The sequence below is a fragment of the Inquilinus sp. YAF38 genome (assembly GCF_052113205.1).
Classification (GTDB): Bacteria; Pseudomonadota; Alphaproteobacteria; order DSM-16000; family Inquilinaceae; genus Inquilinus.
In genome coordinates this window covers 1-50,185 of sequence record NZ_JBFRCU010000053.1, presented here as the reverse complement: position 1 = coordinate 50,185, position 50,185 = coordinate 1, and the positions used below count along the sequence as shown (strand labels likewise).

At 70.4% G+C, this 50,185-nt stretch carries 46 protein-coding genes; 24 read left to right on the top strand and 22 right to left on the bottom strand.

Annotated features, from left to right (window positions below; all coding sequences use genetic code 11):
* Nucleotides 1–234: 234 nt before the first annotated feature.
* Nucleotides 235–933, bottom strand: coding sequence for a response regulator transcription factor (locus AB4Z01_RS22180; RefSeq protein ID WP_441697654.1), 699 nt, complete (start codon nucleotides 931–933; stop codon nucleotides 235–237).
* A gap of 142 nt (nucleotides 934–1,075) precedes the next feature.
* Between AB4Z01_RS22180 and AB4Z01_RS22175 the strand changes: the two genes are divergently transcribed.
* Entirely contained in the window at nucleotides 1,076–1,801 is a 726-nt protein-coding gene (locus tag AB4Z01_RS22175; RefSeq protein WP_441697653.1) for a HugZ family pyridoxamine 5'-phosphate oxidase, read from the top strand.
* Nucleotides 1,802–2,001: 200 nt separating this feature from the next.
* Here the strand turns inward: AB4Z01_RS22175 and pip are convergent, their stop codons facing one another.
* Entirely contained in the window at nucleotides 2,002–2,952 is a 951-nt protein-coding gene (gene pip / locus AB4Z01_RS22170; RefSeq protein ID WP_441697651.1) for a prolyl aminopeptidase, read from the bottom strand.
* 123 nt (nucleotides 2,953–3,075) lie between these two features.
* Between pip and AB4Z01_RS22165 the strand changes: the two genes are divergently transcribed.
* Both AB4Z01_RS22165 and AB4Z01_RS22160 read left to right on the top strand, forming a co-directional pair.
* The gene (locus AB4Z01_RS22165) at nucleotides 3,076–3,825 is read left to right on the top strand and encodes a thermonuclease family protein (RefSeq protein ID WP_441697650.1); all 750 of its coding nucleotides are present in this window, start codon (nucleotides 3,076–3,078) and stop codon (nucleotides 3,823–3,825) included.
* Entirely contained in the window at nucleotides 3,825–5,156 is a 1,332-nt protein-coding gene (locus AB4Z01_RS22160; protein ID WP_441697648.1) for a M48 family metalloprotease, read from the top strand. Before AB4Z01_RS22165 ends, AB4Z01_RS22160 begins: the two co-directional genes overlap by 1 nt.
* A gap of 46 nt (nucleotides 5,157–5,202) precedes the next feature.
* On the opposite strand, the gene AB4Z01_RS22155 is transcribed toward AB4Z01_RS22160, so the two are convergent.
* From AB4Z01_RS22155 to AB4Z01_RS22125, 7 genes are all read right to left on the bottom strand, one after another.
* Nucleotides 5,203–6,090 carry an RNA polymerase factor sigma-32 gene (locus AB4Z01_RS22155; RefSeq protein WP_441697646.1) on the bottom strand — a complete coding sequence of 296 codons (888 nt, stop codon included), beginning with the start codon at nucleotides 6,088–6,090 and terminating at the stop codon, nucleotides 5,203–5,205.
* A gap of 162 nt (nucleotides 6,091–6,252) precedes the next feature.
* Nucleotides 6,253–7,071, bottom strand: coding sequence for a hypothetical protein (locus AB4Z01_RS22150; protein WP_441697644.1), 819 nt, complete (start codon nucleotides 7,069–7,071; stop codon nucleotides 6,253–6,255).
* Between the two features lie 141 nt (nucleotides 7,072–7,212).
* On the bottom strand, nucleotides 7,213–7,713 hold the full coding sequence (locus tag AB4Z01_RS22145) for a CarD family transcriptional regulator (RefSeq protein WP_138887935.1): 501 nt from the start codon (nucleotides 7,711–7,713) through the stop codon (nucleotides 7,213–7,215).
* Nucleotides 7,714–7,989: 276 nt separating this feature from the next.
* On the bottom strand, nucleotides 7,990–8,331 hold the full coding sequence (fdxA, locus tag AB4Z01_RS22140; protein ID WP_441697642.1) for a ferredoxin FdxA: 342 nt from the start codon (nucleotides 8,329–8,331) through the stop codon (nucleotides 7,990–7,992).
* Between the two features lie 7 nt (nucleotides 8,332–8,338).
* Nucleotides 8,339–8,815 (bottom strand): TerB family tellurite resistance protein, encoded by a 477-nt coding sequence (locus AB4Z01_RS22135; protein ID WP_441697641.1) that lies wholly within the window; start codon nucleotides 8,813–8,815, stop codon nucleotides 8,339–8,341.
* A 9-nt stretch (nucleotides 8,816–8,824) separates the two neighbouring features.
* Nucleotides 8,825–9,193, bottom strand: coding sequence for an RNA-binding S4 domain-containing protein (locus AB4Z01_RS22130; protein WP_441697639.1), 369 nt, complete (start codon nucleotides 9,191–9,193; stop codon nucleotides 8,825–8,827).
* The gene (locus tag AB4Z01_RS22125; protein ID WP_441697637.1) at nucleotides 9,186–11,675 is read right to left on the bottom strand and encodes a helicase-related protein; all 2,490 of its coding nucleotides are present in this window, start codon (nucleotides 11,673–11,675) and stop codon (nucleotides 9,186–9,188) included. The genes AB4Z01_RS22130 and AB4Z01_RS22125 overlap by 8 nt, the downstream gene beginning before the upstream one ends.
* A 117-nt stretch (nucleotides 11,676–11,792) precedes the next feature.
* Between AB4Z01_RS22125 and AB4Z01_RS22120 the strand changes: the two genes are divergently transcribed.
* From AB4Z01_RS22120 to AB4Z01_RS22095, 6 genes are all read left to right on the top strand, one after another.
* Nucleotides 11,793–13,295: a hypothetical protein gene (locus AB4Z01_RS22120; protein ID WP_441697635.1), complete on the top strand. Its 1,503-nt coding sequence runs from the start codon at nucleotides 11,793–11,795 to the stop codon at nucleotides 13,293–13,295.
* 35 nt (nucleotides 13,296–13,330) lie between these two features.
* Nucleotides 13,331–14,872: a hypothetical protein gene (locus AB4Z01_RS22115; RefSeq protein ID WP_441697633.1), complete on the top strand. Its 1,542-nt coding sequence runs from the start codon at nucleotides 13,331–13,333 to the stop codon at nucleotides 14,870–14,872.
* Between the two features lie 25 nt (nucleotides 14,873–14,897).
* The gene (locus tag AB4Z01_RS22110) at nucleotides 14,898–16,946 is read left to right on the top strand and encodes a hypothetical protein (RefSeq protein ID WP_441697631.1); all 2,049 of its coding nucleotides are present in this window, start codon (nucleotides 14,898–14,900) and stop codon (nucleotides 16,944–16,946) included.
* Between the two features lie 304 nt (nucleotides 16,947–17,250).
* Entirely contained in the window at nucleotides 17,251–17,397 is a 147-nt protein-coding gene (locus AB4Z01_RS22105) for a hypothetical protein (protein WP_441697630.1), read from the top strand.
* Between the two features lie 109 nt (nucleotides 17,398–17,506).
* Nucleotides 17,507–19,387, top strand: a complete 1,881-nt coding sequence (gene htpG / locus AB4Z01_RS22100; RefSeq protein WP_441697628.1) for a molecular chaperone HtpG — start codon at nucleotides 17,507–17,509, stop codon at nucleotides 19,385–19,387.
* 109 nt (nucleotides 19,388–19,496) lie between these two features.
* Nucleotides 19,497–20,120 (top strand): hypothetical protein, encoded by a 624-nt coding sequence (locus tag AB4Z01_RS22095; RefSeq protein ID WP_441697626.1) that lies wholly within the window; start codon nucleotides 19,497–19,499, stop codon nucleotides 20,118–20,120.
* Nucleotides 20,121–20,345: 225 nt separating this feature from the next.
* Here the strand turns inward: AB4Z01_RS22095 and AB4Z01_RS22090 are convergent, their stop codons facing one another.
* Entirely contained in the window at nucleotides 20,346–22,919 is a 2,574-nt protein-coding gene (locus AB4Z01_RS22090; protein WP_441697624.1) for a penicillin-binding protein 1A, read from the bottom strand.
* Between the two features lie 170 nt (nucleotides 22,920–23,089).
* On the opposite strand from AB4Z01_RS22090, the gene AB4Z01_RS22085 reads away from it, so the two are divergent.
* On the top strand, nucleotides 23,090–23,560 hold the full coding sequence (locus tag AB4Z01_RS22085; protein WP_441697622.1) for a phosphatase PAP2 family protein: 471 nt from the start codon (nucleotides 23,090–23,092) through the stop codon (nucleotides 23,558–23,560).
* Here the strand turns inward: AB4Z01_RS22085 and AB4Z01_RS22080 are convergent.
* The 3 genes from AB4Z01_RS22080 to AB4Z01_RS22070 form a co-directional block, all read right to left on the bottom strand.
* Nucleotides 23,505–24,002, bottom strand: a complete 498-nt coding sequence (locus tag AB4Z01_RS22080) for a VOC family protein (RefSeq protein WP_441697620.1) — start codon at nucleotides 24,000–24,002, stop codon at nucleotides 23,505–23,507. The two genes, AB4Z01_RS22085 and AB4Z01_RS22080, sit on opposite strands and share 56 nt — an antisense overlap.
* The gene (irrA, locus tag AB4Z01_RS22075; RefSeq protein WP_441697618.1) at nucleotides 23,995–24,408 is read right to left on the bottom strand and encodes an iron response transcriptional regulator IrrA; all 414 of its coding nucleotides are present in this window, start codon (nucleotides 24,406–24,408) and stop codon (nucleotides 23,995–23,997) included. The genes AB4Z01_RS22080 and irrA overlap by 8 nt, the downstream gene beginning before the upstream one ends.
* A gap of 232 nt (nucleotides 24,409–24,640) precedes the next feature.
* Nucleotides 24,641–26,287: an electron transfer flavoprotein-ubiquinone oxidoreductase gene (locus AB4Z01_RS22070; RefSeq protein ID WP_441697616.1), complete on the bottom strand. Its 1,647-nt coding sequence runs from the start codon at nucleotides 26,285–26,287 to the stop codon at nucleotides 24,641–24,643.
* Between the two features lie 165 nt (nucleotides 26,288–26,452).
* Between AB4Z01_RS22070 and AB4Z01_RS22065 the strand changes: the two genes are divergently transcribed.
* The 4 genes from AB4Z01_RS22065 (at nucleotide 26,453) to leuA (ending at nucleotide 30,818) form a co-directional block, all read left to right on the top strand.
* The gene (locus tag AB4Z01_RS22065; RefSeq protein WP_441697614.1) at nucleotides 26,453–27,322 is read left to right on the top strand and encodes a uracil-DNA glycosylase; all 870 of its coding nucleotides are present in this window, start codon (nucleotides 26,453–26,455) and stop codon (nucleotides 27,320–27,322) included.
* A gap of 75 nt (nucleotides 27,323–27,397) precedes the next feature.
* Nucleotides 27,398–27,931, top strand: coding sequence for a molybdenum cofactor biosynthesis protein B (moaB, locus tag AB4Z01_RS22060; RefSeq protein ID WP_441697612.1), 534 nt, complete (start codon nucleotides 27,398–27,400; stop codon nucleotides 27,929–27,931).
* Between the two features lie 2 nt (nucleotides 27,932–27,933).
* Entirely contained in the window at nucleotides 27,934–28,836 is a 903-nt protein-coding gene (locus AB4Z01_RS22055) for an alpha/beta hydrolase family esterase (RefSeq protein WP_441697611.1), read from the top strand.
* Nucleotides 28,837–29,129: 293 nt separating this feature from the next.
* Nucleotides 29,130–30,818, top strand: a complete 1,689-nt coding sequence (leuA, locus tag AB4Z01_RS22050) for a 2-isopropylmalate synthase (protein ID WP_441697609.1) — start codon at nucleotides 29,130–29,132, stop codon at nucleotides 30,816–30,818.
* 48 nt (nucleotides 30,819–30,866) lie between these two features.
* Here the strand turns inward: leuA and AB4Z01_RS22045 are convergent, their stop codons facing one another.
* The gene (locus tag AB4Z01_RS22045) at nucleotides 30,867–32,390 is read right to left on the bottom strand and encodes a serine hydrolase (RefSeq protein ID WP_441697607.1); all 1,524 of its coding nucleotides are present in this window, start codon (nucleotides 32,388–32,390) and stop codon (nucleotides 30,867–30,869) included.
* A 164-nt stretch (nucleotides 32,391–32,554) separates the two neighbouring features.
* Between AB4Z01_RS22045 and AB4Z01_RS22040 the strand changes: the two genes are divergently transcribed.
* Nucleotides 32,555–32,761, top strand: a complete 207-nt coding sequence (locus AB4Z01_RS22040; RefSeq protein ID WP_441697605.1) for a hypothetical protein — start codon at nucleotides 32,555–32,557, stop codon at nucleotides 32,759–32,761.
* Nucleotides 32,762–32,772: 11 nt separating this feature from the next.
* On the opposite strand, the gene AB4Z01_RS22035 is transcribed toward AB4Z01_RS22040, so the two are convergent.
* On the bottom strand, nucleotides 32,773–34,023 hold the full coding sequence (locus AB4Z01_RS22035) for a DUF1501 domain-containing protein (RefSeq protein ID WP_441697603.1): 1,251 nt from the start codon (nucleotides 34,021–34,023) through the stop codon (nucleotides 32,773–32,775).
* Nucleotides 34,024–34,027: 4 nt separating this feature from the next.
* Nucleotides 34,028–35,347, bottom strand: a complete 1,320-nt coding sequence (locus AB4Z01_RS22030) for a DUF1800 domain-containing protein (RefSeq protein WP_441697601.1) — start codon at nucleotides 35,345–35,347, stop codon at nucleotides 34,028–34,030.
* Between the two features lie 168 nt (nucleotides 35,348–35,515).
* On the opposite strand from AB4Z01_RS22030, the gene AB4Z01_RS22025 reads away from it, so the two are divergent.
* On the top strand, nucleotides 35,516–37,936 hold the full coding sequence (locus AB4Z01_RS22025; RefSeq protein WP_441697599.1) for a transketolase: 2,421 nt from the start codon (nucleotides 35,516–35,518) through the stop codon (nucleotides 37,934–37,936).
* 34 nt (nucleotides 37,937–37,970) lie between these two features.
* Here the strand turns inward: AB4Z01_RS22025 and AB4Z01_RS22020 are convergent, their stop codons facing one another.
* Both AB4Z01_RS22020 and AB4Z01_RS22015 read right to left on the bottom strand, forming a co-directional pair.
* Nucleotides 37,971–38,858: a class I SAM-dependent methyltransferase gene (locus tag AB4Z01_RS22020; protein ID WP_441697597.1), complete on the bottom strand. Its 888-nt coding sequence runs from the start codon at nucleotides 38,856–38,858 to the stop codon at nucleotides 37,971–37,973.
* Nucleotides 38,859–38,897: 39 nt separating this feature from the next.
* Entirely contained in the window at nucleotides 38,898–39,671 is a 774-nt protein-coding gene (locus AB4Z01_RS22015; protein ID WP_441697595.1) for a 2-keto-4-pentenoate hydratase, read from the bottom strand.
* Nucleotides 39,672–39,739: 68 nt separating this feature from the next.
* On the opposite strand from AB4Z01_RS22015, the gene AB4Z01_RS22010 reads away from it, so the two are divergent.
* The 8 genes from AB4Z01_RS22010 to AB4Z01_RS21975 all read left to right on the top strand — a co-directional run bounded on the left by AB4Z01_RS22010 (nucleotide 39,740) and on the right by AB4Z01_RS21975 (nucleotide 45,962).
* Complete coding sequence (locus AB4Z01_RS22010) at nucleotides 39,740–40,492, top strand: SDR family oxidoreductase (RefSeq protein WP_441697593.1); 753 nt, start codon at nucleotides 39,740–39,742, stop codon at nucleotides 40,490–40,492.
* A 50-nt stretch (nucleotides 40,493–40,542) separates the two neighbouring features.
* Nucleotides 40,543–41,316 (top strand): FadR/GntR family transcriptional regulator, encoded by a 774-nt coding sequence (locus AB4Z01_RS22005; RefSeq protein ID WP_441697591.1) that lies wholly within the window; start codon nucleotides 40,543–40,545, stop codon nucleotides 41,314–41,316.
* A gap of 139 nt (nucleotides 41,317–41,455) precedes the next feature.
* On the top strand, nucleotides 41,456–42,454 hold the full coding sequence (locus AB4Z01_RS22000; RefSeq protein ID WP_441697589.1) for a Bug family tripartite tricarboxylate transporter substrate binding protein: 999 nt from the start codon (nucleotides 41,456–41,458) through the stop codon (nucleotides 42,452–42,454).
* A gap of 22 nt (nucleotides 42,455–42,476) precedes the next feature.
* A complete protein-coding gene (locus tag AB4Z01_RS21995) occupies nucleotides 42,477–43,496 on the top strand; it encodes an aldo/keto reductase (protein ID WP_441697587.1) in 1,020 nt (339 codons plus the stop codon).
* Between the two features lie 36 nt (nucleotides 43,497–43,532).
* Entirely contained in the window at nucleotides 43,533–44,459 is a 927-nt protein-coding gene (locus AB4Z01_RS21990) for a sugar kinase (protein WP_441697586.1), read from the top strand.
* 79 nt (nucleotides 44,460–44,538) lie between these two features.
* Complete coding sequence (eda, locus tag AB4Z01_RS21985; protein WP_441697585.1) at nucleotides 44,539–45,171, top strand: bifunctional 4-hydroxy-2-oxoglutarate aldolase/2-dehydro-3-deoxy-phosphogluconate aldolase; 633 nt, start codon at nucleotides 44,539–44,541, stop codon at nucleotides 45,169–45,171.
* Nucleotides 45,168–45,674, top strand: a complete 507-nt coding sequence (locus AB4Z01_RS21980; protein WP_441697583.1) for a GNAT family N-acetyltransferase — start codon at nucleotides 45,168–45,170, stop codon at nucleotides 45,672–45,674. The genes eda and AB4Z01_RS21980 overlap by 4 nt, the downstream gene beginning before the upstream one ends.
* A 27-nt stretch (nucleotides 45,675–45,701) precedes the next feature.
* Complete coding sequence (locus AB4Z01_RS21975; RefSeq protein ID WP_441697581.1) at nucleotides 45,702–45,962, top strand: hypothetical protein; 261 nt, start codon at nucleotides 45,702–45,704, stop codon at nucleotides 45,960–45,962.
* 42 nt (nucleotides 45,963–46,004) lie between these two features.
* On the opposite strand, the gene pgmG is transcribed toward AB4Z01_RS21975, so the two are convergent.
* The 4 genes from pgmG to AB4Z01_RS21955 form a co-directional block, all read right to left on the bottom strand.
* A complete protein-coding gene (pgmG, locus tag AB4Z01_RS21970) occupies nucleotides 46,005–47,396 on the bottom strand; it encodes a phosphoglucomutase/phosphomannomutase PgmG (protein ID WP_441697580.1) in 1,392 nt (463 codons plus the stop codon).
* A 35-nt stretch (nucleotides 47,397–47,431) separates the two neighbouring features.
* Entirely contained in the window at nucleotides 47,432–48,754 is a 1,323-nt protein-coding gene (locus tag AB4Z01_RS21965) for a UDP-glucose dehydrogenase family protein (protein WP_441697579.1), read from the bottom strand.
* Nucleotides 48,755–48,797: 43 nt separating this feature from the next.
* Complete coding sequence (gene galU, locus AB4Z01_RS21960) at nucleotides 48,798–49,667, bottom strand: UTP--glucose-1-phosphate uridylyltransferase GalU (RefSeq protein WP_441697577.1); 870 nt, start codon at nucleotides 49,665–49,667, stop codon at nucleotides 48,798–48,800.
* A 99-nt stretch (nucleotides 49,668–49,766) separates the two neighbouring features.
* Nucleotides 49,767–50,185 (bottom strand): hypothetical protein (locus AB4Z01_RS21955; protein WP_441697575.1); only part of this gene is annotated, 419 nt, incomplete at its 5' end.

Sequence of the window (50,185 nt, the reverse complement as noted above, 5' to 3'; positions counted from 1 at the left end):
GCCGCCGACCGGGGTCGCGGTGATCGGCTCGGCAGCCGGCTCCGGCGCGGCGGCCTCGGGGACGGCGCCGATCGCGTCGGGGCTGGCCTCGGCCGGCTCGCCGAGGCGCGGCGCGGGGCCGCGGGAGGCTCTCAGCGTGGCCGTCATGGGGTGGCCGTCATGGGGTGGCCGTCATGGCATCACGCGGCGGTCGGCTCCCGACCGCGGCCGCGGAGGGGATGGCCGCCGGTCCGCTCAAGCCTCCTTGTAGCGATAGCCGACGCCGTACAGCGTCTCGATGTGGCCGAACTCGGTGTCGATCGCCTTGAACTTCTTGCGGATGCGCTTGATGTGGCTGTCGATGGTGCGGTCGTCGACATAGATGTGCTCGCCATAGGCCGCGTCCATCAGCTGGTCGCGGCTCTTGACGTGGCCGGGGCGGATCGCCAGCGCCTTGACCAGCAGGAACTCGGTGACCGTCAGGTCGATGGTCTCGCCGCGCCACAGGCAGGCATGGCGGTTGCCGTCCAGCGTCAGGTCGCCGCGGGCCACCACGGCGGCGGGATCGGCCGGGGTGGTGTCGGTCGCCAGCTGCTCGCGCCGCAGCAGGGCCCGGATGCGCTCGATCAAGAGGCGCTGCGAGAACGGCTTCTTGATGTAGTCGTCGGCGCCCATGCGCAGGCCCAGCAGCTCGTCGACCTCGTCGTCCTTCGAGGTCAGGAAGATCACCGGCATGTTGGTGGTCTTGCGCAGCCGGCCCAGCAGCTCCATCCCGTCCATGCGCGGCATCTTGATGTCGAGCACGGCCAGGTCGACCGGCTTCTGCGTCAGCCCGCGCAGCGCCTCGTCGCCGTCGGAGAAGGTGCGGACCTCATAGCCCTCCGACTCCAGCGACATCGCGACCGATGTCAGGATGTTGCGATCGTCGTCGACCAGCGCGATGGTCTGGGCCATGGCCCCCCTCCACTCTCACCAACCCGCCCCCGGCGGGCACAGTCACATTGCCGGGGACGCTGAACGCCCAATATGGCGTATTCGCGGCCGAAATGTCACTCGGACGAGGTAATCTCCAAGAAAACCAAGAGGTAGCGGCGCGATGACGATATCAGAGCTCGCCCCCGCCGCGCAGGCCCGGACCCTGCTGCGCAGCCTGGACCGCGCCACCCTGGCGACGCTGGACGCCGACGGCGGCCCCTACGCCTCGCTGGTGCTGGTGGCGACCGACCCGGCCGGGCAGCCGCTGCTGCTGATCTCGCGGCTGGCGGAGCACACCGGCAACCTCGAGCGCGACTCCCGGGCGGCGCTGCTGTTCGACGGCACGGCCGGGTTCGACCAGCCGCTGACCGGGCCGCGCCTGACCGTCTCCGGCCGGGCCGAGCCGGCGGACGACCCGGCGCTGCGGGCCCGCTACCTGGCGCGGCATCCGGATGCGGCCGGCTATGCCGGCTTCCCGGATTTCAGCTTGTGGCGGGTGCGGGTCGCGCGCGGCCACATGGTCGCCGGCTTCGGCGCCATCCATCGCTTCGACGCGGAGGACCTGCTGATCGCCCCGCCGCCGGCGCTGACCGCGGCCGAGCCTGGCATCATCGGCCATATGAACGACGACCACGCCGACGCCATCGACCTCTACGCCCAGGCACTGCTCGGCCGCAGCGGCAGCGGCTGGCGGATGACCGGGATCGACGCCGACGGCGCCGATCTGCGGCGCGGCCCCGCCGTCGCCCGGCTGGCCTTCGCGGCGCCGGTCACCGACGCCGAGACGGCGCGGAAGGAGCTGGTGCGACTGGTCCGCCACGCCCGCGGCGGCGGGCTGGCGGATTGAGGGATGGCGATCGATCGAGAATGGCGTGCTCGCCGGGCGCGCGGTGAGTTCTGCCCTCTGACCATTCGCGCGCGGACGCGCGCAGACCCCTCCCCCAAACCCCCTCCCGCAAGGGGAGGGGGAGCATAGAAGGGATGGGCCGCCTCAAAAATCTTGCAACCGGGAGAGACGACGCGCCGCCTCGACCCGACCGGTAGCCTCTATCCGACCGCCTTCAGCCGTTCCATGGTCTCGACCAAAGCGGTGCGGATGCCCGGTTCCATCGCCGAATGGCCGGCGTCCGGCACGACCACATAGGTCGCTTCCGGCCAGGCGCGGTGCAGCTCGTCCGCTGTCGTGATCGGGCAGACCGTGTCGTAGCGGCCCTGGACGATCGCCGCCGGGATGTGGCGGATCCGGTCGACATCGCGCAGCAGCCGGTCCGGCGGGGTGAACAGGTTGTTCAGGAAGTAATGCGCCTCGATCCGGGCTAGGCCCAGCGCATGCGCGTCCTCGCCGGCCGAAGCTACGATCTCTGGGTTCGGCAGCAGGGTGGAGCAGGAGCCCTCATAGATGCTCCAGGCCCGGGCCGCGGGCAGGTGCACGGCCGGGTCGGGGTCGGTCAGGCGGCGGTGATAGGCGCGGGTCAGGTCGCCGCGCTCGGCCGGCGGCAGGAACTCGACGAAGCTGCGATGCGCCTCCGGGAAGAAGGTGCCCATGCCATGGAAGAACCAGTCGATCTCCTGCGGCCGCATCAGGAAGATGCCGCGCAGGGTCAGCGACCGGCAGCGTTGCGGGTGCGCCTGGGCGTAGGCGAGGGCGAGGGTCGAGCCCCAGGAGCCGCCGAAGACGTGCCAGCGCTCGATGCCCAGCATCCGGCGCAGCTGCTCCATGTCGCCGACCAGGTGCTCGGTGGTGTTCTGCCGGGTCTCGCCCAGGGGGCGGGACCGGCCGGCGCCGCGCTGATCGAAGATGATGATGCGGTAGAAGCCGGGGTCGAAGAAGCGGCGATGGGTGGGCGAGGCGCCGGCGCCAGGGCCGCCATGCAGGAACACCACCGGCACGCCGTCCGGCTTGCCGCATTGCTCCCAATAGATGCTGTGCAGGCCGTCGACCGGCAGCAGGCCGGTGGCGAAGGGCTCGATGGTCGGGAAGATCAGGTCGCGCGGCATGGGTCTCGCAGTCGGGCTGAGTCTCGCCCTCCACTCTAAGGGGTCGGCGGCGCTTTGCAAAAAGCCGATCGAGGCGAGGCTCTGCGGTGCGAGAGCGCAGCCGAATCCGCCTATGCTGCACCGATGCGCCGCGTCCTGCTGCTCCTGATCCTGCTCTGCACCGCCGGCCACGCCCGGGCCCAGCCGGCGGACGGGCTCGACTACGGTCCGCCGGTCGCGGTCGAAGCCGTGCCCGACGGCCGCACCGTGGCCCTGGCCGACGGCACGGTGGTGCGGCTGAGCGCGCTCGACATCCCGGCCGGCCGCTGGCGCGACATCGCCCGGGCGGCCCTGGCCGAGCTGCTGCAGGGCCGTTCGGTCCGCCCGGCCCGGCTGGCGCCGCCCGACCGCCACGGCCGGGTGCCGGCCCAGCTGCAGCGCGAGGACGGCACCTGGGCTCAGGCGGCGTTGCTCGGCCGCGGGCTGGCGCGGGTCGATGCCGGCGGCGCCGATCCGGCGACGACACTGGCCGCGCTGCTGGCGGTGGAGGCCGAGGCCCGTGCCGCCGGCCGCGGCCTGTGGGGCGATGCCGGCTTGGCCGTGCGATCGGCCGAGACGCTCGGCCGCGGCGACCTCGACCGGTTCCAGATCGTCGAAGGCCAAGTGCAGCGGGCGGCGCTGGTGCGCGGCCGCGCCTATCTCAATTTCGGCACCGATTCGCGGCAGGATTTCACCGTGACGGCGGAGCCGGCGCTGGTGAGCGCGCTGGCGGCGTCCGGACAGGATCTGACAGCCCTRCAGGGCCGGCGCATCCGGGTGCGCGGCTGGCTCGACTGGTCGGGTGGACCGCGCATCGCCTTGGTCCGGATCGAACAGATCGAAAGGCTGGATTGATGATTCGTCGCGACCTGCTGCTGGGCCTGATGGCGGCGCCTTTGCTGCCGCATCTCGCCCGCGCCGACACACCCGAGGCGCGGGAGATCCGGGCGGCCTTCGGCGGTCCCTACCGTGCCCCGGCGCTGCGCGACCATGTCGCCCGCATCGCCCGCAATGTGGCGGATGCCGAGACCGGCGGGCGCCTGCAGGTGGCGGTCGAGCTGCTCGATTCCGACCAGGTCAATGCCGCGGCGCTGCCGGATGGCCGCCTGCTGGTCACCCGCGGCCTGCTGGCCCTGGCGCGCAGCGAGGCCGAGCTGGCCTCGGTGCTGGCGCATGAGATCGGGCATGTCGTCGCCGGCCACGCCAAGTCGCGCGCCGCACGGCCGCCGGTCGACCCGGCGATCGCCGGGCTTGCCGAGGTCCAGGCCGAGGCCGAGTTCGACCGGGCGCAGGAGCAGGAGGCCGACCGGATCGGCATCGCGGCCCTGGCCCGGGCCGGCTTCGACCCCGCGGCGGCGCCCGCCTTCCTGGCCCGGCTCGGTGCCGCCCAGCGCCTGGCCGCATCCCTGTCCGGCCGGCCGGAGCTGGCCACAGCGGCGATCAGCGGCGGCGACCATCCGGAGACGGCGGAGCGGATCGCGGCGGCCCGGGCCCAGGCGGCGGCGCTGTCGCCCGGCGACCCGGGAGAGGTCGCCTGGCTCGACGCCGTCGACGGGCTGCCCTGGGGCGAGGGGGCCGGCCAGATCCCGATCCGCGGCCAGGCGGTGCTCGACCCCGCCGCCGGCTTCCGCTGGGACGCGCCGCCGGGTGTGGCCCTGCTGCGGCAGCGCCAGCGGGTGATGGGCATCGGCCCGGATGATTCGCTGATCCTGTTCGACCACCTGTCGCAGCCTCGGGCGCTGGAAGCGCGGCTGTTCCTCGAGCGGGTGTGGGGCCGCCGGGTGGGTGGGGTTCAAAGCGTCGGCGCCGGCGATCTCGGCGGCTTCCCGGCCGCCTGGGGCGTCGCCGGGGTTGCGATCGGCGCCGACCGGTGGGAGGCGCTGCTGGTGGTGATCGAGACCACGGCGGAGCGGCGCGACCGCTTCAACATCCTGACCCGGGCCGGCAGCCCGGCCACCGCGACGGTGCGCGGCGCGATCGAGAGCTTCCGCCGGATCGGCGCGGCCGAAGCCGCCGCAGTCCGGCCCCGCCGCCTCGCCGTCGTCCCGGTCCGGCCGGACGACACCGTGGCCAGTCTCGTCGGCCGGATGCGGGTTGAGGCGGCGGAGGCGCAGTTCCGGCTGCTGAACGATGTCGTCGGCGACACCGTTTCGCCCGGAAGCCGGGTCAAGCTGATCGTCGAGTGACAATGACGTAGGTTGGGTTCGCGGTGCGAACCCAACCTACGAAGCGCTATTCTTCCAGGAACAGCTCCTCCGCCTGGGCGACGTGGCGGGAGATCGAGGCGCGCAGCTTGGTCAGGGCGCGGTGCTCCAGCTGGCGCACCCGCTCCTTGCTGACGCCGAGCTGGCGGCCCAGCTCCTCCAGCGTGGCGCCGCTGTCGCGCAGCCGGCGCTGGCGGATGATGGTCTGTTCGCGCGGGCTCAGGGCGCCAATCGCCTCGGCCAGCCAGCGCGAGCGGGTGACGTTGTCGCGCATGCCGATCACCACCTCCTCGGGCGAGGGGCGGGTGTCGGCCAGGAGGCCCTGCCAGTCGTCCTCGCCCTCCTCGGAGATCGGGGCATTGAGCGACTGGTCGGAGGCCGAGAGGCGCATCTCCATCTGCTCGACATCGGTGACGTCGACCCGCAGCTCGCCGGCGATCCAGGCGCGGCCGGCCTGGGTCAGCCCGGACTGGCCGCCGGCATTCTCGATCTTGGCGCGCAGCCGCCGCAGGTTGAAGAACAGCGATTTCTGCGCCGCGGTGGTGCCGGTGCGGACGATCGACCAGTTGCGCAGCACATAATCCTGCATCGCCGAGCGGATCCACCAGGCGGCATAAGTCGAGAACCGGACTTCGCGGTCATGCTCGAACCGGGCGGCGGCTTGCATCAGCCCGACATTGCCCTCCTGCACCAGATCGCCGATCGGCAGGCCGTAGTTGCGGAAACGCGAGGCAGTGGCGATGACCAGGCGGGTATAGGCCCGGACCAAAGCGTGCAGCGACGGTTCGTCATGATCCTGGCGCCAGCGCTTGGCGAGCTCGAACTCGGTCTCGCGCGACAGCAGCGGCTCGCTCATCGACGCCTTGATGAACTTCAGGTTGGCGCGCTGGGTCTCGGGATCGTCGAGATGCGGCATGGACGCCCCCTCTTCGGCCGAACGATGCCGCGGATCCGTCCCGCGACTTCGATTAGACGAACACCCTCCCGCATGGCGTCGTTCCCTCGCCGGGCGGGAGCTTGTCCCTTCGTCCAATGGTTCGCCGGACTGGGGCGGTTTGTTACGCGGGAGGGAAGGCTTTCAGGCTTCCACGATCTCGGCCAGGGTCCCGTCGGGCTCGAACAGGCCGCAGGCCAGGCGGCCGCCGCGGCCGCAGCCGGAATCGAGCGTCACCGCCATGCCCTCGAGCTGCAGCCCGCCGCCTGAAGGGTCATAGCCGCGGATCAGGCGGCGGAAGCCGGCATAGGGCTCGCTCAGCCCGGCGAAGCCCGCGGCCGACCACCAGAAGGCGTCACCCTGCGCGGCGAGCGGCCGGCTCGGGTCGATGCCGGCGCTGACGAACAGGATGCCGTCGTCCTCGGCAAGGCGAGGCTCGGTGAAGGCAGCCCGGCGCAGCGCGGCATAGAGCGCATTGTGGCCGGGGGCGGCGCGGATGGCTTCGCGCAGCCCGTTGGTCCAGCGGGTCAGCCGGACGGCGCCTTCGCGTGCCGCGGCCATGCCCTCCTCGGGCCGGCCGCCATAGGCGCGCAGCGTCGCCTCGACGCCCTGCGCCAGCATCCAGCGCAGCACGTCCTGCGGGTTCGGCGCGAATTGCAGCTGCAGCATCTTCTGCCACATCTCCTCCTGCGCCCCGCGCAGGAAGACGACGTCCTCGGCCAGCACGAAGGGGCGGGCGATCAGGGCCCGCCGCATCGACAGCACCTCGTCGACCAGCGCATGCAGCCGCTCGGACCGGCCGATCAGGTTGCCCAGATAGACCAGCCGGTCGCCGGGCTGGAACCGGGCGGCGACATGGTCGTGCAGCACGGTCAGGCGGTTGACCTCGCCATGCACGGCGCCGACGGCCCAGATCCGCCTCGGGCGGCCCAGCCGGGCGAATTTCTCGGTGTCGCGGGTCACGCGGAACGGATGGGATCTGTCATCTGCATTGCATTTTAGCGGCTCGCCCCGGTGAAACCAGCCCCTTCGGCCAACGCCGGAGCCCGAACATGGAAAAGGCGGCCCGGAGGCCGCCTTTTTCAGTATGCGAAGAGAGCGGGCTCAGGCCGCCTTCTTCAGCACCTGCTCCAGCTTCTGGGTCGCCTTGACCTCGTCGATCTTCTCGACCGCGGCCAATTCGCGCGCCAGCCGCTCCAGCGCCGCCTGGTAGATCTGGCGCTCGCTGTAGGACTGCTCCGGCTGATCGGTGGCGCGGTGCAGGTCGCGCACCACCTCGGCGATCGACACCGGGTCGCCGGAGTTGATCTTGGCCTCGTATTCCTGGGCCCGGCGGCTCCACATCGTGCGGCGCACGCGGCTGCGGCCGGTCAGGGTCTCCAGCGCGGTCTTGATCCGGTCCTTCGACGACAGCTTGCGCAGCCCGGACTTCTTGGCTTTGCCGACAGGAACCTTGAGCGTCATCCGCTCCTTCTCGAAGCTGATGGCATACAGCTGCACGGTCATGCCGCTGATGCTGTGCGTCTCCAGCGCCTCGATGCGGCCGACGCCATGCGCCGGGTACACAACGTAGTCGCCGACGTCGTACTCAAGTTCCTGAGCCATGTCTGCCAATGGAGTCACCCTCTGTGGTCGGACCCAGTGGCGTTGGCCGTAAACGGCCGCCGCCTCGCGCTTCGCCGCGCTGCTGACCGAATGTGACCTCCGCACCGAAACAGAGACGCAGAAATCGATTCCGGCCCGCATTCGGAGGGTCGGAAGTGGTCGTCAGCACCGGGAATGTGAAGCGTACTATAATACGTTGCGCTTCCGATATGAAGGCCGAGCCCGCCCTGACATGACGCTTTTTTTGCAATGCAGGCCGGCGGACTCGGCGAATCGTCAATTGCCTTCGCCCGGAGTCGCGCTGAAATGCTCGGCGAATTTGTTCTCGACCTCCTTCCAGGAGTCGGCGTCGGCGGGGGCGTCCTTCTTGCGGGTGATGTTCGGCCAGATCGTGGAGTATTCGCGATTCATCTCGCCCCACTTCTCCGCGGCATCGGCCTCGGTGTCCGGCTTGATCGCCTCGGCCGGGCATTCCGGCTCACACACGCCGCAGTCGATACACTCGTCCGGGTGGATGACCAGCATGTTTTCGCCCTCGTAGAAGCAATCCACGGGGCAGACTTCGACGCAATCCGTGTACTTGCACTTGATGCAAGCTTCACCCACAACATAGGCCATACTTAGTTTACTCCGGGTCTCCATTGGCGGCCGCCGGGGCGCCGTTGCGGGCAAGCACACGGCGGCGGGCAGCGCCGCTATCCGCGTCCGAGACGAATAGAAGCGCCGCGACTCGCCGCATCAGATTGGCTTCGAGGTCGTCGACTTTACCATCGGCAAGGATCACATCCCACAGCATTTCCACAATGCGGATGCGCGCCGGCTCATCGCAATGCTGGCGGATGGTGTGGGTCAGGGCGTGCCAGGACACGGCGCCATCGCTCGCCCGCTCGGCGTCGGTGCCCAGTTGCGCCGCCTCGAACGGRCCCAGCCGGAAGCGCCAGGCCAGCAGCGCCTGGATGCGCTCGCGCTCCGGCTCGTCCAGCGAATCATCGACCCGGGCGGCTTCCAGCAGCAGCGCGGCGACGGCACGGCGCAGCGTGGCGTCGTCGGGGATCGGCCGGGCAGCGCCGCCGCGGGCCCAGTCGAGAATGTGGTCCAGCATCGCCAAGATCTAGTCGCTGCCGCCCTTCGGCGGAAGGGCCCGGCGGTCGCGGCCGGTCGGGCGGGGGCCGCCGGATGCGGGCAGGGCGGCCTCCGGCGTCGGCGGCTGCAGGTCGCGGTACAGCGTCTGCGCCTCGCTGGCCGGGCCGCGGCGCTCGGCCAGGGACACGATCTCGATCACCCGGATGTGCCGGCCCTGGATGAAGGTCAGCACCTGGCCGGGGCGGATTGCCGCATGCGCCTTCTGGGTCGGGACGCCGTCGATGCGGATGCCGCCGCCGGCGCAGACCTTGGCCGCCAGGCTGCGGGTCTTGAAGAAGCGCGCCTGCCACAGCCACTTGTCCAGCCGCGGGCGGTCGTTTTCCTCGCGCTCAGCCATTGCGGCGCAGCTGGGCGAGCTTGGCGAAGGGGCTGTCGGCGCTGGCGGCCGTGCGCGGCAGCTGCGGCCGCCGGGCCTTCACCGGAACATAGGTCACGCGTCCCTCGTCGTCCTGGGTCGGCCGATACCCGGCCGCCTGCAGGATAGCCGGGATTTCGGCGACGGTGCAGCCGACGATCGGCGCCAGCGCCGTGTCGGCGGTCAGCCCGCCCTGGCGGCGGCGCGATTCGGCGGCATCGCGCAGCGCGTCGATGCGGTCGAGACGGATCCGCCGCGGGCCGCAGGGCACGAAGCCGGCCAGGTCCAGCGCCGCAGCGTCCTGGCCCTCTTCCACAGGCACCGAGATTCGGGCCGGGGCGGGCAGGGCGGCCGGCAGCGGCCGTCCGGCGGCGACGGCGCCCAGCAGCGCGCGCAGGGCCGTCGGCCGCGGCTTCAGCATCGGTGCCAGATAGACATGGCTCGGCCCGAATCGCACGCCGAAGCCGGACAGCTGCCTGCGGTCGGCGGCGGTCAAGGCGTGGATCAGCCCGTCCAGCGCCCGCCGCGGCTGCAGCCCCAACCCCTCGACCAGCTGGAAGGCGATGCCGCGGGCGGCGCCATCCAGTGCCGCCTCGCGCAGCCGCAGCAGCGGGCGCAGCTCCTCCGCGACGTGGTCGGCCAGGAAACGGGTCAGCCGCGCCGCCACCCGGTCGCGGCCGGCCCCGTCCAGCAGGTCGGTGTCGCGCACCTTCGCGGCAGGGGCCAGCGGCGACGGGCCAGCGGCGATCCGGCCGATGCCGATGCCGCGCCAGGAGATGACGCCGTCGGCGGCCAGGGCCAGATCCTCGTCCGGTGCTGCCTCCAGCTTGCCGACACGGCCGGCGACCTCGTCCTTCAGCGCCCGCCGCGCGGCGCTGCGGATCGCCTTCAGGTCGTCATCCTCGATGGTGGCGTCGGGATAGAAGGTGAAGCCCTCGATGGTGCCGACATGCTCGCCCTCGACCAGCACCTCACCCTTGGCGTTGACCGCGGCCAGCAGCTCGCCGCCGGCCTTCATCGACCGCACCAGCAGGGCGGTTCGGCGGTCGACGAAGCGCTGGGTCAGGCGCTCGTGCAGCGCGTCCGACAGCCGGTCCTCGACCGCGCGGGTGCGCTCCTGCCAATGGCCCGGATCGGCCATCCAGGCGCCGCGATGGGCGATGTAGGTCCAGGTCCGGATGTGGGAGATGCGGGCGATCAGCGCGTCGATGTCGCCCTCGGTCCGGTCCAGCCGGGACACCTGCTCCGCCACCCAGTCGGTGTCCAGCCGCCCGGCCATGCCGGTGGTGAGCTGGCGGAAGATCTGGCCCTGCATGCGGATATGGGCGTCGGACAGCATCTTGCGGAAGTCGGGGATCTGGCAGACCTCCCACAGCAGACGCACCGCCGCCGGGTTGCTGGCCCGGCCGGTCAACTCGGCGTCGCGCATCAAGAGGCCGAGCGACAGCTGGTCGTCCGCCTCGGCCATGCGCCGCAGCTCCGGCCGGGTCGGCCGCCGCTCCAGGCTGCGCAGCAGCCCGGGCGCGCTGCGGAAGTCGAGCTCGGCGTTGCGCCACATCACCGTCTGCAGCGGGTCGAAGCGGTGGTTCTGGACCCGGTCGACCAGCTCCTCGTCCAGGGTGCCGGCCTCGTCGGTGGTGCCGAAGGTGCCGTTGGTCATGTGCCGCCCGGCGCGGCCGGCGATCTGCGCGATCTCGGTGGCGCGCAGCCGGCGCGGGAAGCGGCCGTCGAACTTGGTCAGCCGGGCGAAGGCGACATGGTCGATGTCCAGGTTCAGCCCCATGCCGATGGCGTCGGTCGCCACCAGGTAATCGACCTCGCCCGACTGGTACAGCCCGACCTGGGCGTTGCGGGTGCGCGGGGACAGGGCGCCCAGCACCACCGCGGTGCCGCCACGCGTGCGGCGCATCAGCTCGGCGATCTCGTAGACGTCGGTGGCCGAGAACACGACGATGGCGCTGCGCGGCGGCAGGCGCGTCAGCTTGCGCATGCCGGTGTGGGTCAGCTCGGAGAAGCGGGGCCGGGTCACGAACTCCGCCTCCGGCACCAGCTTGCGGATCAGCGGGCGGATCGTCTCCGCCCCCATCACCATGGTCTCGGCATGGCCGCGGGCGTGCAGCAGCCGGTCGGTGAAGACATGGCCGCGCTCCGGATCGGCGCAGAGCTGGATCTCGTCGATGCCGAGGAAGGCGACCGGCCGGTCCAGCGGCATGCTCTCGACCGTGCACAGGAACCAGCGCGCGCCGGGCGGGATGATCTTTTCCTCGCCCGTCACCAAAGCGACATGCGCCCGTCCCTTGATCGCCACGATCCGATCGTAGTTCTCCCGGGCGAGCAGCCGGAGCGGGAAGCCGATCATGCCGCTCGCATGGCCGAGCATGCGTTCGATGGCGAGATGGGTCTTTCCGGTGTTGGTCGGGCCGAGCACGGCCGTGAGGCGCGGGCGATCACCAGCGAGATACATAAGCGACAATTGAACGCTGCCGGGTGCTAATGCAAGACTGCCGCCCCGCCTGCGGTGCGGGCGGCCATTCGTCGCAACGATATTGCCAGGGGCTCCGGTCGGACAGACGGAGAACATATGATGCGCACGCTTTCGCTGTTTGCCGCCGGCATCGCCGCTTGGGTCCTCCTGCCGGCCGCCGCCCAGGCGCAGGCAACGGCGGAAGGCGCCGACAAGATCCGCCTCGGCCTCAAGGACTGGATCGCCACCCACCTGGTCACGGCCGACAAGACGGTGGTGTTCAACTTCCAGGGGCCGATCACGGTCGAGCCCCAGGGCAAGTTCTACAAGGCGGTGATCCCGAAATCGGAGATCCTGTTCACCGCCGAGGGCGACACCGCCCGCCTGGCCCTCGACCCGGTCGAGCTGCAGCTGACGCCGCAGGAGAATGGCTGGCTGGACACGGTCGCCACCATTCCCACCACCTACCGCGTGATCCCGGACAAGGATGACGAGGGGGTCGAGGTGACGATCGGCACCCAGGCGCTGCGCGGCGTCTTCGCCCCGCAATATCACGCGTTCATGTCGCTGGACGGCAAGTTGGGCCAGATCACCGCCCGTTCGCTCAACCCGGCCGAGGCCAAGGGCTCGCTCAAGATCGACGGGCTGGTGCTGGCCGGCGACAGCAAGGCGGTCGGACCGGACACCTATGACAGCACCGGCGGCGTCACCCTCTCCGGCGTCGCCTTCGTCGACGAGAAAGGGGCGCAGCTCCTCCGCCTCGACGGCGCCACGCTCCAGGCCAAGGCGGCGGCCGCCAACATGGCGGCGCTGCGCACCTTCAGCGACAAGCTGACGGAGCTGCAGAAGCGCTACCCGCCGCAGGCCGGCGGCGAGATGCCGAAGGAATTCCTGGCCGATCTCGGGAAGGTGTTCCAGGGCACCCCGAAGCTGTTCGACGATCTCGACTTCAGCTATGGGCTGACCGGGCTGGACGTCACGCCCGGCGAGGCCGATGTCGAGAAGGTGACGCTGGCCTCGACCAGCTTCGGCGTCGGCCTCAGCGGCCTGGCCAAGAACGCCTCGACCTTCCGCGTCACCTTCGACCTGGCCCAGCTCGGCATCCAGCCGCTGCCGGAATTCGGCCAGTTCATCCCGCACAGCGCAACCGTCGACCTGGCGCTGACCAACCTGCCGAATCAGGCGCTGCTGCAGGCGCTGACCGCCATGCTCGATAGCTCGGCCACGCTCGGCCCGGACCAGGCGGCCGAGATCGCGGCCGCGCAGCTGCAGCAGGTGGTCATGAACGGTGACGGCGCGCTCGAGATCCGGTCGTTCAAGGCCGTGTCGCCGCTGACCAGCATCGACCTGACCGGCACGCTGCGGCCGAACCCGAAGGCGCCGCTGATGATGACCGGCGAAGCCACGCTGGTGGTCACCGGGATGGAAGACGCGCTGGAGGCGGCCAAGGCCGTGCCGGACGGGCAGGAGATGGTGCAGGGCCTGACCGTGCTGCAGACCATGGGCGCCCAGGACACGGTCGACGGCAAGCCGGCCCGCACCTACAAGCTGGTGGTCGGCGAGAACGGCGACATCCTGCTGAACGGAACCGATCTGAAGCCGCTGCTCGGCATGCGCTGAGGCGCGGTCGCGAGTTCGAATTGGGGGAGCGAAGCATGACACGGTCGATCTGCATCCTGCTGGGCGCTGCCCCGTTTTGGCTCGCCGGCAGCGCCCTGGCCCAGACGGCGCCGGATGCCACGGCGCTGCGCGACGGGCTGAACGAGATGCTGAAGCCGATCCTGGCCATCCAGGTACAGCAGCAGCCGCTGTTCACCGGCCCGGTCAAGGTCGAATCGGGCTGGGACGGCGCCACCGTGGTGTTCCCCGGCATCGACCTGACGCTGAAGGGCTCGGAGAAGGACGCGAAATCGGTGGCGCTGCGCTGCGACGCCCAGACCTACCGGGCGACATCGACCGGCGCCGCCACCTGGCGGCTGGAGAGCAGCCAGCCGATGAACTGCGTCGCCGAGCCGGAGGGCGAGGCCAAGGTCACCCTGACCAGCCGGGCCCTGCAGGCGCATTTCGTGGTCGACCTCGGCCAGAAGCTGTTCACCGAGGGCGAATGGCGGGCCGATGCCACCGTCCTCGCCCAGGAGGGCGAACCCGTCAAGGTCACGATCGACACCCTGTCCGGCACCAGCCAGCTCCGGCCGGCCACCGCTCCGGGCCGGCACGATGCCGTCCTCAAGATGGAGGCCCGTGGCCTCAGCGTCGTGGACGACAAGGGCGTCGAGCGCGTCACCCTCGGCCACACCGCCTATGACATGACCATGGACGGCATGGATGTGCACCAGGTCATCGCCTCCTACGGCGAGGTGATGGACGTCTATGCCGGGATGCTGGAAACCCTGACCACCTCGGGCCAGTCGCCGGCCGATCCGCAGCAGGCGGCCGGGATGCAGGCCGAGGTGATGAAGAAGATCATGGGCCCATTCAAGCAGATGATGGCGTCCTATGGCGGCGGCGGCCAGTTCGCCGGGACGATGACCGACCTGCGGATCAAGGCGCCGGAGGTGCAGGTGACGGTCGACAGCGTGCGCTTCGTCGAGGGCTATGGCGGCGTGTCCACCCCGGGCGGCGGCACCGGGGTGCTGGAGATCGAGATGGGCGGGCTGGCGCTGGCCCCGAAGCCGCCCTTCGCCGAGTGGATTCCGACCGACGCGACCATCCGGATGAATGCCAGCGGCATTCCCTGGGCCGAGGTCGGCACCGCCTATCTGACGATGATGGAGGCCTCGGCCGACCAGGCGGCGGATCCGGCCAAGGCCCAGCAGGCGATGGCGCAGTCGATGATGGAGCTGGGCGGCATCCTGCGCCGCGCCGGCAGCCGGCTCGACATCACCAGCTTCCATTTCGGCGCCCCCGAGGCGGCGATCGACCTCGGCGGCGCGGTGCAGGGCAAGGATGCGGCGGCGCATGGCGTGACCGCCGACCTCGATCTGCGCATCGTCAATCTCGACGGGCTGATCAAGTTCCTGCAGGGCCTGCCGGACGGCGCCCAGGCGGCGGCCGGCCTGTCGATGGCGCAGGTGATGGGCCGCCAGGCCACCACCAAGGACGGCCGCCCGGCGCGCGACTACGACATCGTCGTCGATGACGCCGGCAAGATCCTGGTCAACGGCACCGACCTGGCCGCGATGATGCCGAAGCAGTAATCGCCGTTCCGGAGGGGGAACCATCATGCGTCGTCTCGGGCCGATCCTGCTCGGCACCATCCCCCTCTGGCTCGCCGGTGCGGCTCTTGCACAGGCGACGCCCGAAGGCGCTGCCGCGCTGCAGAAGGGCTTGACCGGAATCCTGACTCCGACCCTGGCGACCGCCGGGCTGGGCGAGCCGATCTTCGAGGGCGGCTGGACGGTCGAGTCGGCCGGGGCGCAGTACCACGTCACCGGCCCCGCTCTGTCGCTGGCGCTGCGCGACGATGCCGACGGCCACAAGCGGGTGGTGCGGATCCGCTGCGACGGCGACCGCTACACCGCCACGGCGGGGGAGGGGGCGATCTATCGCCTCCACGGCGAGACGCCGATCCGCTGCGAGATCCGGCCGGGCGGGGACGAGCCGCCGGTGCTGCTCACCAGCCGCAGCCGCCGCGCCGAGCTGACCGTCGACCTCGCCGCGTCGCTGCTGACCGCCTCGACCGACGACTCCGAGGGCATGACCGTGACCGAGGACGGCGAGACCCGGCTCGCTATGCATCGGCTCAGCCTGACCAGCGCCACCACGCCGCATCCCGGCTCGGCGCGCCAGGACATCGGCCTGCAGCTCGAGGCGGAGGGCCTGTCCGTGGGCGATCCCGCGGCCGGCGAAGGGCTGACCCTCGGCCGGCTGCGCTATGGCGGGCGGCTCGAGGATGTCGACGCCGCGGCGCTGCGCGACCGGGTGTGGCGTCTGATCGCCTTCACCCTCGACGCCGCTCAACGCGACCCCCAGGCGCCGCAACTGCCGAATGCCGGGCGCAAGCTGGATGCGCTGCTGCGGCAGGTGCAGGGCCTGATCGGCAGCGCCTCGCAGGCCGAGCTGGTGCTGACCGATCTGCACGCCGCCGGCGACGACACCACGACCGGCTTCGAGTCGCTGACCGTCGCCGGCGGCTATCGCGGGCTCGACCGCACCGTCCCCGGCCGCGGCCTGGGCGGCGACGTGACCCTCGACCTGCGGGGATTCACCGTCGCGGATGGGCCGGGCAAGACCGATCCCGGCAGCCTCGCGATCGACCGGGTGCGGCTCTCGGGCGCGCTCGATCCCGTCGCCGGCAAGCCGACCGCCGGCACGGCCCTGGCCCTCGACGTCGAGGGGCTGTCCTTCGCCCTGACCGAGACCACCGGCGACGGTCCGTCGGAGATGGGCTTCGACTTGGCGAAGGGGCATTATGGCATGTCGGCCGACGGTCTCGACATCGCCGGCCTGATCGCCGTGATCGGCGGGTTCCAGTCGATGGTGGCGAAGCATGGCGAGGACGAGCCGCCGCCGGCGGAGCTGTCGCCCTGGTTCGCCCGGGTCCGGACGACGATCGCCGCGCTGTCGCAGTACAAGGCCGAGATCGGCCTGAGTGGCCTGCGCGTGCGCTCGCCCGATGCCAATGTCGCGGTTGGCAGCGTCGGCTACAGCGAGACCTATGTCGGGCTGGACGGCGACCGGGCCGGCTACGGCCTGCATCTGAGCATGGACGAGCTGACGCTCGACCCGGGGCTGCCCTTTGCCGACTGGGTGCCGCGCCAGGCCCGGATCGACATCGCGCTGAAGGACGTCCCCAGCCGCTCGGTCCAGGCGCTGTTCTGGGATGGGGTCGAGGCCGCCATGCAGGCCGAGATCCGGCATGACGGCGACTCGTCGCTGCCGGACGGCGACCAGGCCTTCGCCCAGGCGATGCAGCGGATCGCCGACCGCCTGCTCGCCTCCGACGCGCGTCTGTCGGTCGACAGCTTCCGCATCACCGCCCCGAAGGGCGCGATCGACCTCGGCGGCGTCGGCACGGTGGACCCGCAGGCTGTGTTCGGGGTGACCGCCCAGGCGACGCTGCGGATCGCTGGGCTCGACGAGTTCGTCAAATTCCTGCGGACCCAGCCCGACGGCGCGGGCACCGCCGCCGGCATCACCGTCTTCCAGCTGGTGGGGCGGCAGGCGAAGACGGCGGACGGGAAGGCGGCGCGCGACTACGATCTCGTGGTCGACCCCGCCGGCCGCATGCTGATCAACGGCACCGACCTCGCCGTGCTGATGCCGAAGTAGTGATACCCGTGGCCTTTGAGATCGACTCTTCGCCCCCTCCCCGTCATGGCGAGGCGCGGAGCGCCGTGGCCATCCAGAGATCGAGCCGCTGGGTCGCCACGCCCCTTCGGGGCTCGCCATGACGGGTCAATGATTCGGGCCCTGCTATGGCATGCCCGCGCTCCGTCCCGGCGATATGCTCGTGGAGATGAGACGATGACGAAGACCTCCTACCCCCTCACGCTCCCCGCTTCGGTCAAGGCCGCGGCCCCAGCGCCTGGCCCGGGAGGACGGGGTTTCGCTCAACCAATGGATCGCGGCGGCAGTGGCGGAGAAGATCGGCGCGGTCGACACCGCAGCCGTGTTCCTGCGACGCCGCGCCGGCGACGCCCGGCCGGAGGATCTGCTGCCCTTCCTCGATCGGGCTAGCGACGAGCCGCCACCGCCAGGCGACGAGCGGCTGCCGCGCTGATGCCGAAGTAGTCGCGGTTGCAGGCGATAGCAGCCGCGTCAGGGGTTGCGGCCCGCATCCGCTTTGCCCATATCGGGCGGCGACACCCAGACCCACCGGATCACCCGAGATGGACCAGCAGAAGACCGACGAAACCCTGACCTTCCAGGCCGAAGTCAGCCGCCTTCTCGATATCGTGGCGCATTCGCTGTACAGCCAGAAGGAGGTGTTCCTCCGCGAGCTGATCTCGAATGCCTCCGATGCCTGCGACCGGCTGCGCTACGCCGCGATCACGGCGCCCGAGCTTTCGGCCGGCGACGCCGACTACCGCATCACCCTGGCGGTCGATCCGGCCGCCCGCACCTTGACCATCGCCGACAACGGCATCGGCATGGGGCGTGAGGAGCTGGTCGGCAATCTCGGCACCATCGCCCGGTCCGGCACCCGCGCCTTCGTCGAGACGCTGTCGGGCGACGCCAAGAAGGATGTCGGGCTGATCGGCCAGTTCGGCGTCGGCTTCTACTCCGCCTTCATGGTCTCGCGCGAGGTCGAGGTGTTCTCGCGCAAGGCCGGCGAGGAGCAGGGCTGGCGCTGGGTCTCCGACGGCAAAGGCGCCTTCACCGTCGGCGCGGCCGAGGATGTCGGCCGCGGCACCCGCATCGTCATGCATCTGTCGGACGGCGAGGACGAGTTCCTGTCGCCGCTCAGGCTGCGCCAGATCGTCAAGACCCATTCCGACCACATCGCCATCCCGATCGTGCTGCTGGGCGATGAGGGCAAGTCCGAGACGCTGAACCGCGCCTCGGCGCTGTGGACCCGGCCCAAGGCCGAGATCACGGCGGAGGAGTACAAGGAGTTCTATCACCACGTCGCCCACGCCTTCGACGAGCCGTGGCTGACCGCGCATTGGAAGGCGGAAGGGGCGATCGAGTACAGCTCGCTGCTGTTCGTGCCGACCAGCCAGCCCTTCGACCTGTGGGAGCCGGAGCGCAAGCACCGGGTCAAGCTGTATGTCCGCCGGGTGTTCGTGACCGAGGCGGCGGAAGGGCTGATCCCGCCCTATCTGCGCTTCCTGCGCGGCGTGATCGATAGCGAGGACCTGCCGCTCAACGTCAGCCGCGAGATGTTGCAGTCGAACCCGACCGTGACCAAGATCCGCCAGGGCGTGACCAAGAAGGTGCTGGCCGAGCTCGGCCGCAAGGCCAAGGACGATGCCGAGGCCTACGGCACGTTCTGGACCGCCTTCGGCGCGGTGCTGAAGGAAGGGATCTATGAGGACCGCGAGCAGCGCGACGCCCTGCTGCCGCTGCTGCGCTTCCGCTCGACCCGAAGCGAGAAGACGGGGGGCGACGGGCTGGTCAGCCTGGAGGAGTATGTCGGCCGGATGCGGCCGGGCCAGGACGAGATCTGGTACATCACCGGCGACGACGCGGCGGCGCTGGCCCGCTCGCCCCAACTCGAGGGCTTCCGCGCCCGCGACATCGAGGTGCTGCTGCTGACCGACCCGGTCGACGAGTTCGCGGTGCCCTCGCTCGGCGAGTTCCAGGGCAAGCCGTTCAAATCCGCCACCCGCGGCGGCGCCGACCTGTCGAAGATCGAGGCCCCGGCCGAGGCGCCGAAGCCCGAGGCCGGCGAGGGCATGGACGCGCTGGTCGCAGCGCTGAAGCTGGCGCTGGCCGACCAGGTCAAGGATGTCCGCGCCTCGCAGCGCCTGACCGACAGCGCCGTCTGCCTGGTCGCCGATGAGGGCGACACCGACCTGCATCTGGAGCGGCTGCTGAAGCAGCACCGGCGGGTCGATGCCAGCTCGAAGCGCATCCTCGAGGTCAATCCCGGCCATCCGCTGATCCGCCGCCTGGCCGAGCGCGCCGCGGCCCAGGATCCGGCGCTGGAGGATTGCGCCTTCCTGCTGCTGGACCAGGCCCGGATCATCGAGGGCGAACCGCTGCCCGACCCCGCCGCCTTCTCCCGCCGCCTGGCCGATGCTTTGGTGCGCGGCCTGGCGGCTTAGGGCGCCTGTCGCCGGCCCCTCCCGCGCGCGGGAGGGGCAACCCATTGTTCTGTCGGCGGAAACACGGTCGCAATAGAGTTAACTGCGCCTCTCGTTCATGCTATGTTCTATGAACAAGGCGCAGACCGATTCGGCCACCGAGGCCTCGGCCGCTCCGCAGGAGGAGCGGGCGGCGGATCTGTGCGTGGTGGCGGAGCTGGTCGAGATCCAGATGTCGATCGCCCGGGCGACGCAGCGGGAGGCGCTGCAGGCGCCGCAGCCCGGGGTCGATTACTGCCAGCGGATCGCCACCGTCTCGCGCGCCGTGCGGCTGACCCTGCTGCTCAAGGACAAGCTGTCGCGGCAGGCCGCCGAGCGGCGCAAGGCCGCGGCGCAGCGCGAGGCGGCGCAGGAGGACTGGCACGCGCTGCGGGTCCGGCTGGCGATGATGGCGGCCGCCTCTGAGGTGTCCAAGGACGAGGAGGAGGCCGACCGCCGCGCCGACGAGGTCTGCGAGCGGCTGGAGCGGCCGGAGGTGGCGGAGCTGGTGGAAGCCAGCCGGGCCGAGGTCGCGGTGGCGGCGTTGTGCCGGCGCTGGGGCTATCCGGTGCAGGTGAAGCAGTGGCTGGAGATGGCCGACGAGGCCCTGGAGGAGCTGGGCTTCATTCCGCCGGAGGACGGCGAGGACGACGAGGATCCGCCCGAGCCCCGCTCGGCTGCTCCCGGCCGCCGCAAGCCGCCGGACACGGGCTGACCGCGTAGGTTGGGTTCGCGCTTTGCGAACCCAACATGTCGCCGCCGTCGCGGCCCTGATCCTGTTGGGTTCGCTGCCGCGAACCCAACCTACGAGAACCGGATTGTTTTGCCTCTCCCGTCCTGCGGGAGGGGCCGGAGGCGCTTGCGCCTCCGGCTGAAGGCTCTTCGTCGAGCCCGCTTTCTCCCCGCCGGCGTCCAGGACGCTCGGCCTCAATTCATCCCGCTAGTACAGGCCGCCGGTGCCGGTCAGCGCATCCTGGCTGGTCTCGCCGAAGGTGTCGGCGACCGGGGCCGGGCCGGGCTCGGTGCCGGGGCGGAACGCCTCCATGATCACATCCGACCCGCCCGGCTCCGCCGAATAGCCGCTGCGGCGGTCGACATAGGCGAAGCTGACGCCGGACGGTACCGCGAAGGCACCGGGGTCTTCCCCGGCCAGCGCGTCCTTGATGAAGTCGCTGAAGATCGGCACCGCGATCGAACCGCCGGTGGCGCCGGCGCCCAGGCTGCGCGGCTTGTCGTAGCCGACATAGATGCCGACCGCCAGCCGCGGCGAGAAGCCGACGAACCAGACGTCGTTCGAATCATTGGTGGTGCCGGTCTTGCCGGCCAGCGGCAGGCCCAGCCCGGCCAGGCGGGCGGCGGTGCCGCGCTGGGTGACGCCCTGCAGGATCGAGATCATCTGGTAGTTGGCGATCGGGTCGTCCAGCACCTGCCCGCGCGGCTGCGCCGGCGCCGGCTGTCCGGTCCAGCCGGTGACGGCGCAGGGGATGCAGTCGGCCCGCTCCGGCCCCGTCACGCCCGGCTGCCGCAGGCTGCGGCCGTCGCGGTCCTGCACCCGCTCGATCAGATAAGGGCTGATCTGGTAGCCGCCATTGGCGATGGTGGCATAGGCCGTGGTCAGCTTCAGCGGCGTGGTCTCGCCGGCGCCCAGGCCCATCGCCGGATACAGCGGCATGTTCTGGTAGATGCCGAAGGTCTCCGCCGTCTCCTTGACCGGCTGCAGCCCCATCTCGACCAGCAGGCGCACGGTCATGACGTTGCGCGAGCGCTCGACGCCGGAGCGCAGCGTGGCCAGGCCGATGAAGCCGCCGCCATAGTTGCGCGGCCGGTAGCGGGTGGCGCCCTGGCCCTGGTCGACCGTGATCGGGGTGTCGTAGATCAGGCTGGACGGGGTGTAGCCGTGCTGCAGCGCCGAGAGATAGACGAAGGGCTTGAAGGCCGAGCCCGGCTGGCGCTGCGCCTGGGTGGCGCGGTTGAACTCGCTGAGCGAGAAGTCGAAGCCGCCCGACATCGCCAGCACCTTGCCGGTGAACGGGTCGATGGCGACCAGCGCGCCCGACACCTCCGGCACCTGGCGCAGCGAATAGGCGGCGACCTGCGGCCCGGACGTCTTGGCCGGCTGCACCCAGATCACGTCGCCCTTGGCCAGCACGTCGTCGGCGCCGCCGACCTGCCGGCCGACGCGGCCGTTCTCGACCCGGCGGGCCCAGGTCATGTCGGCACGGTCGATGCGGCCCTGGCTGCCGTCCTCGAGACCGATGGTGGCGGCCTGGCGGTCGACCTCCAGCACCACAGCCAGGGTCCAGCCGTCGATCTGGCCCGGCCGGTCAATGCCGGTCAGGAAGCGCTGCCACACCGGGCGGTTATCTTTGGGCGCGGCGGTCGGGGCGACCGCGGGGGCGGCCTGCTGCTGGTCCGGTACGTGCACGCCCATCGCCGACAGGGCGCCGAGCAGCCGGCCCTGCTGTGCCGGGGGCGGCGTAGCCGGCTGGGCCGCCGCCTGGGCGGCCTCGGCCTGTGCCACCGCCTGGGCCGAAGCCGGCAGGTCGAGCATCGCCGAGATGTTGGTGATCGGCCCGCGCCAGCCGCGGTTGCGGTCGAAGCGCTCGAGCCCGGCGCGCAGCGCCCGGTCGGCGAAGAGCTGCAGCCGTGGGTCCAGCGTGGTGCGCACCGCCAGCCCGCCGCTATAGAGCTGGTCGTTGCCGAAGGATTTGCGCAGCGACCGGCGCACTTCCTCGGCGAAATAGGGGGCGTGGACCGTCTCCAGCGGCGCCTGGGCACGCACCGCCAGCGGCTCGGCCTTGGCGGCCGCCGCCTGCTCGGCGGTGATGGCGCCGTCCTGGGCCATGCGGTCCAGCACGTAGTCGCGGCGGGTGCGGGCGGCCTCGGGCCGGGTCACCGGGTTGTAGTTGTTCGGCGCCTTCGGCAGTGCCGCCAGATACGCCGCCTCGGACAGCGACAGCTCGGCCGGCGGCTTGCCGAAATAGCGGGCCGAGGCCGCGCCGACGCCATAGGCGCCGCGGCCGAGATAGATCTCGTTGAGGTACAGCTCCAGGATCTGGTCCTTGGAGAAGTCGTGCTCGATCTCGAAGGCCAGGATCAGCTCGCGCACCTTGCGCAGGGCGCTGACCTCGTTGGTCAGCAGCAGGTTCTTGGCCACCTGCTGGGTGATGGTCGAGCCGCCCTCGAGCCGCCGGCCATGCCGCAGGTTCTTGATGTTGGCCACCATGGCGCGGGCCAGGCCGGCCGGGTCGACGCCGTGATGGCGCCGGAAATTCTGGTCCTCGGCCGAGATGAAGGCCTGCACCAGATAGGGCGGCAGGGCCGACAGCGGCACCACCACCCGGTTCTCGACATAGTACTCGCGCAGCAGCGACCCGTCGGCGGCATAGATCCGGGTGGTCTCGGGCGGCTGATAGGCGGCGAGCTGGCTGGCGTCAGGCAGGTGCAGCTCGGGTCCGGCGGTGGTGACCAGGAGCTTCAGCAGGACGGCGGCGACGGAAAAGCTGGCGGACATGCGGGCGGTTCATTGATCCCAGGGCGTCTCTTACTAAACGTTCGGCCGGCGAATCGGAAACGCCTTCTTCTGGACGAGGCCATGCCGAAGCAGCTTGGAATAAAATAGGCCGGTGCGGCGTACTGGCCATGCCCCTTCATCCGTGGCGCAGGGCATGGGATCATGGCGGCATGAACCCGATGGTCCTCCTGTTGTCGCTCGCCCTGCTGGGCTGGTGGTACGTCGCGGTGCCGCTGCAGGTCATCGTCGCGGCCGTGGCCATCGCCCGCGGCCGCTGGCGGCTGGCCGTGTTCAGCCTGACCGCACTGGCCGTCGCGATCGCCCTGGTCGCGGCCGCGCGGGCGGTGGTCGACTGGCATCCGGAGGGATTCGGCCAGGTCGGGCTGGTGTTGCCCAGCGGCCATTCGGCCCTTGTCGTGGTCACGGTGACGACGCTGGCGGCGCTGGTCTGGCCGCGCTGGTCGCCGGGGCGCATCGCGGCCGCGGCGGGGCTGATCCTGGCCGTCGCCGTCGTCATGGTGACCCTGGGCGGGCATACGGTCGGGGACGTGCTGGTCGGGCTGGCGCTGGGCGGCGTCTCGGTCTTCACGGCCAGGACCGTTTCACGTCTCCGCCGGCCGCGCCGGCTGGCGCCGGCGTGACGGCCCAATAGTTCGGCCACAGGCCGGGCGTCGCCAGCTCGATGACGTGGCCGTCCGGGTCGGAGAAGTACAGGCTGGTGCCGCCGCGCGGCCAGGCCATCTCGCCGGTCAGGGCCACGCCGGCCTCGGCCAACCGGGCGCGCCAGGCGGCCAGATCCTGCACGGCGAAGGCCATGTGCAGCCGCCCCGTGCCCTCATGCCCCGGGATGGTGCCGCCGGCCTCGACCACATCCGCCGAGGTGGCGCCGGCGAGGAACAGCAGCAGCACGCCCTGGCGGCCGGCATCCAGCGCCACCAGCCGCGGGCTGCGCAGCATCACGCCCAGGCCCAGCACCCGCTCGTAGAAGGCGGCGGCACGGTCCAGGTCGGCGACGTACAGCGAGGTCTCCAGCAGCCCGTCGATGCGCGGCGCGGCGGTCATAGCGCCGACGCCGTCACTCATCCGTCAGGCGGATCACCACATCGACCCGGGCGATGCGGGTGCCGGCCGGCGCCTTGGGCAGGGCCGAGACCACCACCGCCTCGCCATGGACGTCGCGCAGCTCGCCCGTCGCCTCATGGTAGAAGTGATGATGGTCGCGGATGTTTGTGTCGAAATAGGACCGGCCGGCCTCGACCACCACCTCGCGCAGCAGCCCGGCCTCGGTGAACTGGTGCAGGGTGTTGTAGACGGTGGCCAGCGCCATGGCCCGGCCGGCGGCCAGCGCCTCGCCATGCAGCGCCTCGGCGGTGACGTGGCGGTCGCCGCCGTCGAACAGCAGCTGGGCCAGCGCCACGCGCTGGCGCGTCGGCCGCAGACCCGCCTCGAGCAGCCGGTCGACCGGGACGGTGTCGTGGGCGTCCGTCATTCTGGTCCTGCAATGATCCCCTCCGCACCATAATCTGTGCGGCTGTCGGGAACAACACCCCGGCGCCGGGGATCGATCCGCGTCCCGCTGAGAGACCGTTTGGAAATGCGCTGGCGTGAGTCGGATGGCGGTGGTTTCGAGAACCGGAGCGCAGCGCACGTTGGTGCGTGAGCACCGGAAGCGCAGAAACCGCCGTCAGACGGCCGCGCCAGTAGCATTTACGAATGGTCTCTCACATCATCTGGTAGTTCGGGCCCCCACCGCCCTCCGGCACGGTCCAGACGATGTTCTGCTTCGGATCCTTGATGTCGCAGGTCTTGCAGTGCACGCAGTTCTGCGCGTTGATTACGAAGCGCGGGTCGCTGCCGTCCTCGGCGCGAACCACCTCGTACACCCCGGCCGGGCAGTAACGCTGCGCCGGCTCGTCGAACACCTTCAGGGTATAGGCGATCGGGACGGACGGGTCCTTCAGCCTCAGATGCGACGGCTGGTTCTCCTCGTGGTTGGTGTTCGACAGATACACCGAGGAGAGGCGGTCGAAGGTGATCACCCCGTCCGGCTTCGGATAGTCGATCTTCTTCGACTGCGCGGCCGGGCGCAGCGTCTCGTTGTCGGGATGCTTGTGGCGCAGGGTCCAGGGCAGCTTGCCGCGGGTCCACAGCTCGATGCCGGAATACAGCGTGCCCAGGATCGTGCCCCAGCGGAAGGCCGGGCGGCAGTTGCGCACCACCGTCAGCTCCTGCCACACCCAGCTGGCCTTCAGCCGCTCCGGATAGGCGGTGACCTCGTCATGGCCCTCGCGGCCTTCGGCCAGGGCGTCGAACACCGCCTCGGCGCAGACCATGCCGCTCTTCATCGCGGTGTGGTTGCCCTTGATCCGCGGCACGTTGACGAAGCCGGCGGAGCAGCCGATCAGGCAGCCGCCCGGGAAGGTCAGCTTCGGGATCGACTGCAGCCCGCCCTCATTGATGGCGCGGCCGCCATAGGCCAGGCGCTTGCCGCCCTCCAACACCGGGCGGACCAGCGGATGGGTCTTGAAGCGCTGGAACTCCTCGAACGGCGACAGATACGGGTTCTTGTAGTCGAGCGCGACGACATAGCCGATCGAGACCAGGTTCTCGCCGAAATGGTACATCCAGCTGCCGCCATAGGTCTCGTTGTCCAGCGGCCAGCCGAAGCCGTGCTGCACCAGGCCGCGCCGGTGCTTCTCCGGCTTTACCTCCCACAGCTCCTTCACGCCCAGGCCGAAGGTCTGCGGGTCGCAATCGGCGCGCAGATTGAAGCGCTCCATCAGGATCTTGGCCAGCGACCCGCGCACGCCCTCGCCGATCAGGGTGTATTTGGCGTGCAGCTCCATGCCCGGCGTGTAATTGCCGGTGTGCTCGCCGTCCTTGCCGATGCCCATGTCGCCGGTGGCGACACCCTTGACCGATCCGTCCTCGTGGTACAGCACCTCGGCCGCGGCGAAGCCGGGATAGATCTCGACCCCCAGCGCCTCGGCCTGCTGCGCCAGCCAGCGCGTCACCAGCCCCATGCTGACGATGTAGTTGCCGTGGTTGTGCAGTTCCTTCGGCAGCCCGAAATTGGGCAGGCGGAAGCTGCTGACCCCGGTGAAGTAGTGGAATTCGTCCTGCGCCACCGGGGTGTCCAGCGGCGCGCCCTGCTCCTTCCAGTCCGGGATCAGCTCGTTCAGGGCGCGCGGGTCCAGCACTGCACCCGACAGGATGTGGGCGCCGACCTCCGACCCCTTCTCCAGCACGCAGACGCTGACCTCGCGCCCGGTCTCCGCCGCCTTCTGCTTCAGCCGGATCGCCGCCGCGAGGCCCGCCGGCCCCGCGCCCACGATCACGACGTCGTACTCCATCGATTCGCGTTCCATCGCGCGTCCCTGTCGTTCGGTTGGCGGCATGCTACAGAAATGCATCCTTGGAATCGAATGGCCGATCATGTCGCGCCGGCTTTGGCTCCGGTTGCGACGCGCCAGGGCCCCGCCGACGCTGCGGCAGGGTGTTGACAGGCCGGGCGGTGCCGCGGCTTCTAGCGCATGGACAGGATCAGCGAATCAGCCGTGCAGCCCGCCGAGATCATCGCCCTGCTGAGATGGTACCAGGACGCTGGCGTCGACGAGACGATCGGCGAGGATCCGGGCGCGCTCGGCCGCCCTCGCAGGGCCGCGGCGCCGGCGGCGCCGATCCAGATGGCACCGCCGCCGCAGCCGGTCCAGCCTGTCCCCGCCCAGCCCGTTCGCGTGGTCGGTGCCGGCGCGGTGCTGCCGGGCAGCGACGCCGCCACCGGCGACGCCCGCCGCATCGCCGCGGGGTGCCATACGCTAGAGGAGCTGGCCGCGGCGCTGGCCGCCTTCGACGGCTGCGGGCTGAAGGCCACGGCCACCCAGATGGTGTTCGCCGACGGCAACCCCGACTCCGACATCATGATCGTCGGCGAGGCGCCGGGGGCGGAGGAGGACCGGCTGGGCAAGCCCTTCGTCGGCCAGTCCGGCAAGCTGCTGGACCGCATGCTGGCGGCGATCGGGCTGGACCGCACCACCGTCTACATCTCCAACATCGTCAACTGGCGCCCGCCCGGCAACCGCCAGCCCAACGCGGCGGAGATCGCGATCTCGCTGCCCTTCATCGAGCGCCACATCGCGCTGATGCAGCCGAAGATCCTGCTCTGCGCCGGTGGCACCTCGGCCGCGGCGCTGCTGGCGACGCGTGAGGGCATCACCCGGATCCACGGCCGCTGGTACGACCGGTCTTTTCCGGACTTGGCCGCCCCGGTGCCGACCATGCCGATCTACCACCCCGCCTTCATCCTGCGGCAGCCGGGCATGAAGCGCGACGTCTGGCGCGACCTGCTGGTGCTGAAGCACCGGATGAAGGAACTGGGCTGCGGCGTCGCGTCCGCCGGCTGAATACCGTTTTACTTTTCCCGGCGCCCCGCCTCGGCTAGCTTGGCCGCTTCGTTCGACCACCGCTTGGGGGGACGCATGCCGGGCCGGATCGACGAGACGCGTCCGTTCGTCGCCGTCAACATCGCATTGCTGACCGTGTCCGACACGCGCAGCGCCGCCGACGACAAGTCCGGCGACACGCTGGCCGAGCGCATCGCCGCGGCCGGCCACACCGTGCGCGACCGGCGCATCGTCAAGGACGACCAGGCGGCGATCGAGGCGCAGCTGGGGGCCTGGATCGCCGATCCCGAGATCGACACGGTGATCGCCACCGGCGGCACCGGCGTCACCGGCCGCGACGTGACGCCGGAGGCGTTCCACGCGGTCTATGAGAAGCACATCCCCGGCTTCGGCGAGCTGTTCCGCTGGCTGTCCTACGACAAGATCGGCACCTCGACGATCCAGAGCCGGGCGACCGCGGGCGTCGCCGGCGGCACCTATCTGTTCGCGCTGCCAGGCTCGCCCTCCGCCTGCCGCGACGCCTGGGACCTGATCCTGAAGGACCAGCTCGACAACCGGTTCCGGCCCTGCAATTTCGTCGAGCTGATGCCGCGCCTCCGCGAGAAATGACCATGAACGTCCTCCTCCGCGCCGGCCGGCTGGCCGCCTTCGCCTGTCTTCTCGTGGTGGCCGCCTGCGTGGCGCCGGGCAACGGCACCCGGCCCACGTCGCCGGGCGCCAACCTGGCCCAGCTGCAGCCGCAACCGACCAGCGGCTGCGGCCTTCCCGCCGCGGAAGGGCGGCTGTCGCTGAAGTTCCAGGGCGCGTCCTGGCGCTACATCGTCGACCTGCCGCCCGGCTACGACAAATCCGTGCCCACCCGGCTGATCCTGGCCTTCCATGGCCGCACCGGCACGGCCGAGAAGGTGCGAACCTATTTCGACCTGGAAGGCCCGGCGGCGCGGCCGGCGATCGTGGTCTATCCGCAGGCGCAGGGTGGCTGGGGCGGCCGGGCGGACCGCGACATGGCCTATGTCGACACCCTGCTGGCCCGGCTGAAGGCGACGCTCTGCGTCGACCAGAACCAGATCTTCGCCGCCGGCCATTCGATGGGCGGCAGCTTCGTCAACGACCTGTCCTGCGGCCGCGCCGGGGTGTTCCGCGCCACCGCCGTGGTGGCCGGCGGCATCGGCAGCGTCCGGCCCTGCCAGGGGCAGGTGGCGGCGATCCTGCTGCACAACCCGAAGGACAACATGGTGCCCTACAGCCAGGGCATCATCGAGCGCGACAAGCGCATCGCCCAGAACCGGCTGACCGCCACGCCGGTCGACGCCAGCGCCACCTTCCGCTGCAAGCGTTGGGGCAAGTCCGGCATCGGCGACCCGGTGGTGTTCTGCGACCTGCCCTCGACCTTCAACCGCAGCCGGCCCTATGCGCATGGCTGGCCGGACGGCACCGGGCCCGCGATCACCGGCTTCTTCGACCGGGTCACCGACCAGCGGATTCAGTTGACAGAGCGACCCCCGGCCCCTTAGGTGGGGGCATGGTGATCCGGCTAAGCACGCTTCGACTTATCTGATCGACGCCCAGAGGGGCGTCGAACCGAAGCTGCTGCGACCCTTTTCCGGATCCTCTCCATGGCCCCCGACCGATCGTCCCGACAGGCCTTCTCCCGCACCTTCCGGGACAGCTTCCGACTTATCACCGGCCGCTGAGCGGCGCATCGCGCGCCCGGCGGCCCTTTGGCGCATCCATGTCATGCGCCCGTCGTCGTTTCGCCCTATCCTTTGGTCCGGCCGCGCGCCGGCCGGTGCGAGAGAGAAATCCGATGTCCGTGATGTCACCCAAACCCGGAATGCCGATCGACAAGTATCGCCCGGTGCAGACCGTGGCGCTGACCGACCGGCAATGGCCGAACCGCGTCATCGACCGCGCCCCGATCTGGTGCTCGGTCGATCTCCGCGACGGCAACCAGGCGCTGATCGAGCCGATGGGGACCGACCGCAAGCAGCGCATGTGGGACCTGCTGGTCGGCCTGGGCTTCAAGGAGATCGAGGTCGGCTTCCCCGCCGCCTCGCAGACCGATTTCGACTTCGTCCGCCACCTGATCGACAACAACCTGATCCCCGACGGCGTCACCATCCAGGTGCTGACCCAGTCGCGGGACGAGCTGATCCGCCGCACCTTCGATGCGATCCGCGGCGCCAGGCGGGCGATCGTCCATCTCTACAACTCGACCTCGACGCTGCAGCGCCGGGTGGTGTTCGGCCTCGACCGCGACGGCATCACCGAGATCGCGGTGCGAGGGACGAAGCTGATCAAGGAGCTGGTGCCGACGGTGCCGGAGACCGAGATCGTGTTCCAGTACTCGCCGGAAAGCTTCACCGGCACCGAGCTGGACTATGCCCGCGACATCTGCGGCGCCGTGCTCGACGCCTGGCAGCCGACGCCGGACCGGAAGGCGATCCTCAACCTGCCGGCGACGGTGGAGATGGCGACGCCGAACGTCTATGCCGATCAGATCGAGTGGTGCCACCGCAACTTCGCCCGGCGCGACAGCTTCATCCTGTCGGTGCATCCGCACAACGACCGCGGCACCGGCATCGCCGCGACCGAGCTGGCGCTGATGGCCGGCGCCGACCGGGTTGAGGGCACGCTGTTCGGCAATGGCGAGCGCACCGGCAATGTCGACATCGTCACCCTGGGGCTGAACATGTTCACCCAGGGCGTCAACCCTGAGCTCGACCTGCACGATATCGGCGAGATCGTGCGCACCGTCGAATACTGCAACCAGCTGCCGGTCCATCCGCGCCACCCCTATGGCGGCGAGCTGGTGTTCACCGCCTTCTCAGGCTCGCACCAGGACGCGATCAAGAAGGGCTTCGCGGCCATGGAGAAGAGCAACAGCGGGCTGTGGGAGGTGCCGTATTTGCCGATCGACCCGCAGGACATCGGCTGCAGCTACGAGGCGGTGATCCGGGTCAACAGCCAGTCCGGCAAGGGCGGCGTCGCCTATCTGCTGCTGACCGACCACGGCCTCGACCTGCCGCGCAAGCTGCAGGTGGAGTTCAGCCAGGTGATCCAGAAGCTGGCCGACGAGACCGGCAAGGAGATCTCGTCCAAGGTGATCTGGCACGAGTTCGAGCAGGAGTACCTGACCCCGGGCCGGGTCGAGGTGACCGGCCACACCACGCTGCCGACCGGCCGCGGCGAGCGCCACATCGAGGCGCAGGTCAAGATCGACGGGGTTGAGAAGACCATCCGGGGCGAGGGCAACGGCCCGCTCAACGCCTTCGTCGACGCGCTGCGGCGCGAGACCGGGGTCGATGTCGACATCGCCGACTACCGCGAGCACGCCCTGCGCAGCGGCTCCGACTCGGCCGCCGCGACCTATGTCGAGGCGCGGGTCGGCGGCAGGACGCTGTTCGGCGTCGGCATCGACAGCAACATCGTCATGGCCTCGCTCAAGGCCGTGGCCAGCGCGGTCAACCGCGGCGTCCGCAAGGGCGCGGCCTGAGGTCAAAGGCCCCCTTCCCCAGCCGGGAGGGGGCCTCGGCGGGTGCCCTCACGACGGGCGGCGGGTGAAGCCGCGCTCGGCCGAATCCTCGCGGAACAGCAGCTTGAAGCCGGCGATGCCGCCATCGGCCTTGGTCTGGAACACCACCTTGCCGGCAGGATCGCTTCCGGCCAGGCGGGCGTCACCGTCCGGCAGATGCCAGCTGAAGACATCGCCGGACCAGGGCCGCACGGTCATCGGCATCCGGTTCGGCCCCAGCGGCAGCACCAGATGGTCGCCGTCGACCGAGACCGTCGCCGGGCCCAGCGCCGGCTCCTCATAGGCGCCGGCATAATCCTGCAGCGGCCGCGGCGAGATGGCCGCGGCGGGGCGGACATAGGCCTTCGCCTCGGCCGCGATGCCGGCGTCGGCCGCCGCCAGCATATCGCTGCCGTAATCCCGTTCCGGGTTGCCCTGCAGCAGGTCGTGGAAGCGCATCGCGACGGCATCGCCGGGCGGGCTCTTGCCGCCCAGGCTGGTCAGCACGACGATCCCGGCCCGGCGTTCCGGGTCGAAGCCGACATGGCTGCCGAACCCGGGGGTGCTGCCATTGTGCCAGACCACGCGGCCGCCCGGCAGCGACGACACCACCCAGCCCGAGGCGTAGCTGGCGATGGGCGAGATCGGGATCTGCGGGATCCGCGTGTGCTTCAGCGCCTTCTCCCCGACGATCCGCCGGCCTTGCAGCTCGCCGCCATTGATCTGCATGCGCAGCCAGCGGCCCATGTCGTTGACGCTGGAGTTCAGGTTGCCGGCGGCGCCGACGGCGTAGAAGTTCGGCAGCAGCGGGATCGGCCGGATCGTGCCGTCCACCGGGGCATGCCCGCTGGCGTGGTTTTGGTTGCTCAGGAGCCCGTCCTCGGTCGCGGTGGTCGACGGCATGCCCAGCGGCTGCAGGACGCGGTCGGACAGGAACGCCTCCCAGGACGGCGCGCCGGACGCGGCGGCGACCAGGCGCGCGGCCTCCAGGTGGAACACGTTCTGGTAGCCGAAGGTCAGCCGGAAGCCGGTCACCGGCTCATGGCGCAGCGCCGCCAGCATCTCGTCGGCCGAATAGCCCAGCCCCACCATCTCGCCGATGACATAGGGCCGCAGCCCGCTGCGCTGGGCCAGCAGGTCGATCACCCGGAACTCGCGCGTCACCCAGGGATCGGACAGGCGGAAGGTCGGGTCGTGGTCGATCACCCGGTCCATCCAGCCGATCTTGCCTTCGTCGACCAGGATTGCCTCGGTCGTCGCGGCGAAGGCCTTGGTGTTGGATCCGATCTGGAACACGGTGTCGGCGTCGACCGGATCGTTGCCGCCCAGCACCCGCACGCCGAAGCCCTTGGCGTAGACCAGCTGGTCGTCGGCGACGATGCCGATGGCGACGCCGGGCATCTGCCACCGCTGGATGGTGCTGTTGGCATAGGCCTCGAAGGCGGGCAGCAGCGCCTCGACCTCGGCCCGGCTGACCGGCGCGGCGGCCATCGGCCCCGCCATCATCGTCACGGTCAGCAGCCCGTCGGCCGGCCGGATGATCAAATGTGTCATGGCTGAAATCTTCCCGCGTAATCTGTGTCCCGTCGGCATCGTGAAAAAATGCGGCGCCGCCCTTTCCATGGATCGGGGGGCGGAGCGTCAGGCTATCCTGTACCCGGTCTTCACCGCGCGCCATGGCGGCGTTGTCCGCCCGCGATCGGATGTAGGAGGAAGGAATGCCGCAGCTTCGACCCGATGACCTGTCCGCCGAGGAGAAGGATGCCCTGGGGCGGGTCCATCGCCATGAGACCGGCGTCGCCGATCACGTCCGCCTGGGCCTGCAGGCCCGCGGCCTGATCGAGGAGCGGCAGGGCAAGTGGGCGCTGACCAATGACGGCAGCGTCCTCCTGGCCACCATCGGGCTGGGCAAGCTCGACGAATAGCGCGCGGCTGGTCAGGCCCGCCGCACCAGCTCCCGCATCGGCGCCGCGTCGGCGCTGCCGGGGAAGATGACACGGTCCAGCGCGTCCTGCGGCAGGCCGAGATGGTCGCGGAACACGCCCTTGGCCACGGCCCGCAGATCCGTGGTCGGGGCCAGGTCGCGGCCCTGGTACAGCTTGTCGCCGGACAGGCCCGGCCAGTCGGCCAGCACCCGTCCGCCATGCACAGCGCCGCCGGCCAGGAAGGCGACCGAGCCGGTGCCGTGGTCGGTGCCGCCGGAGCCGTTGACCGCGGCGGTGCGGCCGAACTCCGTCACCGTCAGGATCGCGGTCTGCTTCCAGGCCTCGCCCAGCCCGGAGCGCAGCGCCTGCAGCGTCGCGGCATAGGCAGCCAGCAGCCGGTCCAGCCGCTTCACCTGCTGCACATGGGTGTCCCAGCCATACAGCTCCATCACCGCGATGCGCGAGCCGGTGGGGTCGGCAAGGAACCGGCCGGCGGCCTCCGCCAGCTGCAGGTCCGCCCCCGCCGCGGCCGGCGCCATCGGGCCGCCGGCCATCGCACCCTGAGCGGGCGAAGCGGGACCCGGCGCGGATGCGGTCTGCACCATGCCCTGGATCTGCCGGCCGAAGGCGGTGGTGTCGAGGCCGGAGGCATAGGCGGCGTGCAGCGCCGGGTCCTGGTCGTACAGCCGGGCGACCAGGTCGGGAAAGCCGGGCGGCAGGGTGGCCGGCCGGTCCGGCAGCCAGGAGGTCACCGGCGTGGTGCCGCGCAGCACCAGCGGGATGTCCTCGGCGAAGGCGATGCCGAAGCGCCGGTCGGTGGCGCCGATCAGGCCCAGCGTGCGGTTCAGCCAGCCGTCGCGGGTGCCGTCCAGCCGGGCGGCCCCGGTCTCCAGCAGGTCCTGGCCGTCGAAATGCGAGCGGTCGCGATAGGGCGAGGCCACGGCGTGCAGCGGCAGGAAACTGCCCTCGGCGTACCAGTCCTTCAGCGAGGCCAGGCCGGGATGCAGGGCGAAGCGCCCGTTCAGGTCGACCATGCCGCCATCCTGGCCGGGATCGGGCGGCACCAGGGCGCCGCGCAGCGCCTTCAGGTCGGGGTCGGCATAGGGCGGCATCGCGGCCAGCCCGTCCAGCGCGCCGCGCAGGATGATCAGCACGAAGCGCTGCTCGATCGGCGCCTTGGCCAGCAGCAGCCGGGCGGGCAGCACCGTCGCCGCGGCCGTGGCCGCGAAGCCGCCGAGAAGATGGCGTCGGGTCAGATCCATCCTCTCACCTCCTCTGGAATTCCGGGCTCAGCAGCGCCAGGGCCATGCCCTCGCGCTGGCTCGGCGCGCCGCGCAGCACGGCCTTGGTCTGCTCCGACAGGGTCGGGCCCAGCAGCGCCTCGGCGAAGGGCAGGGGCGACTGGTCGGCGACGAGGCGCGGGATCACCTGATAGCTCCATTCCATCCGTTGCATCACCAGCTCCGGCGCCAGCCAATCCGATTCGCGGTCCGGCCATCCCTGCGGCGACGGCGCATCGTAGACCTTCTGCCCCAGCCGGCGGGTCCAGTTCACCGCCGCCGTTTCGACCTCGGTCAGGTCGAAGCCACGCGCGGCCGAGACCACGAGGTCGAGCGGCGACTTGAACTTGCTCCGCACCGGCCACCAGGCCTCGGGGCTGTCGATCAGCGCCTCCGACACAGCGGCCAGGTCGCCATCGGTGTCCAGGAAGGTCTTCGCCAGGCGGTCGACCGCGGCCTGCGGCGGGTCGTCGGCGATGAAGTGGCGGGCCAGCTGGGTGGCGATGTGCCGGGCCGTCGCCGGGTGCGCGGCCAGGGCGTCCAGCGCCGCCTCGCCCTCATCCTGGCCGGCCTGCGGATAGGTCCGGCCCAGGAAGGTCTTCGGCCCGGGCTCGTGACCGCTGGGACGGAAGGCGAAGACGGTGCCCGGCGGGTCCTTGCCGCGGCCGGGCGTCCAGCCGGTCAGGATCATCGCCAGGGCCCGCACATCGGCCTGGGTGTAGCCGCCGTCGACGCCCAGCGTGTGCAGCTCCATCAGTTCCCGCCCCAGATTCTCGTTCAGGCCCAGCCCGGCCTGCTTGCCGCCCTTCGAGTTCGGCCCGACCGAGCGAGCATTGTCGAGATAGAACAGCATCGCCGGGTGCTTCACCACCGCGCCCAGCAGGTCGCGGAACCTGCCGGTGGCATAGGGGCGGATCGCCTCGGTCTCATAGGCGCCGCCGAAGGGGATGACATAGCTCTGGACGTAGGCGACGGTGAAATGGTTGGTCCAGAACTTGACCAGCCGCTCGCGGAACGGCGTGTCGCTGGCCACCGCTGACTGGATGTGCGCCACACGGTCGCGGTCGCGCAGCACCCGCGCCTCTTCCTGGTGCGGCTTGCGGCTGTCCTCGTCCGGCGCCGTCTGCACCGCGATCAGGATCTCCAGGCCGGCCTTGGTCAGCGGCATGTCGCCGGCAGGCGCCACCGGCTGGCGGATCTGCGCCCTGAGCCAGTCCCACGGGTTGTCGGCGAGGGTCTCCAGCTGTCCCGGCCGGGCGCCGAACCCGAAGCGATTCGCGGCGATCGCCGCCTGGACGAGAGACATGGTTCTCCGTCTCCGCTCTCGAACCGCCCCTCCGGCCCCTGCACGGCAGGGCGGCGGGATTCCGTCGGGCGGCGTCGTTCCGGTGGGAGCGCGCCGCCGTTGCGTCCGGTTCACTGACGTGCTGATTAAGGTAGGCTCCAATCCGCAGCAGGGCGAGGGTATCGGGCGATGGGGACGGTTGGTCGCAAGGTGCGTGAGGCGCGCATCGAGGCGGACGGCGCGGTGGCGGCGGACCGGCTGCGCCTGCTCAAGGCGCTGGAGAAGAAGATCCTCTGGCTCTCCGCCTGGACGATCCACAACGCCAACCACCTGCGGCCCAGCCCGGACGGGCTCAAGGTCGGCGGCCACCAGGCCTCCTCCGCCTCGCTGGTCACTGTGATGACCGCCCTCTATCTCGACGTGCTGCGGCCGCGCGACCGGGTGGCGGTGAAGCCGCATGCCAGCCCGGTGTTCCACGCCATCCAGTACCTGCTGGGCCAGCAGACCCGCGAGAACCTCGAGGCTTTCCGCTCGCTCGGCGGGGCCCAGTCCTACCCGTCGCGGACCAAGGACGCCGACGACGTCGACTTCTCGACCGGCTCGGTCGGGCTCGGCGTCGCCATGACGCTGTTCGCCTCGATCGCCCAGGACTATGTGGCGCTGAAGGCATGGGGCCGCGAGGCCAAGGCCGGCGGCCGCATGGTGGCGCTGATGGGCGACGCCGAGCTGGACGAGGGCAACATCTACGAAGCCATGCTGGAGGGCTGGAAGCACGATGTCCGCAACGTCTGGTGGGTGATCGACTACAACCGCCAGAGCCTGGATTCGATCGTCACCGAGCGCCTGTTCGCCCGCATCGACAAGCTGTTCGAGAATATGGGCTGGCGGGTGGTGACGCTGAAGTACGGCGGGCTGCTGGAGGCCGCGTTCCGCCGCCCGGGCGGCGATGCTTTGCGGCGCTGGATCGACGAATGCCCGAACCCGCTCTACTCGGCCCTGGTGTACCAGGGCGGCGCGGCCTGGCGCCGGCAGCTGCTGGCCGATATCGGCGGCATAGCGGGCATCCCCGAGCTGCTGGCCGACCATGACGATGCGGCGCTGGGCGCGCTGATGRCCAACCTGGCCGGCCACGACATGGAAACGGTGCTGGCGGCGTTCCGCGGCATCGCCGACGACGTGCCGACGGTGTTCATCGCCTACACCATCAAGGGTTTCGGCCTGCCCTTCGCCGGCCACAAGGACAATCATGCCGGGCTGATGAACCCGGACCAGATGGCCGCCTTCCAGGCCAGTCAGGGCGTGCCCGAGGGGCGGGAGTGGGAGCCCTTCGCCGGCATCGACGACCTGGCCGACGAGCTGCGCGCCTTTCTCGCCGACGTGCCCTTCGCCGCCGAGGGGCGGCGGCGCTTCGAGGCGGCGCGCATTCCCGTTCCGGCCGCGCTCGACGTCGCCCTGGCCGAGACCATGTCGACCCAGGAGGGCTTCGGCCGGATCATGGGCGAGCTGGCCAAGCGCGAGGACATGCTGGCCGAACGCGTGGTCACCACCTCGCCCGACGTCACCGTCTCGACCAATCTCGGCGGCTGGGTCAATCGCCGCGGCATCTTCGACCGGCACGGCCGGGCCGACGTGTTCAAGGAGCAGAAGGTGGTCTCGGCCCAGCGCTGGGGCATGTCGCCGGACGGCCAGCATGTCGAGCTCGGCATCGCCGAGAACAACCTGTTCATCAACCTCGCCGCGCTCGGCCTGACCCATTCGCTGTTCGGCGAGCGGCTGCTGCCGGTCGGCACGCTGTACGACCCGTTCATCGCCCGCGGCCTCGATGCGCTGAACTACGCCTGCTACCAGGATGCCCGCTTCATGCTGGTGGCGACCCCGTCCGGCCTGACCCTGGCGCCGGAGGGCGGGGCGCACCAGTCGATCGGCTCGCCTTTGATCGGCATGGCCCAGGACGGCCTCGCCAGCTTCGAGCCGGCCTATGTCGACGAGCTGGCGGCGGTGATGGCCTGGGGCTTCGACTACATGCAGCGCGACGGGTCGGATCCGGCGGGCGGCGACTGGGTGCGCGATCATGACGGCGGCTCCGTGTATCTGCGCCTGTCGACCCGGCCGCTGGAGCAGCCGAAGCGGGAGATGACCGAAGATCTGCGCCAGGCGGTGATCGCCGGTGGCTACTGGTTGCGCCAGCCGGCGCCGGGCGCGTCGCTGGCCATCGTCTACACCGGGGCGGTGGCGCCGGAGGCGATCGCCGCCTTCGAGCAGGTGCTGGAGGACATCCCCGGCGCCGGCCTGCTGGCCGTGACCTCGGCCGACCGCCTGAACGCCGGCTGGCATGCCGAAGTGGCGGCGGTGCGCGCCGGCCATCCGGTCGACCCCTGCCTGGCCCGCCGGCTCTTGGCGCCGCTGGCGCCCGACGCGGCGCTGGTCACGGTGCTGGACGGGCATCCGGCGACCCTGTCCTGGCTCGGCGGCGTGCACGGCCACCGGGTCAAGCCGCTGGGCGTCGAACATTTCGGCCAGTCCGGCACTATCCCGCAGTTGTACCGCAAATACGGCATCGACGCCGACGCCATCCTCGACGCCTGCGCCGCCGCGCTTCTGGGACGGTGACGGAGTTCCGCGCCACCGACGACCCGCCGGGATCTCATCGCCCGGCGGTGATCACATGGGCCCGGATTTGCCCGACGACTGGGCCGGACCCGAATCGGGCCGCGATCGCGGCGGCTGCGGCGTCGGTCGCTTCGGATAGTCGGTCGGCAGCGCGGGCCTCGATTTCCTTGCGCATCGGGGTGCCCTGGCAATATCCGATCGCGACGAACAGCGCGCTCGGGGCCGAGCTTTGCCGGGTGACCGTATCGGACGTCACCGACGTGAATCCCGCGGCTCGCAATTGGGCTTCCAACGCCGCGATGTCGTGGTGGCCGTGCGGAGTGCGCGCCAGGAACATCGGCGGATCGTCGGGGAACAGCGGCGCGACCGCTCGCACCACCAGATCGGCGAACTCGTTCGCTTCGATCCGGTCCCAGACGTTGAACAGGAAGTGCCCACCCGGCTTCAGGACGCGATAGGCCTCGGAGAACGCCCGGACTTTATCGGGAAAGAACATCACGCCGAACTGGCACACCACGGCGTCGAACATTCCGTCCGGGAACGGCAGGGCTTCGGCATCCGTCTGCCGCCACGTCACCCGGGCCGACGACAGCAGGCCCGACGCCTGATCGAGCATCGCCTGATTGATGTCCGTCGCGTCGATGAAAACGTCATCCGGCAGGGCGGACAGCAGCGCCCGTGTGACGATGCCGGTTCCGGCGGCCGTCTCGAGCACACGGCCGCGCCGCAGGCCGGTCAGCCGGGATGCCAGATCGCTCGCGTAAGGCGCAAAGATCATCGGCCCCAGATGCTGGTCGTACAATGCAGGGATGGGCCCCTGGAAGATCCGATCGGCCTCCATCTCGACAGCCCCCGTGGTCTTTTTCCAGCCTCCCTCGTGACTGGACGGCGAGCGGAACGGAAAGTCCAGCGCGAACGCCAAGCTGGGCTGCGATGGCTGATCGTCTCGAGGCGACCTGACCTACGCCTCCATCTCCACCCGGCCCAGCGACTCGATCTCGATGGCGATGCGGGCGCCGGGCTTGATCCACTGCGTCTGCACCAGGCTGCCCAGCAGCACGATCTCGCCGGCTTCCAGGCCCCGGCCGCGGCGGGCCAGTGTTCCGGACAGCCAGGCCAGCGCTGCCAATGGATGGCCCAGCACGTCCCGGCCGCGGCCGCGCCCCGCCTCGGTGCCATCGACCCACATCCGGCCGGAGAGAGCCGCCAGGTCCAGGCCGCGCCAGCCGGCGACCGGCAGGCCCAGAACGCAGCCGGCCTGGAAGAAGTCGTCGGCCAGCAGGGTCGGCGCGCCGAGCGCAGCGAAATCGGCGTAGCGGTCGTCGACCACCTCGATCGCCGGCAGCACCGATTCCACTGCTGCCGCCAGCGTCTCATGGCCTTGTTCCCCCGGCGGCAGGTCGCGGCCGATGCGGACCGCGATCTCGCATTCGACGCCGATGCGGTGATGCGCCGCCGCCGGGAAGCGACCAGGGCTGTCCTGGACATCGGCCTGGAAAATGCCGCCCTCGCAGGGCTCCGGGATGCCGAGGAAGCGCTGCATCACCGAGGTGGTGCAGCCGATCTTCCAGCCGATCCGTGGCCCCAGCCGGGCCGACAGCCGCTCATGCACCGCATCCTGCAGCCGGCGGGCGGCGGCGAGGTTGGGCGGGCGCAGCGCCTCGGGCAGGCCGGGGAAGGCACCGGGCCGCAGCCGGTGGCCGGCGAGGATATCGGCGGCAGCCTGGAGGTCCATCGCGCACTCCATTGGTCGGGCTTTTATCCTCATGCTACGCTCATTCGTCGGACAAGAGGGAGGACGCCATGGCCGGGGTGCTGCTCGTCACCGGCGCCGGGCGGGGAATCGGCGCCGCCATCGCCCGCCTGGGTGCCGCCCGGGGCTGGCGCGTCGCCGTCAATTACGGCCGGTCGCGCGCGGCGGCGGAAGCGCTGGTGACGGAGATCGTGGCGGCCGGCGGCGAGGCTGCGGCCTTCGCCGCCGATGTCGGCGACAGCGCCGCGGTGACGGCGATGTTCGCCGCGATCGACCAGACGCTCGGTCCGGTCACCGCCTTGGTCAACAACGCCGGGGTGATCGGGCCGGTGACCCGAATCGACGCGATGGACGACCCGCAGGGGCTGGCCGCGGTCTACGCCACCAACGTCTTCAGCCTGTTCTACTGCAGCCGCGAGGCGATCCGCCGGATGTCGCGGCGCCGGGGCGGGCCGGGCGGCGTGATCGTCAACATCTCCTCGGTCGCGGCCCGCCATGGCGGGCTGCCGCAGGAGGTGGCCTACGCCTCGTCCAAGGGCGCGGTCGATTCCTTCACCACCGGCCTGGCGCGGGAGGTGGCGGCCGACGGCATCCGCGTCGTCGGCCTGCGCCCGGGCCTGACCGACACCGACATCAACGACGACCATGTCGGCGGCAAGACCGTGCTCGGCGCCGTCGCGCCGACCATCCCGATCGGCCGCATCGGCCGGCCGGAGGAGATTGCCGAGGCGGTTCTGTTCCTATTATCTGACGCAGCGTCCTATATGACGGCGACCACGATCGACGTGTCGGGGGGCCGCTGATCCCACCCTATTTTTGTCAAATCATTGCAACGCGGGAGATTTCGGCGACAATGGTCCAGGATCCAAAGAAGGTCGAAGACCGCGGCATGAAGAAAAACGGTTATCCTTCCGCCGGCCTGCACGGCCGGGTGGTCCACGATATCGGCGCCCGGATCGTATCCGGCCAGATTCCCCCGGGAGATACATTGCCGAGCGAAGGCGAGCTGGCCGAAACCTACGGTGCCAGCCGCTCGGCGATCCGCGAGGCGGTGAAGGTGCTGGCGGCCAAGGGGCTGGTCGAGCCGCGGCGCCGCTCCGGCACCCGGGTGCGGCCGCGCGAGGCCTGGAACCTGCTCGACCCCGACATCCTCGGCTGGCATTCGCCCGAGGCGCTGATCCCGAGCTTCCGGCGCGACCTGGTCGAGCTGCGCTGGGCGATCGAGCCGGCGGCGGCGGAGCTGGCGGCCCGCCGGTCGCAGCCCGAGGACCGGGCGCTGATCCAGGAAGCGCTCGACGAAATGGAGAAGGCGGGGGAGGACCCGAATGCCTTCTACCGCGCCGATGTCCGCTTCCACCTCGCCGTCTTCGCCGCCAGCCGCAACGCGCTGATCGAGCGGCTGAGCACCATCCTCGGCCCGCTGCTGACCATGAGCTTCCAGGCCCAGGCGCGGCGCAACCGGGCCTTCCAGCTGGCGGTCGGCGACCACCGCGCGGTCTATGAGGGCATCGCGGCGGGTGACGCCCGGGCGGCGCGCAAGGCCATGCAGTTCATCATGAATCAGAGCGCCCGCGAGCTGGAGGCGGCCAGTCCCGAGGCTGCGATCGCTGCCGACGCACCGGCCTGATCGGAGGACGGCGGCGCGGGTTGCCAGCGCCGCCGTCCTCCGCAACAATCGCGGCCGGCTCGAATCCGGACGGGTGCCGCGAAGCGGTGCGCCCGAACCATAACAATCGCCATCACATGATCGATGTAGGGGGAGACGCATGACCAAGCTGAACGGGCTGTTCCAACGGACCGTCCTGCTCGCGGGGCTGACAGCCTGCTTCGCGCTGCCGGCCGGCATGGCGCCGGCGGCCGATGCCTTCCCGTCGCGGACGGTGACGCTGGTGGTGCCGTTCGCGGCCGGGGGCTCGACCGATCTGATCGCCCGCATCATCGCCGAGAAGATGACCGAGGATCTCGGCCAGACCGTGATCGTCGAGAACAAGGCCGGCGCCGGCGGCAACATCGGTGCCGATGCCGTCGCCAAGGCCGATCCGGACGGCTACACCATCCTGATGGGCACGATCGCGACCCATGCGCTGAATCCCGCGGTCATGAAGCAGATGCCCTATGACCCGGTGAAGGACTTCGCGCCGGTCTCGCTGCTGGTGCTGGTGCCCAACGTGCTCGAGGTCAACCCCGAGCTGCCAGTCAAGTCGGTGCAGGAGCTGATCGCGCTGCTGAAGTCCAAGCCGGGCGAGTACAGCTACGCCTCCTCCGGCATCGGCACGCCGCTCCACCTGTCGGGCGAGCTGTTCAAGCGCTTGGCCGGCGTCGACATGATCCATGTGCCCTATCGCGGCGCCGGGCCGGCGCTGAACGATGTGGTGGCGAACCAGGTGCCGATCATGTTCGACAACCTGCCGTCCTCCACCGCCTTCATCAAGGCGGGAACGCTGCGGGCGCTGGCGGTCACCACCAAGACCCGCTCGGCCAGCTTCCCCGACCTGCCGACGATGGAGGAGGCCGGGGTGCCGGGCTACGAGACCTACACCTGGAACGCGATCTTCGCCCCGGCCGGCACGCCGCAGCCGGTGATCGACCGGCTGAACGCCGCGGCGGTCAAGGCGGTGAAGGATCCGGCGACGCAGCCGCGCCTGGCCGAGCTCAGCGCCACCGTGGTCGGCTCCACCCCGGACGAGCTGGCCAAGCATGTGGTGGCCGAGCTGGCGAAATGGGCCCCGATCGTCGAGGCCTCCGGCGCCGCCGATTCGCAGTAACCATCTGACAGGAGCTCCGCCGATGCCGATCGACACCCGCCGCCTGGGACGCACCGATGTCGAGGTGACCACGCTCGGCTTCGGCACGGCGGCGCTCGGCGAGCTTTTCGTCACGGTGCCGGAGCCGCAGGCCCATGCCACGCTGCAGGCGGCCTGGGATGCCGGCATCCGCTATTTCGACACCGCGCCCTGGTACGGGCTCGGCTTGGCCGAGCACCGGCTGGGCAGCTTCCTGCACGGGCAGAAGCGAAGTGAGTTCCGCGTCTCCAGCAAGGTCGGGCGCTGGCTCAGGCCGTCGCCCGACCCGGAGAACTTCCACTCCGACAAATGGGCCGGCGGCCTGCCATTCGACGTGGTCTTCGACTACGGCTATGACGGCATCATGCGGGCGGTGGAGCAGATCTGGGCGCGGCTGACGCTGCCCCGGATCGACCTGCTGCTGATCCACGACCTCGACCTGCTGCACCATCCGACCGACGCCCGGGTGCGGGCGCATCTCGACCAACTCTCCGCCTCCGGCTGGCGGGCGCTGGAGCAGCTGAAATCCTCCGGCGTGATTGGCGCGGTCGGCGCCGGCATCAACGTCATGGGCATGATCCCGAAGCTGCTCGACGCCGCCGATCTCGACGCCTTTCTGGTGGCGATGCCCTACACGCTGATGGACCAGGAGCCGCTGGCGACGGAGTTCCCGCTGTGTGAGAAGCACGGCGCCGGCATCGTCATCGGCGGCGTCTTCGCCTCCGGCCTCCTCGCCACCGGTCCGATCGAAGGCGCCAAGTACAACTACCGGGACGCGACGCCGGAGGAGCTGGAGCGCTGCCGCAAGATCGAGCGGGTCTGCGCCGCGCATGGCGTGCCGCTGGCCGCGGCGGCGCTGCAGTTCCCGCTCGGCCATCCCAGCGTCGCCTCGGTCATCCCGGGAGCGCTGTCGCCGGAGCAGGTCACGCGCAACGTCGAGAATTTCCGCTACCCGATCCCGGCCGGGCTGTGGTCGGATCTGAAATCCGAAAGCTTGATTCGCGCCGACGCGCCGACCCCGTGAGCGGGCCCGGCCGCAAGCCGGGAAGGGATTGTTTCAATGCGGGTGGCATCGATCGGCGAGTGCATGATCGAGATCGCGGTGAAGCCGGGCGGCGACGCCCAGCTGGCCAGCGGCGGGGACACGCTGAACACCGCGGTGTACCTCGCCCGCCAGGGCGTCGCGGTCGACTATGTCACCGCGCTCGGCGACGACCCGTACAGCGACGAGATGCTGGCCCGCTGGCAGGCGGAAGGGGTGGGGACCGGGCTGGTGCCGCGCCTGCCCGGCCGGGTGCCCGGCCTCTACATGATCCGCACCGACGATAAGGGCGAACGGACCTTCCACTACTGGCGCGACCGGGCGCCCGCGCGGGAAGTCTTCGAGATCCCAGGTGCGGGGGAACTGGCCGAAACGCTGGCCGGCTACGACATGCTCTACTTCTCCGGCATCACCCTGTCGCTGTACAGCGACCGCGGCCGCGACGCCTTCCACGCGGCGCTGTCGGCGGCCAAGGCCAAGGGCGCGCGCATCGCCTTCGACGGCAACTATCGGCCGCGCGGCTGGCCCGATAAGGCCAAGGCGCAGGCCGTGTTCGCGCGGTTCCTGGCGCTGGCCAGCCACGCGCTGCCGACTTTCGACGACGAGCAGGCGCTGTTCGGCGACGCCGACCCGCAGGCCACCATCGCCCGGCTGCGCGGCTATGGCGTCGGCGAGATCGTGGTGAAAAGCGGCGGCGAGGGCTGCCACATCGCCACGGCCGAGGGCGTGACGACGGTGCCGGTGCCGGCGGTGGTGACCCCGGTCGACACCACCGCGGCCGGCGACAGCTTCAACGCCGGCTACCTGGCCGGCCGCTTCGCCGGGCTGGAGCCGGCGGCCTCGGCGCTGCGTGGCCACCGCCTGGCCGCGGCGGTGATCGGCCATCGCGGCGCCGTGGTGCCGCGCGAGGCCATGCCGGACTTCGCCGGCGGCCCGGCAGCGTGATCTTCGGCTCTCGTCGGGCCGCCGCAATTTGCTATGCTGCGGCGCAACCCGAACGCCCGCTGACCGATCGAGACCTGCCATGACCGTCGACGCCATCATCGCCCGCGCCCCGATCATCCCCGTGCTGACCGTCGAGACCGTGGCGGCGGCGGTGCCGCTGGCCCGCGCCCTGGTCGAGGGCGGCCTGCCGGTGCTGGAGGTGACGCTGCGCACCAAGGTCGCGCTCGAGGTCATCGCCGCCATGGCGGCGGAGGTGCCGGGCGCGATCGTCGGCGCCGGCACCGTGCTGTCCCCGGCCGATCTGGAGGCCTCGCGCAGGGCCGGCGCCGTGTTCGGCGTCAGCCCCGGCCTGACCCCGGCCCTGGCGCGGGCGGCGGAAGGCTTCCCGTTCCTGCCCGGCGCGGTGACGCCATCGGAGATCATGGCCGCGCGCGACCTCGGCTATGGCGTGCTGAAGTTCTTCCCGGCCGAGATCTATGGCGGCCAGTCCGCGCTGTCGGCCCTGGCCGGCCCCTTCGCCGACATGCGCTTCTGCCCGACCGGCGGCGTCCGCGAATCCAACCTGCGGGCCTATCTGTCGCTGCCGAACGTCGTCGTGGTCGGCGGCACCTGGATCGCCGGCAAAGCCGAGGTGGCGGCCGGCGACTGGGCGGCGGTCGCCGCCCGCGCCCGCCGCGCCGTGGCCATCGCCCGGGGCGAGGAGGAGGCGTGAGCGAGGTGCCCGCATTCACGCTGCGGGCGAGCCGGATCGATGACGCGGCCGGGCTGACCGAGCTGCACAGCCAGCCGCGCTTCCGCTGGGGCACACTGCGGCCGCGCTACCCGTCGATCGACGCGGTGCGGAAATGGCTGGAGACGCGGCCATCCGACAATCCTCACATCGTGGCCGAGTTGGACGGGCGGATCATCGGCGATGCCGGGCTCGACCTCGGCAAGGGCCGCCGGTCCCGTGCGGCATCGATCGGCATGGGCGTGCATGACGATTTCACCGGCTGCGGCGTCGGCACGGCGCTGATGGCGGCGCTGGTGGACGCCGCCGACAACTGGCTGGACCTGAAGCGGCTGGAGCTGACGGTCTGGACCGACAACGCGCCGGCCCTGGCGCTCTATCGCAAATTCGGCTTCGTCGAGGAAGGCGTGCTGCGCGCCTATGCCTATCGCGACGGCGCCTATGTCGATGCGCTGGCGATGGCGCGGCTGCGCGGGATCGGGTAGGGAGCGCCGCGAAGGGAGGGCAACTCGATGAGCGCAGAACGGAAGCCAGCCACGGCAGTGGTCGTCGTCGCGTATATTCTCGACGTCTTGACGGTGTTTTTCGGACTGGGCTTTCTGGTCGGATGGCTGACAGGCGGATTGACCAGCAACGGCTTTGCCCTCAACGGCTTTCCGGCGCTCGTGCTGTTCGTTCTGATCATCGCCTATTTCATCATCTGCCACCGCTATCTCCGCGGGACGCTCTGGCGCCACATCCTGCGCGCGCCACGGCCCGTTGCGGAGCAATAGCCGAGGTCGGATCCGCCTTTAGCGAATCCGACCGACAGTTCTTCAATGCGCCGAGGCGGTGAAGCTGGGCTCGGCCAGGCCGCTCTGCTGCAACTGGTCGACGATCTGTGCCTTCAGCCGCTCCAGCCCGGCCTCGTCGCCGCTTTCGGCGCGGGCCACCAGCACGTCCTGGGTGTTCGAGGCGCGCAGCAGCCACCAGCCGTCCGCCGTGGTCACGCGGGCGCCGTCGATGTCGTTGACGTCGGCGCCGGACCGGCGCAGCCGGGCCATGACCTCGTCGATCACCGCGAACTTCCGGCTCTCATCGATCTGGAAGCGCACCTCGGGGGTCGAGACGGTGCTGGGGAAGGTGTCGCGCAGCGCTGCCAGCGTGCCGCCGCTGCGGCTGACCTGGGCCACCAGACGCACGCCGCAGTACAGCGCGTCGTCGAAGCCGTACCATTTGTCGGCGAAGAAGATGTGGCCCGACATCTCGCCGGCCAGCGGCGAGTTCACCTCGGCCATCTTCGCCTTGATCAGCGAATGGCCGGTCTTCCACATCAGCGGCGTGCCGCCCAGCTTCGCGATCGCGTCGAACACGGTTTTGCTGGTCTTGACGTCAGCGATCACGGTGCCGCCCGGGTACCGCGGCAGCACGTCGATGGCGTAGACCGCCACCAGCATGTCGCCCGGGATGATCCGGCCCTGGCCGTCGATGGCGCCGATGCGGTCGGCGTCGCCGTCGAAGGCGATGCCGAGATCGGCCTTCACCTCTGCCACCTTGGCCTGCAACGCCACCAGGTTGTCCGGGATGGTCGGGTCCGGATGGTGGTTGGGGAAGCGGCCATCGATCTCGTCGAACAGCAGGATGTGCTTGCCCGGCAGCTTGGCGGTCAGGCGGCGCAGCACCTCGCCGGCGGCGCCGTTGCCGTTGTCCCAGACCACGGTGAGGTCGCGGGTGCCGTCATAGTCGCGCCGCAACCGCTCGACATAGAGGTCGCGCAGGTCGAGGTCGCTGACCGGGCCCGCGCCCGTCTCCAGGTCACCGGCCGTGGCGAGGCGGCCGATCTCCAGGATCTGGTCGCCATAGACCGGGCCCGAGCGCAGCACCATCTTGATGCCGTTGTAGTCCGGCGGGTTGTGCGACCCGGTGACCATCACCCCGGCATCGGCGTCCAGGTGCTTCTGGGCGAAATACAGCATCGGCGTGGGGCCGAGGCCGACGCGCACCACCTCGATGCCGGTCGAGGCCAGTCCCTGGACCAGCGCCGCCTCCAGCTCCACCGAACTCAGCCGGCCGTCATAGCCGACCACCACCTGCCGGCCGCCCTTGCGCTTGACGATGGTGCCGAAGGCAGCGCCCACCGCCCGATAATCCGCGGCGTTCAGGGTTTTGCCGATGACGCCGCGGATGTCGTATTCGCGCAGGACGGTCGGGTGGAAGTTGTGGGTCATGATCGGGATACGGTCCTCGGAAGGGTCTTGTGGTGTCAGCCGGCCGAGCCCGGAACCGGGCGGCCGATGCTGTGGTAGCTGAATCCGGCTGCCTGCATGTCCGCCGGCTTGTATACATTGCGCAGGTCGACGAAGACCGGGCCGCCCATCAGCTTGATCATCCGCGCCGGGTCGAGGGCGCGGAACTCGTTCCATTCGGTCAGCACCACGGCGCCGTCGGCGCCATGCAGCGCCTCATAGGCGCCGGCCGCGTAGTCGATGTCGGTCAGCAGCTTGCGCGCCTCCTTCATCGCCGCCGGGTCATAGGCGCGGATCTTGGCCCCGGCCCGCTGCAGCATCGGCACCACGGCCAGGCTCGGCGCGTCGCGCATGTCGTCGGTGTTCTGCTTGAAGGCGAGGCCGAGCACGGCGATGACCCGGCCGGCGACGCTGCCGCCGAAGGCGGCGATCACCCGCTCCGCCATATCGACCTTGCGCGCCTCGTTGACCTCGATGACGGTCTCGATCAGGTGCTGTGGCGCCCCGGCATCACGTGCGTTCTGCACGAAGGCGGCCGTGTCCTTGGGGAAGCAGGACCCGCCATAGCCCGGGCCTGGATGCAGGAATTTCGGCCCGATGCGGTTGTCCAGCCCGAGCGACCGGGCGACGTCATGGACATTGGCGCCGACCTGCTCGCACAGATTGGCGACCTCGTTGATGAAGGTCACCTTCATCGCCAGGAAGCTGTTGGCGGCGTATTTGATCAGCTCCGCCGTCTCCAGCGCCGTGACCACGATCGGCCGCTCGATCAGGTACAGCGGCCGGTAGACGTCGGACAGAACCTTGCCGGCGCGCTCGCCTTCGGTGCCGATGACCACGCGGTCCGGCAGCATGAAGTCGCCGATCGCCGAGCCCTCGCGCAGGAATTCGGGGTTGGAGGCTATGTCGAAATCGGCGTCCGGCCGGGCCTGGCGGATCGCCTCGGCGACCTTGCGGCCGGTGCCGACCGGCACCGTCGACTTGGTGACGATGACGGTATAGCCGGTCAGCGCCCGGGCGATCTCCTCGGCCGCGGCGAAGACATAGGTCAGGTCGGCATGGCCGTTGCCGTGCCGGCTCGGCGTGCCGACGGCGATGAACACCGCATCGGCGCCGTCGACCGCCGCCGCCAGGTCGGTGGTGAAGGACAGCCGGCCGGCGGACGCGTTCTTCGCCACCAGCACGTCGAGACCCGGCTCATAGATCGGCATCTCGTTGCGCTTGAGCTGCTCGATCCGGCCGGGATCCTTGTCGACGCAGACGACGTCATGGCCGAATTCCGAGAAGCAGGCGCCGGAGACGAGGCCGACATAGCCGCTTCCGATCATTGCGATGCGCATGGGGCCGCGTACTCCAATAGTCCGCCGGTCGGGCCGGCGGGGGTCACAGATAACGGGAAACAGCCTCGCGCAGGGCGACGGACAGGTCCGGCCGGTCCAGCCCATAGGCCAGGTTGGCGGCGATGAAACCGACCTTGTCGCCGCAGTCGAAGCGGTCGCCTTCGAAGCGCACGCCATGGAAGGGCTGGCTGCCGATCAGCCGGGCCATCGCGTCGGTCAGCTGGATCTCGCCGCCGGCGCCGCGCTCCTGGCGGTCGAGATGGCTGAACACCTCCGGCTGCAGGATGTAGCGGCCGACGATCGACAGGTCGGACGGGGCCTCCTCCGGCTTCGGCTTCTCGACCAGGCCGGTGACCTCGGCCACCGTGCCGTCGTCCTGGCCGATCGCCAGGATGCCGTAGCGCGAGGTCTGGGCCTTGGGCACCTCGCGCACCGCGATCAGGTTGCCGCCATGGGCGCCATAGGCCTTCACCATCTGCGCCAGCAGCGCGGTCCGGCACTTGAAGATCTCGTCCGGCAGCAGCACCGCGAAGGGCCGGTTGCCGACCAGGTGGCGGGCGCACCAGACGGCGTGGCCGAGGCCCAGCGGCTGGGCCTGGCGGACGAAACTGAACTGGCCGGGCGGCAGCTCGGCGTCGCGCGCCGCTTTCAGCTGCTCCGTCTTGCTGCGGGCCTCCAGCGAGGCGTAGAGCTCGGCGTTCTCGTCGAAATGGTCCTCCAGCGCGGTCTTGCCGCGGCTGGAGACGAAGACGAACTCCTCGATCCCGGCGGCCTTGGCCTCTTCGACCGCGTATTGCAGCACCGGCTTGTCGACGACGCAGAGCATCTCCTTTGGCACTGCCTTGGTGGCGGGCAGCGACCGGGTGCCGAGCCCCGCGACGGGGAAGACGGCGACCTTGACGGGTTCAGACATGAATGCCTTCTCTGAAACTCGGAACACCCGCTATGAACGCTTCACATCCTGCCTTGTGCCACAGAGCGGGGCGAAAGGGAAATCGGGCGGTGTCCGGCGTTACGGCAGCACCAGAGGCGCCAGATACTGCCTTATGTTAGCCTCGAACTGGCGGTCGAACTCATTCATGCCGTCCTGCAGCAGGCCGGCCTCGGCGCGGCTCTGGTCGGCGACGCTGGAGCCGTCGGTCACGGTGGTCGAGCGCTCGACCCGGACATCGGCATAGCCGCCGGTGATGTTGCCGACGGCGCCGACCTCGAGCCGGGCGGTCAGCCGCAGGGTCAGCTTCTGCGAGGGCTGGTCGCGGAACATTGCGGTCAGTCCACCCTGCGTCGCCAGTTGCTCCCGGGTCAAGCTGGCCTCTTGGATGATCAGCTGGCCGATGCCGGCGCGGCCCCCGGCCTGCAGCCGGGCGGCGCCCCAGCCGCGGATCGCCGCCGCCGGGTTCTGCGCCGGTTGCGCCGCCGCCGGCACCGACC

What these genes read in the sequence shown, in the direction of transcription:
- AB4Z01_RS21965 (WP_441697579.1), bottom strand. Translation starts at nt 48,754, where the DNA reads ATGCGCATCGCAATGATCGGAAGCGGCTATGTCGGCCTCGTCTCCGGC.
- AB4Z01_RS22145 (WP_138887935.1), bottom strand. Translation starts at nt 7,713, where the DNA reads ATGGCTCAGGAACTTGAGTACGACGTCGGCGACTACGTTGTGTACCCG.
- AB4Z01_RS22005 (WP_441697591.1), top strand. Translation starts at nt 40,543, where the DNA reads ATGGTCCAGGATCCAAAGAAGGTCGAAGACCGCGGCATGAAGAAAAAC.
- htpG (WP_441697628.1), top strand. Translation starts at nt 17,507, where the DNA reads ATGGACCAGCAGAAGACCGACGAAACCCTGACCTTCCAGGCCGAAGTC.
- AB4Z01_RS22115 (WP_441697633.1), top strand. Translation starts at nt 13,331, where the DNA reads ATGACACGGTCGATCTGCATCCTGCTGGGCGCTGCCCCGTTTTGGCTC.
- AB4Z01_RS21990 (WP_441697586.1), top strand. Translation starts at nt 43,533, where the DNA reads ATGCGGGTGGCATCGATCGGCGAGTGCATGATCGAGATCGCGGTGAAG.
- AB4Z01_RS22080 (WP_441697620.1), bottom strand. Translation starts at nt 24,002, where the DNA reads ATGAGTGACGGCGTCGGCGCTATGACCGCCGCGCCGCGCATCGACGGG.
- AB4Z01_RS22110 (WP_441697631.1), top strand. Translation starts at nt 14,898, where the DNA reads ATGCGTCGTCTCGGGCCGATCCTGCTCGGCACCATCCCCCTCTGGCTC.
- eda (WP_441697585.1), top strand. Translation starts at nt 44,539, where the DNA reads ATGACCGTCGACGCCATCATCGCCCGCGCCCCGATCATCCCCGTGCTG.
- AB4Z01_RS21995 (WP_441697587.1), top strand. Translation starts at nt 42,477, where the DNA reads ATGCCGATCGACACCCGCCGCCTGGGACGCACCGATGTCGAGGTGACC.
- AB4Z01_RS22045 (WP_441697607.1), bottom strand. Translation starts at nt 32,390, where the DNA reads ATGACACATTTGATCATCCGGCCGGCCGACGGGCTGCTGACCGTGACG.
- AB4Z01_RS22000 (WP_441697589.1), top strand. Translation starts at nt 41,456, where the DNA reads ATGACCAAGCTGAACGGGCTGTTCCAACGGACCGTCCTGCTCGCGGGG.
- AB4Z01_RS22160 (WP_441697648.1), top strand. Translation starts at nt 3,825, where the DNA reads ATGATTCGTCGCGACCTGCTGCTGGGCCTGATGGCGGCGCCTTTGCTG.
- AB4Z01_RS22180 (WP_441697654.1), bottom strand. Translation starts at nt 933, where the DNA reads ATGGCCCAGACCATCGCGCTGGTCGACGACGATCGCAACATCCTGACA.
- AB4Z01_RS22055 (WP_441697611.1), top strand. Translation starts at nt 27,934, where the DNA reads ATGAACGTCCTCCTCCGCGCCGGCCGGCTGGCCGCCTTCGCCTGTCTT.
- AB4Z01_RS22030 (WP_441697601.1), bottom strand. Translation starts at nt 35,347, where the DNA reads ATGTCTCTCGTCCAGGCGGCGATCGCCGCGAATCGCTTCGGGTTCGGC.
- fdxA (WP_441697642.1), bottom strand. Translation starts at nt 8,331, where the DNA reads ATGGCCTATGTTGTGGGTGAAGCTTGCATCAAGTGCAAGTACACGGAT.
- AB4Z01_RS22040 (WP_441697605.1), top strand. Translation starts at nt 32,555, where the DNA reads ATGCCGCAGCTTCGACCCGATGACCTGTCCGCCGAGGAGAAGGATGCC.
- pgmG (WP_441697580.1), bottom strand. Translation starts at nt 47,396, where the DNA reads ATGACCCACAACTTCCACCCGACCGTCCTGCGCGAATACGACATCCGC.
- AB4Z01_RS22085 (WP_441697622.1), top strand. Translation starts at nt 23,090, where the DNA reads ATGAACCCGATGGTCCTCCTGTTGTCGCTCGCCCTGCTGGGCTGGTGG.
- AB4Z01_RS22065 (WP_441697614.1), top strand. Translation starts at nt 26,453, where the DNA reads ATGGACAGGATCAGCGAATCAGCCGTGCAGCCCGCCGAGATCATCGCC.
- AB4Z01_RS22070 (WP_441697616.1), bottom strand. Translation starts at nt 26,287, where the DNA reads ATGGAACGCGAATCGATGGAGTACGACGTCGTGATCGTGGGCGCGGGG.
- AB4Z01_RS22130 (WP_441697639.1), bottom strand. Translation starts at nt 9,193, where the DNA reads ATGGCTGAGCGCGAGGAAAACGACCGCCCGCGGCTGGACAAGTGGCTG.
- AB4Z01_RS22010 (WP_441697593.1), top strand. Translation starts at nt 39,740, where the DNA reads ATGGCCGGGGTGCTGCTCGTCACCGGCGCCGGGCGGGGAATCGGCGCC.
- AB4Z01_RS22095 (WP_441697626.1), top strand. Translation starts at nt 19,497, where the DNA reads ATGAACAAGGCGCAGACCGATTCGGCCACCGAGGCCTCGGCCGCTCCG.
- AB4Z01_RS22035 (WP_441697603.1), bottom strand. Translation starts at nt 34,023, where the DNA reads ATGGATCTGACCCGACGCCATCTTCTCGGCGGCTTCGCGGCCACGGCC.
- AB4Z01_RS22090 (WP_441697624.1), bottom strand. Translation starts at nt 22,919, where the DNA reads ATGTCCGCCAGCTTTTCCGTCGCCGCCGTCCTGCTGAAGCTCCTGGTC.
- AB4Z01_RS22155 (WP_441697646.1), bottom strand. Translation starts at nt 6,090, where the DNA reads ATGCCGCATCTCGACGATCCCGAGACCCAGCGCGCCAACCTGAAGTTC.
- AB4Z01_RS21975 (WP_441697581.1), top strand. Translation starts at nt 45,702, where the DNA reads ATGAGCGCAGAACGGAAGCCAGCCACGGCAGTGGTCGTCGTCGCGTAT.
- galU (WP_441697577.1), bottom strand. Translation starts at nt 49,667, where the DNA reads ATGTCTGAACCCGTCAAGGTCGCCGTCTTCCCCGTCGCGGGGCTCGGC.
- AB4Z01_RS22015 (WP_441697595.1), bottom strand. Translation starts at nt 39,671, where the DNA reads ATGGACCTCCAGGCTGCCGCCGATATCCTCGCCGGCCACCGGCTGCGG.
- AB4Z01_RS22120 (WP_441697635.1), top strand. Translation starts at nt 11,793, where the DNA reads ATGATGCGCACGCTTTCGCTGTTTGCCGCCGGCATCGCCGCTTGGGTC.
- irrA (WP_441697618.1), bottom strand. Translation starts at nt 24,408, where the DNA reads ATGACGGACGCCCACGACACCGTCCCGGTCGACCGGCTGCTCGAGGCG.
- AB4Z01_RS22125 (WP_441697637.1), bottom strand. Translation starts at nt 11,675, where the DNA reads ATGTATCTCGCTGGTGATCGCCCGCGCCTCACGGCCGTGCTCGGCCCG.
- leuA (WP_441697609.1), top strand. Translation starts at nt 29,130, where the DNA reads ATGTCCGTGATGTCACCCAAACCCGGAATGCCGATCGACAAGTATCGC.
- moaB (WP_441697612.1), top strand. Translation starts at nt 27,398, where the DNA reads ATGCCGGGCCGGATCGACGAGACGCGTCCGTTCGTCGCCGTCAACATC.
- pip (WP_441697651.1), bottom strand. Translation starts at nt 2,952, where the DNA reads ATGCCGCGCGACCTGATCTTCCCGACCATCGAGCCCTTCGCCACCGGC.
- AB4Z01_RS22175 (WP_441697653.1), top strand. Translation starts at nt 1,076, where the DNA reads ATGACGATATCAGAGCTCGCCCCCGCCGCGCAGGCCCGGACCCTGCTG.